Below are 45,365 nucleotides of genomic sequence, written 5' to 3' on the forward strand. Positions count from 1 at the left end.
ATCGGGAAAAGCTGACCGCTTAGAATCAATGCCACAGGGGCTTTTTAGATGTCTACTTGACAGGGGGCAGACCAATATCAACGGGTTTCATCATCGTATCAATCATTCCCAGAAATTTGCTGAACAATATAATCATATCAACGGGATAGAAAATTTCTGGAATCAGGCCAAAAGACACTTACGCCGCTTTAACGGTATTAAGCCTGAAAACTTTTACTGGTTCCTCAAGGAATGCGAATGGCGTTTCAATGGAGGCAATCATAAACAACTCCTAACTCAGCTAACTTATTGGGTAAAACAGACAAAACATTAGTCTTAGCTAGGACAGCCCCTAACGTTTAGCTCGGTAAGGGCGTGCCCTCAATTTTTTGGCCTTTGTCACGAGGGATTATTTGAGCCTGCAAATGCAGTCCACGGCTTTGAAGATGAAAAAATTGAAAGTCATCCAGAAAATAAGTAGAGCTATTCCTCTTGTTATTTTGTGGTAACAGGAGAAATAGCTTTTTGGATAAGTCTGGTTGGGAACGACTGGCTGGATTATGTCAAGCAAATAAAAGAAGTGTTGGCCTTCTCGCGAGAGGAGATTAGGAGGGAAGTAGGCGAAGTGCCTCTTCTCCTGCAAGGCAGGCTAGCTTCAAGCGGATGAACTCCTTGCAGTTCTCTCCTGCCTGTTCTGTCGTACAGGGCGGATACGAATGAGTGAAGTTGTACACTGCGGCATCGATCGGGTATTTTTGGACGATTTTATGAATGTCAGCTATCAGCGCATCCCATCGCTGTTCTCGCATGAGTCGGTCGGTTTCGTTGAATTCCGTGATAAGATTCGGGGCGGTTTTCTAGATTTACATCATCTCGTTGAATGTTACTAGGCGGGCCTGGCCAATACTCTTCGCAAATTTGCGGCATCCGTCCGTGAAGCCCGACTTCGAAAACACGATATAATGGCGGTTAGTGGCTGTGAGCAGGTGAGAACGTTCCACGAGTGTTTCCAGGACGGAGGCGTCCACGGAATCATTTGTCCACTTACATTCACAGAACAGCAGGCTACGTTCACCATCCGAGGCCACGATGTCGATTTCGGACTCGTTTTTTTTGCGGGGATCGCTTCCCCACCAGCGTCCCTGCGACAGGAAGGTAAAGGGCAGAAGAGCCAGCTTGTTCTGTCGCCACAACCACTGCTTGCAGATTTCCTCGAATACCGGTCCCATGTACTGCGAGAACTGTTCCATGATACGAGCGCAGACAAGGTCAATCATGCCATTCTGTAACAGAGAGATATGCTTGGGAATGAAGCGATACCAGAAGCGGAACAAAGGATCTTCCACAGCGTAAATTGTCTTGCGCGTGGTCTTCTCTCCAAAAGGCCCTTCTCTACGGATGAGTCCCAGTGCTATCAGTTTATTGAGGTGCAACGAACAAGCGCTGGTTTCAAGGTGTGTCTTAGAGGCAATCTCTGACAGACGTGAAGCTCCGGACGCAATAGCCGAAATAATGGCGTTGTAGGTTGAGGCTTCTCGTATCTCCTGTTTGAGCAGATTGGAGGGTTCTTCAAAGAGATAAGAGCTAGGTTCAAGCAGGCTTTCCTTGAGGTTGTCCTCCAGTGAAAGCGAGTTGTTCATCTGCAGGAGATATTGCGGAGTGCCACCGACGATTCCGTAAACAGCGGCCATATCAAGCGGGGAGAAGTCCTGAAAATATTCGCTCGCTTCAAAAAAGTCGAAGGGCAGGATTTTCATCTGAGCCGTTCGTCTGCCATAAAGTGGACTCTGGTAGCCCAACACTTGTTCTTCCATAAAGGACATGGATGAACCACACAGTATGAGGAAAAGCATCGAGTTGTTTTTGTATTCATCAATGAGCTTTTGCAGGATGGATGACACCGCAGGGTATGCCTTGGCAAGATAAGGATACTCATCGATGACAAATACGAGACGTTTTTTTATCGAGAGACGGAAGACGTACTCGAAGGCTTCTTGAAAGGTCTGAAAAACAGGCGTTACGTCTTGCTGGGCGGTAGCGAGGATGGCGCGGCTCAGGTTTTCAAGATTTTGTTGTTCGCTCGACTCGATACCTGTGAAGAAGATACTCTCTTTGCCTTTGATGAACTCACGGATGAGAGCTGTTTTGCCAACGCGCCGGCGTCCGTAGATGACGGGATGCTGGAATCTCTCCGAATGCCAGAGCTTTTCGAGCTTTCTGAGTTCTTCTTTTCTGCCGATAAACATGCGACGCCTCTGCCTTTCTAAGTATTAATTTACTAAATCGTAATTTAGTAAAAAATAAAAGGCAAGATATTTTTAATAGAGAAAGGGAGAGGTGACAATAGGTAGATTTCCCTCATCCAACACTATCCTCCAAAATATTTTTGAGAATAGATAGCTTTATGGGTATTTTTTTCTCTGAATCTCAAATCCTCAATAATTCCAATTAACTACTATTTATAAAACTATCCGCCTGGACGCCACAATGAAATCAAGCCCCTATGAGAAATCATAGGGTCGTTTTTCCCCATCTTCTGTGAAGGACGGTGTGGAAGTAACCACCGGATAATCAATTATTCCTCTGTTTTTTCCCCATCTTCACAGGATTGTTATTCCACACAGGAACGGCGTTGGGATTGCCTTTAAAGTCGATATAATCAAAAATTTCCTTGAGGTATTTAAGGCTGTTTTCCAAATTTTTTCTTGTCCGCCCAGCCATTTTAATTTTTTGATCTTTTTGATCGTTGAGGCTTTTCTCAATTTCTCCAATATACTTCTGAAGTTTTTGCCGGACCTCAAACTCCTTCGCTGTTGTATCATGATCGTTCAAAAAATCCCTATGGTTATCCTGGAGTCGATATTTGAGGAGAACAAAAATCAGGGAAGCTGCGTTCCTGAACATCACCTTCTTGCTTGTGTGCTGTGCTTCCATCATGTCTATCGCTATCTTTAAAAGCCCATAGGCGGTTTTGTCGTCCAGAGCCTGCCAGGCTTCGGGGCGGTAATGAAGAACATTAAAGGCGGCCTCCATCGCAAAGGCACGGTTCAAGTTTAATCTGACAATGTACTGAAACAGCAGCCGGCACTCTTCCTTTTTATGGAAGCAGCGTCCGGCAGCCTCGACAACGTCCCTGTGCCCTATGGCATAATTTTTTGCATAGGGGAGAGTGTTGCTTACGGGAGGTACGCTGTTGGCCAGCAAGGATCCCTGCTGGCTGGTATGCTGCAAGTCCGATAGGCCTCGGCTCAGTGTGTCAACAAGAAATTTTTTAAAGCTTTCCGGCGTCTTCCCCCACAGGAAGGAAGCTTTTTTGATGATGTTGGGCAGGTTCGCGTTATCGAGATTCCCAACACAGACAACAAGTTGCTTTCTTACCGTCTTCATCAGCTCTTCAAATTCCGGCTGTGTGTTTCCCTTTTCATCAATAAATTTGGGCTGACAAGAGGGTAAAAGCCGCTTTGTGCGCAGCGTTTCATAGTACGATAGAGAAGTAATATTTTTAGGAGCTGACACAAATCTTTGACAATCCCATATGAACTCATTCCGATCCACACTCTGGATGTCTTCAGAAAGAACAATATGTTCATCCTTTGGACAGAAAAGTTCTCCCTTCTCAGGTTCCGATGCTTCCAGCATTCGGGAAAAGTCGGGTTCCGTGACTTCCTGCATTCTGGAGAAGTCGAACAGCAGGTCTTCAATCGAATGATCAAGAGTTTCAAGCCGAACCAGCGCTAGTCCGCTTGCGGGTTTCATGCGGATGTGCATATTAATAGGAATATCCTTTAGCGGTACGAAGGGCAGGGGAACCGTTTCCTTCCGATAGGTATTCTCGTTTTCTCTTTGCAGCCAAGCGTCCAGATGGGAATGACGCTTCTGATAGCAGAACCCTTCCACCACGTTTTCATATTCCTGCCCGCCTTTGCAGACGGTGGACTCTACCATGTTCGTCCAACCCAGGTCGTTTTCTTTGAACGTCAGTATTTTCAGCTCGGGAAGTGTGTCAAGATAGGTGGGGAGATGGTCACGCAGTCGTTCGCCGTACAGCTTTGCCCCTTCGGCCACAATGTCGGCAGCAGTTCGTTCCGGAAGCCATATGGTATCCGGGGCAGGCTTGCGGGAAATCTGCATCCTACCCGCACAGCTTTGGGAATCGAACCAGCCGGGCCTTTTCTGAGGAATAAGCGGGCCGCACATCACCACGCCGCGCAGTCCCTGCTTGCTTCTTTCCTTTGCTGTTTCCTGGATCGCTTTGCGGAAAAAGTCGCTCCAGCTGTCTGCGGCCTTCATGTCCGTATTCTTACGCGCTATCTGAAGGGAAAGCCATGGATTCTCTGTTGGCTGGACATGGGTTACCTGGATATCCTGCGCCTGGGGTTGGCGGGAGCCGAAGCGGTACACCGCTCTCTTTTCTGTCGCGGGCACACCCTGCCAGGAGAGCAGATTCTGTTCCGGTGTCCAGAGTTCCCAGGAACCATCTTTACGGCTCCAGATCTGTTGATGGCCCTGCGGGCTGTTCTGCCGCGTGAGTGATTCCCACACTTCGGGAAAACGCATCACCTGCTGCCAGACCTCTCCCTCGGAATCTCCTGAACAGCAGCTCCATGCCCAGTCCATGCCCGTGAGTGTCAGGCCCTTTCCTTTGCTGGAACGCCGCACAGGGACGGGATAGCCCTCGTCCTGCTGCAAATCAAAAGCCGTTACCTCAAGAAAATCAGGCCCCAGATACATGACAAGCATCCAGTCGCCGGAAGAGAGGTGAAAATCAGGCCCCAGCCCATGAAGCCAGCGCATGGCTGCCGCCACGGGCCGCCAGAGCAGCTGCACATGTTCCCTGCACTCGCCGAAGGCCCGGAGCAATTCTTCCTGCCCCATTTCATCGAGCCTATCGGGAATGGCAATCACCACGTCTTCATTCTTCCAGTCTGCCTGATGAAGGAGAGCGGCCAAATGCGCGTGCAGCGCCTTGGCCGTGGAACATCCGGCAGTTCCTCCGCTCGGTTTCCATGATGACAGTTTGTCTCCGTCCTGCACCAGCTTGCTCCAGAGAAGGCTTACAGGAACGCGGCGCAGTATCGTGCTGTCTGTAATCCTGGCTTCTTGCGGCCACATAAACCCTGCTTCCAACCTGTTTTCTGCGGCCGTTCTTCCGGTCAGAATTTCATCACGCCAGGTGCCCGGAAGGATAACAGAGGCTGGGAGAAAGTCTGTATCCTGCAGCGGAGTTCCTCCCACGCACGAATCTCTCAGTCCGAAGGCCGCCAAACCAAGAACGTCAGGCATATCAGCTCTCCAGAAGTTGCATGAACAGCTCGTCGAGAAGCATGGTCAGCACGTCAATGTTCTTTGGCCAGAGAGAAGGATCGGCGGCAAGGCGGGCCAGATGTGTCTTCTCTCCGGCCTCGAAGTCGGGCTCTCCCAGCAGAGCGGCGTCAACGAGTACCAGGCCGGTAAAGTTCGCCACATGGTAGCGCATGTTGATAAGCTGCTCCTGAACCTTGAGTCCATGTTCGGCCGATTGCAGAATGTCCTGAAAGTTCTGCTTCACGGCGGAGGAAAGCGTGTGTACCGGCCATATGATGATGACACGGATCATATTTTTCCGCCCCAGCGGCTTGAGCACAAAAAACAGCGTACCGCCTGTGCCTCTCAGGGAGCGCACGGTATCATGATCATCCGCCTGTCCTTCGTGTACCACTTCGAGTACAGCCTTGTTCGCTCCGCACGACAGCAGAAAGGGTCCTGGTTCCGAACCAGGCACCACACGGCTTCCCTGTACCTGTTCTCTGCGAAAAACACACCCGGCCTGAGCCAGCGGCTCAACGCGAACGCGGCCGTCCGCTTTTTCTGCCATGGTCATAAGCGACACGCCGAGCAGAAGTGTGCCTACATCCGCCCAGGTGCGTCCCTGCCATGCCCACATCCAATCCTCTTCATCCTGTTTGCGCAGAAGTTTCTGATACAGGTTCCATATCCTGCGGTAGCGGGTATCGCTTTGAAGCACATAGTTGGGCCGCACACTGCTTTCAAGTTCACCCACGTCCTCCCAGACCGGGCGTTTCAAAAGTTCGGAACACATGCCGCCAAACCTGTTCACGTCCTTGGCGCAGCCGGTGTTTGCCTGACCGGCATAGATGACGGTCACATACTGGCGGCACTCGCGTAAGCAGCGCAGAAGAAAATCCCTGAGGACGCGGTTTTCCAGCGTATTGAAGGTTTCGCGCCGCGATATGGCTTGAAGCCGCTGTCTGTTGAGCGATGCCTTTTGCATGGCGGTCACGCCGGGTTGCCGGAAGTACCAATGCAGACAGCCGGAATCCATTTCAGAGGCCTTCGTCGCCGGCAGAAGCCGCCGTTCGTGAATAAGTACCCGCCGTGCCGAATTGACCAGCTCCTGCACATGCTGCGGCATGGTTTCAGCGATAGACACGATGAGGGAGCGCTTCTGCACGTTCGGATTTCTAGCGTATTCTCGTATGTATTTCAGCAGCTCCGTCCACGAGACGACCGACGAGCTCTTTATGTGCGCACTCGCATGCTGTACACAGTAATCAAAGAAGGACATCCAGTTCCGCACAGCCTGCTGCAGCTCTCCTTTGTCGTGCAGACTGCCTAGCACCGCTCCCTTCGAGCGAACAGATATCCTGTCGCGGTTCATCGCGTGGGATATGGTGAGCGTCATGGCTCCGCTGTCACGCGAGCCCCCGCTGTACGCTCCATACCTTGAGGCGGCTATGGCGTGCGGCACGCGGTAAAGGCAGTACTCTACCTTCTCATAGGTATAGGGACGCCCCAGCGGCAGGAAGTCTTCGTGCCGGGAGTCCGTACTCACTCTGAAGCCTTGCGGTACCGAGAATACGGGGCTTCCACGGTAGTCAAGCTCCACATCCTGCCCCTCATCAAAGTTTAGCGTCTCGCGCGGACACCCCATAGACGACCATGGCCAGAGGTGGAACTGTATGTGCTCCGCACTCATGGTATCCTATGACCTCGTTACACCCTGCCAGAGGAAGATGCCTGTCTCTTTGGCGTTCTCTTGCGCAGCACGGAAGGCGTTCAGAAGTTCATTATCCTCAAGCTCGTTAATAACGCCTTCAATCTTTTCCAGACTGCGGTTCGAGGCGTCCATGGCCATGTCGCAGCCCCGAAGTTTGGGCAGAATTTTCTGTTCAACCTGATCGGCAAAGGCCAGCTTCATGTCTTGAGTATTGGACTGGACATGGACACCAGGATAGTTGGCCACATAACGGTAAATGGCTTCCTCCACACGAAAACCGAAGGCACGGCCTATGCCGGCAAGCGCGTCATTGAGCGTTTTTATCCACTCGCTGCAGGCCTGAGCGCTGCCCTGAATGTCATGTTTCTTCCATGCCTCCCATACCTTGCACGAGACAGCTGCCCCCTGCTGCAGGGCGTTCATGTCAGGCCTGTTCTGTACTTTGCGCTGTTCCGGCTTGCCAAAGCGCAGCACATTGGCGCGGTCGAGAACCTTGTCCGAAAGCGTCTGGGTGCTTTCGTCCTCGTTCATGGTGCCCACGAAGAGAATATTCTCCGGCACCCAGATGGACAGCGAACCATGTCCCGTACCGGTGTCAAGTTCGATGGTCGCCCGGCTGCGGGAATCGGGTCTGGAGGGATCGACCGTGCGGCGCAGTTCAAGTTTGGAAAGGAATTCACTGAAGTAGTATTCCGGCCGTGCCAGGTTCATTTCATCGAGCAGCACCATGAGCAATCCGCTGCGGACCTCGTCGTAATTAGGGAAACGATCGCTGTGGTAGGGATCCATGCGCAGAAGGCAGCGGGAAAGCTCTGTGGCCTTGTAGCGGCGTTCCAGATAGTTGTAAAAGCCGAAGAGATCCTGCGCGGAATCCCAGCGCGGCTGCACGGAGAGGATGACCTGATTGATGCCCATGAACTCCGCATACTTCACCGGCAGCAGCGTCTTGCCCGTGCCGGAAACGCCGGCCAGTACCGTAAGGGGATTGATATCCTGACACTTGAGCGAAGTGTGGAACGCCTTGATAGTTCGTTCGGGGAACTGCAGTCGCGCCCCATACAAGGCTCGCTTGAAGGCCTCGAGCATGTCCTTCTCGTTCAGAGTCTCCTCAAAGTGGTGATGCACGAGTGACACGACTGGATCGCGCATGAGTTCTTCAAGGGCCGTGTCCTTTTGAGGATTGCCTCCGGCCATCTGCATTCCCAGACTTTGCACTTCTTTTCTCAAACCCGGAAGCTGAGCGTTCAGGGCCTCAAGCTCTGCCTTGGCCGCGGCAAGCTGTTTCTGCAGCGAAGCAAGATCACGCTCTGCGGTGTCCTGTTCTTTCTCCAGCTTCCGGCAGCTGTCTTCCAGCATTGCTTGCTGGCTTTTCAGCGCATCCAGCCGCGCAGAGGCGTTGCTGCAGGCCGTTTGCTCGTCCTGAGCCTGTTTGCGGAGTCCTGGAAGCTGAGCGTTCAGGGCCGAAGATTCTGTCTTGTCCGCGGCAAGCTGATTTTTCAGCGAGGCAAGCTCATGCTCCGTGGTTTGAAGGTCTTGCTGAAGCCCTGCGTGCCTCTTTTCCAGCGGATTTATTTCCGTGGACAATTTGTCCAGGCGGGATTGTTGTTCCGAAAGACGGGTAGCCTGTTCTTGTAAACGTGCATCACCGGCATGAATGGCGGCGGCTATTTTTTCCTTTCGTTCAAGAGCTTTCTGCAGACGATCATATTCCGCCCGAACTGCCGGCAGCTCCTCCTTTTTGTTCAGGGTATCCTGTATTTGTCCCTCAAGAGTTTCCAGTTCCTTGCGCCTGTCCTCCATTTTGGCTTCCAGCTCACGCGTTTCCACCTGCATGGCGACCAAACCCTCGATGGCACTTTCCAGATCTTTCCGGCGAGTCTCCAAGTTAAGGATTTCCTGCCGGATGGCGTCCTGCTCGGCACGTTCTCCCTGCACCTTGAGAAGCTCGCTCTTCTGATCCGTCAGCCACTGCTCCAGTTGTCTCTTATCGGCTTTCAGCAGCTCCAGTGCGCTGGAAAGATCCGCAATCTCGGGGTATTGCTGCGCGACACTGCTGATGCAGCGCCGCAGATAAAGCACCATGGCAAAGACAAAGAAGACGAGAACGACAAACGCCAGCATGGCGATTGCCCAGGATATCGGGTATGAGAGTTCGTGCATGGCGGTGTTCCTCAGTTCTGTTCCGGAGTCGTGTCTCTTGCCGGGACTGCAGGTTCATGGCTCTTCAAGGGAGACGATTTCATTTGTTCCAGGATCTCCCTCAAAGCATGAGCCTGTTCCTGCAGAAGCGTCACGGCGTCAGCAAGAGCGGCTCTGCTTTTCTGAAGTTCGGAATTCTCTTGATTAAGTTCCTGTGTGCTTTTTTCAACCAGCTGCTTCTTTGTTTTGATTTCTTGCCCTGTCCTCTCAAGAGTCTGCTGGAGATCGGCAAGTTTTTCAGGCAAAGCTGCAACCTCCTGCATGACCTTGCTTGTTTTTGCCATGTCGTTTTGCATAGTTTGCAGTCCAGTCTTCACCTCTGAAACAAGCTGCTGGGTTGCAGGTATCTGACTGGAAAATTTTTGGACCTCGTCCGTAAAGGCTTTGGACTGGTCGTTGAGCGCCTTGATTGCCTGATTCTGCTCGTTTTGCATATTCTCCCGTGCTTCTGCGAAAGCCTGAGCTTCCTGCTCCATGCTGCTTCCCTGTGCAGAAAGTGCCTTCTCTTTCTCTTCCAGCGCATCAATAGACGCCTTGAACTTGTCAAGGGACGCTTTCACCTGATCGCTGAACCCTTCAAGCGTTGCCTGTTCCCGCTGCAAAAGTTCATTTAGCTTCTTTAGCTTCTCAGCTTCTGCCTGTAACTCAGCAAGTTCTTTATGCGCCTTCTCAACGCTGGATGACAGATTTTCCTGTTCGGCTGAAAGGCTTGTTCGCTCCCGTTTGAGACGCGCAATGTCGCTCTCAAGCGTTAGTCTGTCTTTTTCCGCCTGTTCTTTTTCCTTCAAAAGTTTTCCCTGCTCAACTTTGAACGACTGGAGCGTCTTGCGAGCGTCATCGCGCTCTGCCACAGCGCTATCACGCTGTGCAAGCACGTTGCGTACAGCCTTTTCCTGTTCCCGCAGTTCTGCTATTGACGCCTCCAGTGCTGTCTTCTGGGATCGCATCTGAGTCAAATGCTTCTCCAGGTCGCTATATTGCTGCTCTATGCCAGGCAGTTCTGCCAAAATACGCTGATGAGCCGCAAGGTCCTCTTCAAAATCGCTGCGGCGGCGTTCAAGATCCAGCACGCCCGCACCTATGTACACGCAAAGCGCTGCGGCGCCCAGTGCCCCAAGTCCCAGCAGCCAGAGTGGAGGGAAAAATTTCCCCAGTCCCACCTTCATGATTTCCTCCTTTGAGTTATATTATGCGCGCATCTCGTTCCATACGTTCTGCACCCGCGCAACGCATTCGGGCAGTTCTTCCCGCAGCTGATAGGTCCAGAACCGAAGGATCCGCCATCCGGCCGCCTTCAGCTCCAGGTCTCGCCATAAGTCATCGCTTTTCCTATGTCCTCCGGCATCGCGGTGACAGGAGCCGTCCACCTCGATGTCCAGTCGACATTCGGGACGCGAGGGATCCCGCAGGGCAAGATCCAGCCTGCGATAGCCCACCGGAACCTGGGGCAGAGGCTGGAGGCCTGCCTTTTGCAGTGCTTCGGCCAGCAGCTTTTCATACGGGGATTCATAGGGAGCCCATTCGGTTTTCTGCGGAGGCGCCGGCCGTAGCCGCGAAGGTGCCGCCAGAAATTCGATGTGGTCAATGCCGCAGTGCGCAGCCCATTCCCGGTCGCCAACCATGTAGAGCATGGCCCGGGCGCGGCTCACGGCGACGTTAAAGAGATGGGGATTTTCCCTGAGAAAATGCAGCGAACCCGGCGTGAGGCCGTCACCCGCACAGAGGCTGAAGATCATCACATCGCGTTCGTCCCCCTGAAAGCCGTGCGCCGTGTCCACATGGACGTCTGCCCGTTGCAGCAGTGCCTGGTCGATGCCGGCAATTTCCAGACTGTCTTCTATACGCTGGGCCTGTTCCTTGAACGGCGTGACAATACCTATGGAGCCTTCGAAACGGGCCGTGAGCAGAAGTTCCTTCACCAGCGCTATCACCTGTTCCACTTCCTGAGGACACCAGCAGCTTCTTTGGCCTGCGCCGCGGCCTATCTCGCCCCGAACGGAGCGCCACTCCACGGCTTCCGAGGCGTTACTGGGACGGCGCAGCCTTGCCTCGTTGGTGCCCACCTGCAGTTTGCCGCCGTAGAAGAGTCGATTGGAGTATTCGGCAATAACCTCGGAACTGCGGAAGGTGCAGTCCAGAAGAAAGGCTTCGGCGGCATCCGAACCAGACGCTACATCGTAGAGGGAGTTGTCCGTAAACGTGAAGCGCAGATCCGCCATGGAAGTCATGTGAAGCTCGTTCTGCAGCAGGGCCTCACGGTCGGCAGTCATGCGCGAGACAAAGCGCAGCTGCCGGGGATCGCCTATGATTCCCGCCCGCTTTGCCCGGAACAGCAGCGGAATCGCCGAGGGAATGTTCGATTGACTGGCTTCGTCAATGAGGACAAGGTCGAACAAGCCCGGAACAAGAGGGATGAACCTTCCTGCGGACAGACTGGTCACGGCCCAGCAGGGAAAAGCCTGAAACACGACAGGCAGTTTTTCAGGCACTACCGTAAAAAGCAAATTCCGCACACTGGAAGAGGCCAGTGCGCTCTTTGCGGTGGAAAGTACCCGCTCCAGCCCCTTCACCTCCCCCTTGTCCACGTCCTGAGGCAATGTTCCGCGCAGCTCGGCCTCGCGGAGCTTTACACTGGGCAGCTGCTTTTCCACCAGCTCGCTCAGCCCGGCAACGTCCTCGCTCAGAGTTTCCAGTGAGGGAAGAGCTTTCAGACGTTTTTCCCGTTCTCTGATGTTCAGCTTCAGCTCAATCAGATGTGAAACGGACTTGAAGACTTCAACAAAGGGTTTCATGCCCGTGCGCCAGGAATATACGGGAAGCTGCGCACCGTGCCTGCGCAAGGCCCTGCCCGCACGCCACAGGTCAAAAAGAGCGCTGAGATTACTCCGCAGGAAAAACGTGCGGAACGGAGTGTTATCCGCGCACTTTTGCGCAAGATGGGCAGCCTTTCTGTACAGGGGCAGATCCCGTTCGTCTTGTTCGGAAAAAGAGGACAGATAGGGGCGCGCCGCAAGTTCTGCCTCAAGTGCTTCGCCAAGATCGCCGAGTTCCCTGCCGTACTGTTCCAGCTCTTCGGCCGTGAGGCTCTTTTCTCCGCGGTCGGCCAGCAGTTGGCAAAAGTTATCCAGGCGCCTTGTATCCCTCCCATCGTCCGTGGGCATGGACAGCATGGCTTTGAGAGCGTTGACCATGCCGAAGGAAAGATTCGGATCATTCTTGGCGTTGCAGCGTGTCACCAGGGGCCGGCCTGCGGTGGGCGTGCCCAGGCGTTCCATCACGGCATCGAGCGCCTTGTGGTTGTAGCTGGAAATCAGTACCGACTGCCCGCGCAATCTTGCGTTGAACACCGCGCTTGACACCACCTGGCTCTTTCCCGTTCCGGGCGGACCCTGGATGATGGTGAGCGGACGTTCCAGCAGGGAAGCGACGGCCCGTCGCTGCGTTCCGGTAAGCTTATGTTCAGCCACAGCCGCTCCCGAGGCGAGTCTGCCCTTTTGCAGTGGCGGCTGTCCTTCCGCAAAAATGTACGCCAGAGCCGTCTTGTCCAGGAGGACGTCTGGAGTTTTTGCTATGGTTTCAAGCTCGGCGACAAGGCCTTTGCTATACCTGCTGCAGCGGCTGGCCACAATCATGGCTCTGTTGTAAAGACCGCTTCGACAGGACGGCTCAAGGGGCCTGTCCGACAGACAGCGCGGGTCAAGAGTTTCCCGTACCCGGCGATGCTGTGCCGAGGACAGAATCTGTGCCAGATGGAAAAAGTCCGGAGCCTCACCGCCATTGTCCGCAATTCCGGCTTCATTATCCGTATCGTCATCTTCGTCAGCAGAGGCATACATTCCACAGGCTTCCAGAAACGTACGCTTTTCGCTGCTCTTTGAAAAGGCGTCTTCGAGCCATGCTGCGTTGATGGACGGCTTTGTCAGACGGGCTTTTACTTCCAGACCGGTTGACGTAAAACGATGATTCAGCACATAGCAGAACACGGGACGAAGAAGAATTTCTCCGTTTTTTCCTATAACGGCACTGATCGGATACCCCAGCATGAGCGTTGTGGTCGCAGAATCACGCCACAGGTCTTTAAGCGCCCCAGAGATTTCCTGAAAAGAAATATTTTTTTGCCACAGTATGTTATCCCGTGGATACCAGCGTCCCACTCCGGATAGAAAAATGAACTGTTCCCCAAGGGTGTTCTGCCATACCTTCGCCGCTCCACCTTCCTCAAGGCGAAGGCACTGGATATAATACGCGATAAGTTCGCGAAAGAAATCCCAGCGTCCGCGCTCCTGATGGGCAAAAAGTTTTTTCTGTATGGTGTTGATACCAAGGGGGCTTTGCAAGGGTGACATATTCCTGAACGAGGGATTTGCCGCTTTACCATGAAGTTTGTCATTGATGAGAGTCACTTCTCCGCGCTTTACAAGATCCATGCAGATACGAAAAATAATGTATGCAGGAATATGAAGTTTGGCTGAAAGATCCCATGCCAGGCTGCGTGGACAGGTATCGCCATAGAGATGTTCCAGAGCATAGAGAATCGCCGGGCGGACTTTTTGAACGGTGTCCGATTCTTTGTCTTCCCCACAGAACGCTGTCATAAGAGTTTCTTCATGGATGCATTAAAGTTGTCATATTAAACTTTCCAAGATGAGTATGAACCCTGATGAGTATGCTCCCTAAAACCTCTCCTTGTCCAGCCGCGTGCCATCGTAAACGTGTCGGAACATAAAAACATCAATGATTTTATCTTGATATCGGCAAATTTCTTTCCCGTTTGGAAAGGAGAACAGGCATTCGCAGAGCTCATGAACATCGAAAGGGCAGATGTCTTTCCACTTGAACAAAAGGAAGATGGGGCGGTATGGCAAAACGAACCGTTTTCTTTGGCAGCGGGGGGAGGAGGGCTGATGATTGCGCGTTGGCTTACTGTGGCGGGATTTGTTTCTGGAACGTGGAACGAGGGGGAAAAGTGAATCCCAGGTACTTCGCCGATGACGGAAAAGCGCTGCATGAAGGAACGCCTGGAAACGCTTTTCAAGTTTTGAGAGAGAAAGGGGCAAACCGTGTACATGCAGCAAAGGCGTTTTCCTGTGTAGGGAGGAAAAAGCTCTGCAGGACAAGGGAAAATACATTATGTGAAAGAATACTCAAGATAAGGAACGGCGAGAAAAAAAAGAAAGCCCCGGACGGGCCGGGGCTCTAGATGGCGCAGTGACCTGTCACCTTGCAGGTGACAGAAAGCGCAGACTTTCAGTGCTCAATAGCGGGGACGGGGAGCGCGGGGCTTGGCCTCGTTCACGCGCAACGTACGACCGCCAAAGTTTGTGTTGTCAAGCGCTTCGATAGCGGCCGTGGCTGCGGGATCTTCCATTTCGACAAAGCCGAAGCCGCGGGCGCGCCCGGTTTCACGATCGTTGACGAGTTTCACGGACAGAACGGTTCCGTACTCGGCGAAAAGATTCTGCACCTGTTCTTCGGTTGCTGACCAGGGAAGATTCCCGACATAGATAGACTTAGCCATAAAAACCTCACACAAAAGAAATCACAATCCTACACTCTGCAAGGGCAAACCGATTGCCCAGAGTGTCTTTCCTGTCTATAGGAATTGCCATAGAGGTAAAGTCTAGTCAACGGGTATTTGGTATTTTTTTCTCATTTTTTCGAAGAAACTCGCTCACGGGAGCGTAATATACTGTAAAACAGCCGTTCTTTCTCCAGTGTTGCTGAAAAAGGAACGGCTGTTGTGCTTTTTGTAACAGGGCTGTCTGTAAAGAGTGAAATGCTCAGGATTGCTTGCGCTTGAAGAGTTTTTCCAGATCAGAGCGTTCCAGCGTGACTGCGCATGGGCGTCCGTGCGGGCAGTAGTCCGGCTCCTCGGTGAGAAGCCATTGCCGGACGAGTTCGTGCACGTCATCCGGGGAAAGGCGCTGCCCGGCGCGTATGGCTGTGGCGCAGGCGTGGTGCATCCATACGCTTTCCATGTCGTCCACGCGTCCGGAGAGGGCTTCGCGCAGGAAAGCCGCGGCCGCAGCGCGATCCATGTCCGCGGGGATGGCCTGAACGGTGCAGTGCCCCTGACGGCACACGGCTTCAAAGCCCAGACGAACGAGCGTTCCGCTCAGTTCCAGAAAACGAGCGGATTCTGCAGGGTGCAGGTTCAGTTCCAGAGGCGTGAGGAGCGGTTGTGCTCTGCCCTGGGAACCGTTCCGGCGAAATTTTTCGTAGAAGATGCGCTCATGCATGGCGTGCTGATCCAGCAGGAGCAGGGTGTCATCGTTCTGGACAAAGAGCAGATAGGTGTTTGCGATCTGTCCTAAATAGCGGCAGCGCTCCAGAAAGTCGGGAAGCGCGTCCAGCCCTGAAGCTTTTTCTTCGGCGGCAGGAGAGGAGGGCAAGATGTCCGGGGTGCCGTATTTCGGTTCGCTTTGTGTAGTGGGGGCGGCTTTTTTCCTGAGCGCAGGCGTTGTGACTGCGGCGGGAGAGCGTTCGGGAAGACCATCGAATGCTAACGGCACGCGGGGTGAAGCCAGGGGCACACGGGAGGGCTGAACCGGGCGCTCGGCGTCCGGCCGCCTTGTGTACTGGAGCGGAGTTGCGGCTGGCTCCCGCAGGCCAGAAGCTGTGGACTCCAGCTTTTCTTCAGGATCGAAGCGTGGCCGCGGCAGAATGCGGGAGGCGTCGGCCTCGCCCCAGAAGCCCGGAGGGTGTACGGAGGAGCGTCCGTCTTCCGGTGTGCGTGCGGCGGCGCTTTCGGCAAGGCGCGCCGAAGCCGCGGGCACATGGGCGAGGGCATGGCTCACGGCGTGGAACACCGCACCGAACACTGCTTTTTCGTCGCGGAAGCGCACTTCGTTTTTCGCAGGATGGACGTTCACGTCCACTTCCTGGGGCGGCATGTCGAGAAAAAGGACGATCTGAGGATAGTCACGGCTGGTGAGCCTGCCCTGATAGGCCTGACGGACGGCTTGAAGAATCAGGCGATCGTTGACGGCACGGCCGTTGACGTAGAACAGCATACGGTCAGCCCGCGGCTGGGAGGAGCGGGGATCCGAGGTCAGTCCGTGCAGGTGCATTCCGGATTCCGAGAGGCTGAACGGAAGCAGTGCGTCCACGATGGCCGGGGGCCAGAGGGCAGCAAGACGCCGGGGCAGCGGCTGCCCCGCTTCAAAGTGCAGAAGTTCCCGCGAGCCGCTGCGCAGGCGAAAGCCAGCGTCTTCCCGGGCGAGAGCCAGCCGGGTGAACAGTTCCTGAACGCGTTTCAGTTCTGTGGCCGGAGTTTTCAGGAATTTCAGGCGGGCGGGGACGTTGGAGAACAGTTCCGCCACTTCCACCAGGGTCCCGCGGTGGAGCGCTGCGGGGCGGACGCCTTTCAGAAGCCCGTATTCGACTTCGATACAGGAGGCTTCGCCGATGCTGCCGTCCTCGCGCAGGGGCGCGGAGGTCATGCGGAAGCGGGACACCGACGCGATGCTGGGCAGTGCCTCGCCGCGGAAGCCGTAGGATTCGATGTGCTGAAGATCGTCGAATCCGGCAAGTTTGCTCGTGGCGTGGCGGGTGACGGCGAGTTCGAGCTGTCCGGCATCAATGCCCTGTCCATCGTCCGTGACGCGGATGAGGGTCTGTCCGCCGTTCTCCACTTCGACATCCACGAACGTGGCTCCGGCGTCGAGGCTGTTTTCCACCAGTTCCTTGACCACACTTGCCGGGCGCTCCACCACCTCGCCCGCGGCGATCTGATTGGAAAGCTCCGGCGGAAGCAGGTGTATCGTTTTTCTTTCCGTATGCTTCATGACGGCTCCGGGGAGTCTCTGCAACAACCCCGTGTTCAGCCTAGCGCGCTTTTCCTCTGCTGACAAGCGGAGGCTGCGTGAAGCCGGTCTCACCTGCAGACGTGGAGAGTTTTGACAGCTAACGGAAAGCTGCCAATTTTTCAGAGACTTCTTTCAAGGGAGGATCTTGGAGGATGCAGAGGGAAGGTTCCGAGGCAGCGAAGGCGACGGAAGGCTCGTCAGGCGGGGATGGCCGTTTTGAGGAGATGAAGGTAGATTTCGCGGCCCACCCAGGCATCGGTAGCGGCGTATTTGATTTGCTGGCGTGTGAGTTCGGGGTTTTCCCAGTTGGAGCACTGCGCAGCCTTGCTGATGCGGAAGCCGAGCAGGCTGGCGGCCAGGGTGCGCAGTCCCTGAGCCTGTACGCCGCGGGCGCGGGCCATAGCCGCAAGGTCGACCATGCCGCCGGGCCGGAAGCTGTGGACACGGCCGAGAGCCTTCATGTCGTCGCCTATGGCCACGCCGACTTTGAGGACGGAGGGGGAGGCCAGAAGTTCCGCCAGGCGTTCGTTAAAGGGAACGTGGGTAAGCTGGATGAGGTATACAGTCTCGGATGTGGCGAGCTGGATGAGCGCCGGGGGAGCGCTTTTCCCCTTGGTAAAGGTCGGGCGCGTCTCCGTGTCGAAGCCCAGTACCTTCTGCCGGTCAAGGCTGGAGAGCGCCGCGTTCAGCGTTTCCTCATCCTGCACGAGGAGTACAGGGCCTTCCCAGGCACGGACGGGGAGAGCGTTGATTTCGTCCTTGCTCATGGCCGGCAGGACGACAGGCGCCGGTGTGGGAGACGGATGTTTGGAGGAGGTCTTGCGGGCGCGGGAGGATGGGCTGGTGGGAGTCATAAGTCATACCTTGTGCGTTGGCCTATCACGAAAGCGCCCGGGGAGCAAGTCCTGCGCAAGGCTGAGGGAGTGCCGTTTCCGTTCATTTGCCGATGCAGAAGCTGGCGAAAATGCTGTTCAGCGTCTCTTCCGTCGTGTTCAGTCCGGTGATGTCGGCCAGCAGTGCCGAGGCGGTCTCCAGATGGATGGCGCAGAGATCCGGCGGAACGGACGCAGCTATGGCGCTCTCGAGTTCGCCCAGAGCGGCCAGCGCCTGACGCAGTCTGTCCGCCTGCCGCAGGTTCGGGGCGAGTTCGCCTTCGGAGAGCGTATCCGCGCCGAGGCATACCCGGCGTATGGCCTCGCAGAGCGCTTCCAGTCCCGCTCCCAGCATGGCAGAAACGGGCAACAGCGGCACACCGAAAAAGTCTGCGGCATCGTGGGGCCTTGGGGCCTTGTCCGTCTTGTTCCATACGGCGAGACAGCGTTTTGGCCCCACCTCCTCCAAAAGTTCCCGTTCCGCATGGAAGGCGTTGAAGCGGGCGTTTTCATCTCCTGCCAGAGAGCCGTCGAGTACAAGCAGAAGACAGTCCGCCGCCTGCGCCATTTCCCGGCCCCGCCGCATTCCTTCCCGCTCTATGAGGTCTTCGCTCGCTTCGCGGAGTCCGGCGGTGTCCACCAGCCGGACGGGCAGTCCGGCAAGGATGGTCTGCTCTTCAAGGTAGTCACGGGTCGTACCGGGCGTTTCCGTGACGATGGCTCGCGGGCGGCCGAGAAGTGCGTTCATGAGGCTGGACTTTCCGGCGTTGACCTGCCCGGCAAGCACAACGAGAGCCCCTTCCCGCCAGGCGCGGGCGCGTTCGTAGCCGGAGAGAAGCCGGTGAAGGCCTTCGGCCACTTCGCGGGTGACGGCGGTAAATTCCCGAGGCGGCAAACATTGCCCCTCTTCATCCGGGAAGTCTATGGCCAGACAGACCCGCTGTCGCAGGTATTCCAGCCGTGAGCGCAGTTCGGAGACTCTGCGTCCCAGAAGCCCGTCGAGCTTGGCCGAAGCCAGCCGCACACCCTCCGGCGAGGGGGCCGCGATGAGTTCGGCCACCGCTTCCGCCTGCGAAAGATCCATGCGTCCGTTGAGGAAGGCCCGGCGCGTAAATTCTCCGCGTTCGGCCATGCGTGCACCCCGCGAGAGTACGGAATCCAGCACGGACGCGAGTACGGCCGTGCCGCCGTGTCCCTGTATCTCGGCGCAGTCCTCGCCTGTGAACGAATGCGGGCCGGGGAAATACGCCGCAAGCACGTCGTCGGCATTTCTGCCTGCGGCATCGAGCGCGTGGCCGTAGTGAAGCATACGCGGTGTAAAATCGCGGAACGAGGGCGAAGCGGGCCGGAACAGGGAGAACAGAATTTCTTTTGCCCGCGGCCCGGAAATGCGGATCACGCCTACGCCTCCGGCGCCGGGCGGCGTGGCTATGGCGGCTATGGTGTCCTCGCTGCGTCCAGTCATTTTTTGCGTTCCGTTTCTATCATGGCGGCCAGCGCGGAATCGGTGCAGATGTCCGCAGCCCTTTCAAACTGCTCCCGCGCCTGTTCTTCCTGACGGAGGTGGTAGCGAAGAATGACGCCCAGGCTGTAGCGCGTGCGTGCGTCGTCCCGGAGGGCAAGGGAGCGTTCCAGAGCCTGCGCGGCGTCTTCCCACTGCCCGGCCTGAGCGAGCTGGATACCACTGAGGTACGGCGGGCGCGGATCGGATGGAGCTGTGAGCGCGGCGCGTTCCAGCATACGTTTTGCGCCGTCCATGTTGCCTTGGGCGGCGAGGAGCTGCGCAATCTCCAGCATGAGATCCACGTTGTGGGGATCCTGCTGCATTTTCTGCATGAGGCCCATGAGCGCCGTTTCCTGCGGAGCGGGCGGCATGGAGGCTTCGTTCCGGCTTTGCGGCGCGGGCGCGGCCGCCTGCCGGACCAGAGGATGATCTTCCATGCGGTAGGCAAGAGAACAGGCGAACAGGGCCGCAAGTCCGAGGGCAACGGCGGCGAGCGTCAGCCTGCGGGCGCGGTCAGTCATGGTCGTTCTCCCACTGGCGGAGGCGCGTTTCCAGGCGTTTCTGCGTACGGGCCAGAAACGCTGCATACAGGCCCAGACCTATCCAGAGCGTGGCGTTGGCCGCCATGAGCCAGCCGAGTGCGGACATAGCTTTCTCCTATCCTTTGTGATGGCCGTCCGTCTCGTCCATCATCTGTTCAAACATCCTGACATCCAATTTAATATTAAGGGCGCGGGTCAGGCAGAGCTGTTTCCAGCGCAGCAGAAGCAGAGCCAGCCAGACGAGACCGAAGCCTGCTGTACAGGCGAAGACGGCCGCGGCCATTTCTGGTTCCAACCCGCCGCCCCTGGCCGCGAACACCGCGGGGTGGATGGAGCGCCATAGTCTTGCGGAAAGGAAGACCAGAGGCACGTCCAGAAATCCGGCGATGGCGATCACCGAACACAGGGCGGCACGGCGGCCTTCCGGCAGAGGTACGGCGCGCAGGGCCATGCAGCCCGCATAGATGAACCAGAGGACGAGGAAGGTGGCGAGCCTGGGATCCCACGTCCACCAGACGCCCCAGGAATGGCGTGCCCAGAGCGAGCCGGTGACGAGGGTCAGCGTACAGCAGACCATGCCGGTTTCCACGGAGGCCGCGGCAAGCAGGTCGTATTTCATATCGCGGCGGCGCAGATACAGAATGCCGGACACGCAGGCCGCGCCGAAGCTGACAAGTCCCCACCAGGCCAGGGGCAGATGGATGTAGAAGATTTTCTGAACCAGGCCCATGACCTGTTCTTCGGGAGCGTACACAAAGACGAGCCACTGGCAGGCAGCCATGACGAGACCGCCGCACAGGGCAAGCAGGGCTATGCGGGAACGCAGCATCAGTCTTCTCCGCTGTAGACGAAGGGGAAAAGGACAAGTCCGGCGGCAAGGAACAGGGCGTCGAAGGCGGCGGCCAGACCGAGCCAGCGGAAGGCCTCGCCGGAGATCGCGTCAGGAGAAAGCCCGAAGGACACGAGGCGCACACCGGCGAGCAGCATGGGTACGAGCAGAGGAAACAGTACCAGAGAGAGCAGCGACTCGCGCCCGGACTGGCCCACGGACAGGGCGCCCAGAAGAGAGCCGGAAGCCGCCATGCCCACGTCCCCCAGGGCAATACCGAGAAGCGCCATGTCCCAGCCCGCGCCGAGGTTCTGTCCGAGGAAGACAAAGACGGCGGGCACAAAGACGCATTGTGCCGCAAAGAGCAGCAGCACTCCGGCCAGAGCCTTGCCCAGCCAGATTGACTGAACCGGCGCAGGCAGAAGCAGGAGTCCAAGGCGGGCCTGTCCGCGTTCTTCCACGGCGTAGAGCATGTTGAAGAGCAGCACCTGACAGAAGGCCGAGGCCAGCCAGAACATGGCTGCGGCTGCTTGGGGGCTGAGCCTGTCTCCGATGTCCAGAGAGAGGCTGAAGAGAAAGACGAGGAGCAGGCCGAGCAGAAGCGCCTGTATCAGACCGGCACCGTGCAGGAGTGTCAGGCGGAGATCCTTGGCGCAAATGGCGAAGGCGCACTTCAGCATGACGCACCTCCGCTTTCGCAGACGGTTCTGTCGCGAAGGACGAAGATGCGGTCGGCATGGCGGGAATCTTCCTCCACGTCGTGGCTGATCCAGACTATGGCGGCACCGTTTTCCCGTGCCTTCAGCATTTCGTTGAGGAGTATGCGGCGCGAAGCCGTGTCCAGCCCGGTAGCGGGTTCGTCCAGAAGGATAAGTTCGGGAGCGGGGAGGAGCAGACGGGCAAGGTTCAGGCGCTGGGCCATGCCGCGGGAAAAAATGCCCGCGAATTCATGGGCGTGGCGGGCAAGGCCCACGGTTTCAAGCGCGGCCTGCGCACGTTCCGCGGCTCGTTCCAAGCGCGCCGCTTTCGCCCAGAAAAGCAGGTTTTCCAGAGCGGTCAGGCCGGGATAGAGAAAGGGTGCGTGGGCCATGTAGCCCAGCTTCACGTCGGGGACACGGCGTTCCACGCTCCCGGCATCGGGCGGGGTCAGTCCGGCCATGACGCGCATCAGCGTGGATTTGCCCGCGCCGTTCGGCCCAGCGAGCAGTGACAGCGTACCCGGCAGAAGCGCAAGGTTTACGCGGCGAAAGAGCAGCCGTGAGCCGAAGGCCTTGGCGATGCCCGCAAGTTCCAGCAGCGGACGTGCGTCCATATCAGCAGCCGTCCTTCCCGCGTTCTTCTCCGCCGTCTTCGGAGCCTGCCGGACGGCGCCGGCGGCTCAGGCCGAGGATCGGAGCGAGGGACATGAGCGCGCCGCCTATCCACAGCCAGTTGACGAGAGGATTGGCACTCATGCGGAGCACAGCTTTCCCTTCGTGAAGTCCCAGGAGGGTAACATAAAATTCGGTGGCGAGGCCGGGATATGTCGTCGCTTCGGAGAAGGCGCGCTGGAACTTGTCGTAGAGGCGGCGCTGAGGCAGAACCGTGGCCGTGGTTTTTCCGTCCCGGGAGAGCTGAAGTTCCGCTTCGATGAAGTCGTAATTGGAGCCGCGCCCTTCGTTCAGACCGTTCAGTGTGACCGTCCACGGGCCTACCTGAGCCGAGTCGTGCAGGGCAAGTTCCACTTCCGTTTCCTGTTTGTACGGACCGGAAAAGGCTATGGCAAGCGCCATGAGTGCGACGCTGGCATGGACGAGGCAGGCCATGACCGAGGGCATCCAGGCTCGGGTGGAGCGTTCGGCGAGGAGCAGTGCCACGGTGGTGAGTACCGCCACGGCGAGCGAGGCTGCCATGAGCGGCAGCGCTCTGGTCACGCCGCTCATCCAGAACACCGCAAGCGCAGCGCAGAAGGCCAGAAGGCAGGGCAGGAGCTTCTTGCCGCTGCGGACACCGCCCTGCCAGCGCAGCCACGGGCAGACCAGGAGCAGTGCCAGAAGTACGGTAAACAGCGGCAGGCAGACCTGATTGTAGAAGCCGGCGTCCAGTCCCACGGGGCGTTCAGTCCAGAGGCGGCTGATCACCGGCCACAGCGTGGCGAGGAGCACGATGGCGGACAGGGCCAGGAGCAGCCAGACCGTCATGACGACAAAACCCTCGCGCGTTTCCAGTCCGCCGAGTTCCCGGGAACGGGCGTCACGTGCACAGAATGCAACGAAACCGACAACGGTGAGAGCGATGAGGACGAAGAGCAACAGGGGTGTCCCCACGCCGCCGTCGCCGAAAGCATGGACGGAATTAACCACGTTGCCGCGCACAAGGTAGGTTGCGAAGAAGGCGGAGACTGTGGTCAGACCCATAAGGAAGATGTTCACGCGGTGCAGCTTGCCACGGCGTGTTTCCACGACGCCGGTATGCAGCGCTGCGGTGCCGATGAGCCAGGGCAGCAGCGAGGCGTTTTCCACGGGATCCCAGGCCCAGTAGCCGCCCCAGCCGAGTTCCATGTAGGCCCACCAGCCGCCGAGGACGATGCCGGCACTGAGGAAGAGCCAGCCCGTAAGCGTGAAGGGCCGGGCCGCGTCCAGCCAGTGCATGCTGTCCTTCTGTGAAGACAGGGCCTGCGCCAGCGCAAGACAGCCGGGGATGACGAAGCCGCCGTAGCCCAGGAAGAGCAGCGGCGGATGGAAGATCATGCCCGGGTTCTGAAGCAGGGGGTTGAGCCCGCCGCCGTCGGCGGGAGCCGGAGAGACACAGAGGAAGGGATTGCTCCAGGTGGAGAGCAGAAAGCCGAAAAAGGCCATGACCGTCAGAAAGAACAGCAGAAACCAGCTCCGCGTCTCATCGGAGAGACGGCGGCAGGTGGGCGTGAAAAGGAAGGCCGTGCCGCACAGGGAAACCATGAGCGCCCAGAACAGCAGGGAGCCTGACTGTCCGGCCCAGAAGGCCGTGATACGGTAGAAGAGAGGCAGTGCCCGTTCAGTGTAGCTGGCCACATATTCGAGGGTGAAGTCGCTCGCAGCCAGCGCATGGAGCAGGATACCGGAAGCGGCGGCAAGGCACGCGCTGCCGAGGGCCTGAGCGCCCTCCATCCAGCGCAGGTCGGAACACCGGCCCTGCCAGAGCTGAGCCGCGCCGATGGCCGCGCCTGCCAGGGAAAGGAAGGTGACGGCGAGCAGGCAGAGATAGGCGGCAAGATACATGAAATCTCCAGAAATTCTCCGTGCGGGCGGGAGAGGCATGGCCGGGAAGACCCCGGCACAGGCGTCAGGCTTTTTCCCTGTTCGCCTTTTCGTATTTGGACGGGCATTTGGTCATGAGCGTTCTGGCGGTGAAGTCCGCGCCGTCCATGCGGCCTTCCACGATGACTTCGGAGCCTTGTTCAAAGGTGTCGGGCAGAACGCCGCGGTAGTGGACACGGATGCCCTTTTCAGGCTGTTCCAGATCCACCAGCGTAAAATCCGCCCCCAGACCGTTGGCGGGCTTGACGATGTCGCCGGAGGTAACTCCGAAGAGCCGGGCCGCCTTGAGCTTATCCGCGGGAAGTTCCAGAGCCTCGGAGACGTTGAGATGATAGACGGTGCCCTCGGACAGCGCGGACCAGGCCATGAAGCCTACACCTCCCACGAAAAGGAGAAAGGCCAGAGCGTAGATGCAGGGATTCTTTTTTGATGCCATGCTGTCTCCTTTGGGCGGGAAGGATACCTTTCAGAATACCCCGATGAGGCACAGGCGTCTGTGACTGTGCGCACACGCGGAGCGGAAAAGGGCGGACGCCCTCCCTCCTTGCCTTTTGGCATAAGGATTGTGACAGATTTGAGAGCGCAGCGCAAGTAGGAACGATTACTGATTTTCAGCCGCCTCCGGAGCGGAAGAACCGTTGGCCACGGCGCGTGCCCGGCGTTCTCGGGCGGCTTCCCGCATGTCGGTCACCATGTCGCTTTCATCGACGATTTCCCGTCCGAGCATCTCTTCCATCACGTCTTCCAGAGAGACGACGCCCGCGAGACCTCCGAATTCGTCGAGGACGGCGAAGAGGTGCTGGTGGCGTTCCAGAAATTCAGTGAGCAGCTTGTCGAGAGTGAGGGATTCGAGAACGAAGTGTATGGGGCGCATGATTTCAGCCAGCGTCTTATGGCCGTGTTCCGTATCGCGCTGCATGGCCACGTCCCGGCGCAGAACCAGTCCCACCACATCCTCGTTGTCTCCCGCGTAGACCGGGACACGGCTGAAATGCCAGAAGGTCGGGTTGTTGAACGCCTGCTCCACGGTATAGTCTTCGGGGAGAGAAAAGACCACGGTGCGCGGCGTCATGATGTCGTGGACATGTTTCTGATCGAGTGCCAGAACATTGCTGATGGTGGTTTCCTCATAGCCCTGTATGGTTCCCGCCTGCCGCGAGATGCGGGCCATGGCCTTGATGTCGTCTTCTGTGGCCTCCGGTCCGCTGGCCTTTGGGGTGATGAGCCGCGTGACCATGCCCGACAGCCAGGTCATGGGCCGGAGCAGGGCGGTGAGCACATAGAGCGGCCAGGCCAGGAGTCTGCCGAGCTGTTCGGGATAGGAGACGCCCAGAGTCTTGGGGACAATTTCACCGAAGAGCAGCACCAGCACAGTGAACAGCGCAGCGAAGGCCGGAGTGCTGGCGTCGCCCAAGGTGGAGGCCGCCAGTGCGCCGGCGATGGACGCGCCCGCGGTGTTGGCGATGGTGTTTGTGGTGAGTATGGCGGAGATGGGCTGATCGACGTTGGCGCGCAGGGTATAGAGCAGTCCGCCGGTTTTGGAGCCGTCTTCGCGCATCTTTTCAAGAGCCGTCCAGGAAAGGGAATAGAGCATGGCTTCCAGCATGGAACACAGGGCGGAGACGGAGAGGGCCAGTGCGACAGTGATGATAAGTGCGGTCATGGTTCGGCACGGGGTTGGAGGATACGGAAGTTCCAGCATAGACGAAGCGGCCGGGAACGGCAATGGCCGGAGAAGAAGGTCACGGTGTGCCGGAAGAGAGCGGCAGCCGGCGGCTTTCGGCCGCCGGGCGTGTCGCTTGCCTGAAAGAAAGTTTTATGTTATGTCTGCCCCTCATGTATTTCTGACTGGACTGCGAGAGTGGCGAAATTGGCATACGCACTGGATTTAGGATCCAGCGGAGCAATCCTTGAGAGTTCAAGCCTCTCCTCTCGCACCATTTTTTGGCAGCCTTATCCCCTGTCCGTGGCCGAAAGGGTCGGGCGGACACGTTATCTTCAAGGAGTCTTGTTGTCATGTCCCATACTGTTGAAGTTCTTTCTCCCGTGTCCCGCAAGATCAGCGTGACGGTTCCCGCCGAAGAGGTCAACGCCGCCCTTGATGCCGCGGCCCGACAGATCGGCGCTTCCGTCTCCCTGCCCGGCTTCCGTAAGGGTAAGGCTCCGATTGCTGCCATTGAAAAGCGCTTTGCCGGGGACGTCACCTCCCGCGCCATGGAAACGCTGGTGGAGCGCCGTGTGGCCGAGATCCTCAAGGAAGAGGATCTGAAGCCGCTTTCCCGTCTGGACTTTAACGGCGACCCCATTGTCCGTGGTCAGGAACTGAAGTTCTCTTTCTCCTTTGAGACGCTGCCCGACGTGAAACTCCCTGAAGACCTGTCCGCCGTCAAGGTGGAAATGGGTTCCACAGAAGCCACCGATCAGGATATCGAGGAACTGACAAAGCGTATGCTGAAGGCTATGGCCACCCTTGAGGACGTGACCGAACACCGCTTGCCCGAGGACGGCGACGTGGTGACCTTTGACGCCGACGGCGAAGTGGACGGCAAGCCCGTGCCCGGCATGAAGGCGAAGGACTACACCATTCAGCTGGCGGCGCCTCAGGATGGCATGGAGTTTTCCGAACTGGACAAGATTCTCCGCGGCCTGCATGCCGGCGAGGAAGGTTCGGGCACGATGGTCTGCCCCGAAGACCATGTGGATGAGAATCTGCGCGGCAAGACCGTGGATCTGCACGTAAAGCTGCACAAGATCAGCCGAGAGGTGCTCCCTGAACTGAATGACGAGTACGCGAAGAAGGTGGGCTTCGCTGACGAAGCCGCACTGCGCCGCAGTCTTGCCGAAGAGGCTGGGAGAAACAAGGCCTCTGCCGCACGGGAGGAAGCAGAGCGCAAGATTCTGGAAAAACTGCTCGCGGATCAGGACTTTCCCCTGCCCGAAAGCCTGGTCAAGGCCCGGCGCGAGGAATATGAAAGCGAAGTCCGCAGCTATTTGAGCCGCGGGGGACTGGATAAGGACGCCATTGAAAACAGCCTGAAGGGTATGGAAGAAGATTGCCAAAAGCAGGCTGAAGAGCGCGCCCGTGCCCAGATCTTCCTTACCGCTCTTGCGCGCCGTGAAAAGATTGAAGTCTCCGAGCAGGAAGTGGACATGCAGATCATGCGGATGGCCCGTGAATACAAGCAGGACTTCCGCAAGCTGCGTGACCTTCTCTATCAGAATGGAGCCGTCAACGACTTGCACGATCGCATTGCTACGGCCAAGGCCATGGAGCTTTTGTTCGACAAGGCCGAGAAAGTCAGGGCGGAAGCCGCCGCAGAGTGATGGCGTATTTCCCCGGCCCTGCCGGGGAATCTTTTCCATATGAATCGGCCCGCCGCGTCCGCAGGGGCCGTGCAGGTTCGGACAGACGTTCCGAACGAGGAGCTACCGTGACCATTCCTTTCGTGATTGAAACTTCCGGGCGTACCGAACGCGCCTATGACATCTATTCCCGTCTGCTCAAGGATCGCATTGTCCTTCTGTGCGGCGAAGTGAACGACGCTGTGGCGTCGCTCATCTGCGCCCAGCTGCTTTTTCTGGAGTCCCAGGATCCAGAAAAGGAAATTAGTCTGTACATCAACAGCCCCGGCGGTTCAGTGACGGCAGGTATGTCCATTTACGACACCATGCAGTTCATCGCATCGCCCGTTGCGACACTGTGCGTCGGCCAGGCGGCCAGCATGGGGGCGTTCCTGCTGGCCGGAGGCGCCAGGGGTATGCGCTACGCACTGCCCAACAGCCGGATCATGATCCATCAGCCGTCGTCCGGATACCAGGGGCAGATCACGGATATGGATATCCATGTACGCGAAGGTCAGCGCCTCAAGAAGACGCTGAACCGTATACTCGCGGAAAACACCGGCAACAGCATCGCCCGCGTGACTGCGGCCACCGAGCGCGATAATTTCATGTCGGCGGAAGAGGCTCTCAAGTTCGGCCTTATCGACCGCATACTCACTTCCCGCCGCGATGTGGCGGATTCTGCGGAGAAACAGGCATGAGCGAAGACTCTCAGGACACGCGCTGCTCCTTCTGCGGCAGGGACGCCACAGAGGTGCGTCATCTTGTGCAGCAGGGTTCTCTCTATATCTGCGATGAGTGCGTGACGGCCTGCGCGAAAATTATCGCCGGGGACGACGATGCGGAAACGCTGCCGGAACCGCCTTCAGGTCTGCTTACTCCCCAGCAGATCAAGGCCCACCTTGATGAGTACGTCATCGGTCAGGAACAGGCCAAGAAGACCCTTTCCGTGGCCGTACACAATCATTATAAGCGCGTGTTTCACGGGGGGGCGCTGGACGGCGTCGAGCTGGAAAAGAGCAATATTCTGCTGCTTGGGCCTACGGGCAGCGGCAAAACCCTGCTGGCACGCACACTGGCGCGCATTCTCAAGGTTCCCTTCGCCATTGCAGACGCTACCACGCTCACCGAAGCCGGCTATGTGGGCGAGGACGTGGAGAACATTCTTGTGCAGCTGCTTCAGAACGCCGATTACGATCTCGACGCGGCTTGCCGGGGCATCATCTACATTGACGAGATCGACAAGATCGCGCGCAAGGCCGACGGGCCTTCCATCACCCGTGACGTTTCGGGCGAGGGTGTGCAGCAGGCCCTTCTCAAAATCATCGAAGGCACGGTGGCCAATGTCCCGCCCAAGGGCGGCCGCAAGCACCCTCAGCAGGAATTCATCCGCATGGACACGTCGAATATCCTGTTCATCGTGGGCGGTGCCTTCATCGGGCTGGAAAAGCTCGTGGAATCCCGCAGCCGCGGCACGTCCATGGGCTTTGGCGCGCATATCGAGAAGAAGACGGAACACCGCCTCGGCGAACTGCTGGACGGTGTGATTCCCTCCGACCTTGTGCAGTTCGGCCTCATCCCGGAGTTCATCGGCCGTATCCCCGTCATTACGCATGTGGAGGAGCTGAGCAGAGACGATCTCATCCGCGTGATGAAGGAACCGAAGAACGCCCTTGTCAAGCAGTACCAGAAGCTGTTCGAACTGGACGGCGTGGCCCTGCGCTTTGAAGAGGACGCCCTGCGCGCCGTGGCGGAAAAGGCGCTGGAAAACAAGACCGGTGCACGCGGCCTGCGGAACGTTCTGGAGAGTGTCATGCTTGACATCATGTACGAGCTTCCTTCGCTTGCCGGCGTGAAGGAATGTGTCATCACCCGCGGCGTCATCGCAGGCACGGAAAAGCCCGTGCTTTCCTCAGCGGCCTAGCAAAGCGCTTTCCGCGGCACACCGGCCCAGAACAGAGGTTTGCCATGTCCGAACAGACGGCACTGGAACTCCCGATTATCACGCTCCGCGAAGTGGTCATGTTTCCCCGCGTGCTTATGACCTTCCAGGTGGGGCGCGCCGCCTCCGTGAGCGCCATTGACAGCGCGGTCATGGAATACGGGAGGCAGATTTTCATGGTGGCCCAGAAGAGTTCTTCCATCGAGCGGCCCGGACTGGACGACCTCTTCCCCATAGGCGTGGTCAGCCGGGTGCAGAAGGCGGAGAAAGGTCAGGACGGCACGGTCAGGCTGGTCTGTGAAGGCTTGTACCGTGCCGCCTGGCTGCCTCTGAACGACAGCTCGCCCTTCGGCGACCGAGCTTTTCCCCGCCTGAGAACCGTGCCTGTGGAAGAGACGCTTGCCGAGGATCCCGAACTGCCGGCCGTCATCGAAGCTTTGCAGGAGGTGCTGTCCGAAGTTTGCCGTCAGAGCCGCCACATCACGCCCGAACAGCTCTCCGCCTTCGCCCTTATCGAGGAACCCGGCGCTCTTGCCGACGCCGTAGCCCCATGGCTGAAGACGGACTATCTCCACAGACAGGCCATCCTTGAAATTCTGGATCAGGGCCGGAGACTGCGTCAGGTGTATGAGCTTTTGGGCGGCGAAATCGTGTCTTCCAAGGTAAGCAAGGCCGTCAAGAGCCGCGTCAAGGCGCAGATGGAACAGAGCCAGAAGGAATACTACCTGACGGAGCAGATCAAGGCCATCAACAAGGAACTGGGCCGCGATGACATTCAGGACGAACTTCTGGAACTGGAACAATGCCTTAAAGCCAAGGACATGCCTGACGAAGCGAGGGAGAAGGCACTGCGGGAAGTCCACAAGCTGCGCCAGATGCTTCCGGGTTCATCGGAATACGTCGTGTCGCGCAACTATGTGGACTGGATTGCCGACCTGCCCTGGAATTCGCTAAAAGATATTGACATCGACCTTGACAGGGCGCGTACCGTACTCGACGGTGCGCATTACGGACTGGAAAAAGCCAAGACGCGCATCCTGGAATATCTTGCGGTACAGAAGCTGACCGGCGGGCTGAAGGGGCCTATTCTGTGCCTCGTGGGGCCGCCCGGCGTGGGCAAGACCTCGCTGGCCCGGTCCATAGCCGAGGCCACTGGGCGCGAATTCGTGCGCATTTCCCTGGGCGGCGTGCGTGACGAAGCCGAGATACGCGGCCATCGCCGTACCTACATCGGGGCGCTGCCGGGCAAGATCATCATGGCCCTCAAACGGGCGAAGTTCAACAATCCGCTGTTCTGCCTTGACGAGATTGACAAGATGAGCGGAGACTTCCGCGGCGATCCGGCTTCCGCCCTGCTGGAGGTGCTGGATCCCGAGCAGAACTGCGCCTTCAACGACCATTATCTCGACATGGACTACGATCTGTCCAGAGTGTTCTTCATCACGACGGCCAACTCGATGCAGGACATTCCGGTTCCGCTTCTGGACAGAATGGAAGTGCTCGAGCTTTCCAGCTACCTGGAAGGGGAGAAAATGCACATTGCCCGGGATTTTCTCCTGCCGAGACAGCGGGAACGGCACGGACTGAAGCCGGAGAACATGGGCATTTCCGATGAAGCGCTGCTTGAAATCATCCGTTCCTATACAAGAGAATCCGGCGTGCGCGGGCTGGAGCGCGAGATAGCGGCACTCTGCCGCAAGGCGGCTGTCCGGATTGTGGAAAAGGATGGCTGCGGTGTCTCGGTGAATCTGCAAAATCTGGAATCTCTGCTCGGCGTGAAGCAGTTCCGTTTTGACGCGAGGGAGACCCAGCCTTTGTCCGGAGTGGTGGCCGGGCTTGCGTACACCGGCAGCGGCGGAGACATCCTCTATATAGAGACCGTTATCATGCCCGGTTCCGGCAAGCTCCAGGTCACGGGCAAGCTTGGCGAGGTGATGAAGGAATCGGCGCAGGCGGCCTTTTCCTACCTGCGCTCACGTTCGCATCAGCTGGGACTGCGCCCTGATTTTTATAAAGAGGTGGATATCCACGTCCACGTCCCTGAAGGTGCCGTGCCCAAGGACGGTCCCTCCGCGGGCATCACGCTGGCCACGTCCCTGGCTTCGGCGCTTCTGGATATTCCGGTGCGCGCGGACGTGTGCATGACGGGTGAAATCACTCTGCGCGGCCGCGTCCTGCCCATAGGCGGTCTGCGCGAAAAACTGCTTGCGGCCCATCGTTCCGGCATGAAAACCGTGCTTATTCCCGCCGAAAACGAAAAAGATCTTCGGGATGTGCCAGCGGACATCGTGAAAGCGCTGGATATCCGGCTGGTGAATGACGCCGATGAAGTGCTTCCGCTGGCTCTGCTTGCCGGCAGGGACGAAATTTTGTGCTTTTAGGCGTCTCATGCGTTGGCAGCCTCTCTGCGTATGCCCAGAGCCTTTGCCGGAGACCTTGGCGGCGCAGTGCTTTAGGCTTGCAGCGCGTTTAAGAGAGAAATGCCGTTACCGGTACTTGCGCACGGCGGAAAAGGACGTGCGCCCCGGGTCTGGCTGTCTGCGCATCTCCTTTCGTCTTTTCTTCTTCACGGGCTTCAGACCGGAGACAGCCCCCGTGAGAGACTTTGCCGCCTCAGGTAGTCGTTCTCAAAAAAAACAGGGAGTCGGCCCTCTCGGACACTGGAGTGAAGTTTCTTTCGTTGCGCACGGCGGGCAAAAGGGCTAGAGAGTAAAAAACGTCCGTCGAGGAGGGAACATGCCGGTCATCACCATGCCTTTCGGCCCGCTCGAAGCCAACTGCCACATTGTTTATCAGGGAAGCGATGCCGTGATTTTCGACCCGTCCAGCGAGACGGAACAGGTGCTGGATACGCTTGCGGCACATAAGCTTACGCTACATGCCATCGCGCTCACCCACCTGCACGCCGACCATTGCCTCGGCTGCGCGGCGCTCGCCCGCATCACGGGATTGACGCCGTTTGTGGGCAAAGAGGACTGGGACGAGCGCAGCCTGCTTCTGTGCAAGGGCATGAGCTTCGGTATGTATGTCGAGCCGTTTGAAGCCAGAATTCTGGAACCGGGCGAAGTCGTCTGGGGGGCGCTCCGCTGCCGCGTCATCGGTACGCCCGGGCATTCCGCGGGCAGCCTTTGCTACTATTTTCCTGATCTCAAGGCCGTTATCACGGGGGACCTGCTTTTTTACCGCTCCGTGGGGCGCACCGATTTTCCGGGAGGCGACAGCGAGGCGCTGGCCCGTTCCCTGCGCGGCTCCATCTACACGCTGCCGGGCGACGTGACGGTCTATCCCGGGCACGGCCCAGAAACCAGCGTCGGGGCAGAAGCTTCCGGCAATCTGTACTGCCGGGCGTAGGCACGGGTCATGGCCGCACCCGTCTGTATCCTGACGTGCAGTCCGCGGCGCGGCGGCAACAGCGACACGGCGGCCGCTTGGCTGCGCACGGCGTTCAGCCTGCCTGCGGAAGTTCTGCGCGTGGCAGATAAGGCGGTTCACCCCTGTGTCTCCTGCGGGTACTGCGCTGAGCGCCCAGGCTCCTGTGTCCTTGACGGGCCGGAAGACGGCGCATTTTCTCTGCTGAAAGCCTTGACCGCCGCGCCTGCGGCCTGTCTCGTTTCACCCATTTACTTCTATCACCTTCCAGCGCAGGCCAAGGCCCTTATCGACCGCTGCCAGCGTTTTTGGACCGGTGTCCCGCCAGGACGGGGCACCCCGTTTGGCGCCGTGCTGCTGGCGGGAAGGCCGCAGGGAGAGAGGCTCTTTCAGGGCGCGGAACTGACCCTGCGCTTCATGGCGCACACTTTGGGCCTGAAGCCGGTTCCTCCGCTCTGCCTGTACGGTGTGGATGCGCCGGATGCACTTGCCGGCCGGACGGAACTACGGGAACGGATACGAAACTACGCCGCGGAGCTGGAGGCGCTGGCCGGGCATGGGCGTTCTTTTTGATGTGAGGCTTCCGGCCATGCTCATGGAGCATCTGGCAGCACTGCGCCGCTTCTCCGGGCTGTGCGAGCGGCGCTGCGCGGCATGCCTGACCGTCTTTGAGCCGGAGGCGGGGAAGGGTGATGCGCTTTCTCAGTCGCTTTGCCCCGGCTGCCGCGCCCGGATCGTCCGCCGCGAGGCCGGCTTCTGCCCGTACTGCGGTGAACCGTTCGCCCTTTCTGATGCGCCCTGTGTTCCCTGTGGGAAATGCCTGCGCGTATTGCCGCCGTGGAGGGAATTTCTGTTTTTCGGCGTGTACGAGGGCCTGCTTCGCGAACTCATCCTCCGCGGCAAGTTCGGCGCAAGCCTGGCCTCTCTGCGTTTCCTTGGCGAGCTTCTCGCAGATGTATGCAGCGCCTATTACGCGGCCGCCACTCTGCCGGACGCCGTGATTCCCATGCCGCTCCACGTCCGGCGTCTCAGGGAACGCGGCTACAATCAGTGCCGGGAATTGGTCCGGCCGCTTTCAGCCCGACTGGGCGTGCCGGTAAGGGATGATATGCTGCTGCGTGCGGAAGAAACCGCGATGCAGGCCACGCTGGATCGGGAGCGGCGTCTGAGCATGGGCCGGCCGTTTGTGGCCGGAGCTGTGCGAGGCATGCGTGTCCTGCTTGTGGATGACGTATGCACCACGGGAACCACACTCACCCGCGCGGCGGAGTGTCTTCTGCAGGCAGGAGCGCTGTATGTGGATGTGGCGGTTGTGGCGCGCTCCAGCAGCCATACTCCCCCGGAAACCCTTTCCCGCGCTTGAACGCCGGACACCCCGGCCTTGCCAGAACAGGCGTTCACCTGCTATCTAAGCCGTGTTTCCCGCTGTTCCGCCTGCCTTGAGGAATCTATGACCGAACTCCCCATACGTCCCGACACGCCGTGGCTGGCGCCGCTGGCCGGCTGGTCTGACCTTTCCTTCCGTCTGCTCTGCCGGGAGCAGGGGGCAGCGGTCTGCTGTACGGAAATGGTGAGCGCCAAGGGCCTGGTCTACGGCGGACGCAGTACGGAAAGTCTGCTGGCCACCACGCCTGAAGCGGGAGAAACGCTTGAGGACGGAAGCTGTGTCTGCGATCGTCCCCTTGTGGTGCAGATTTTCGGAGCGGAAGCGGCGTTCATGGCTCAGGCCGTGGAACGGCTGCGCCGCCGTGGTTTTTGCTGGTTCGACGTGAACATGGGCTGTTCCGTGCCCAAGGTGACAAAGACCGGTGCGGGCGCCGCCATGCTTCGGGATATGGACAATGCCCTCCGCGTGGCCGAAGCCGTGCTTCAGGCGGCCGGGCCGGGGCGTGTGGGGTTCAAGCTGCGCCTGGGCTGGGACGGGGAACATGAGGTGCACCGCGAACTGTCGTCCCGCCTTGCCGGTTTGGGGGCAGGATGGGTGACGCTGCACCCGCGGCACGCCGTGCAGGGCTTTTCCGGCACGCCGCGCAGTTTGGCGCTGGCGGAACTGGCCGCGCTTCTGCCTGTACCCGTGATCGCGAGCGGCGACTTGTTTACCGCGGCCGACGGCGTGCGCGTACTGCGGGAAACGGGTGTGGCTGCCGTGATGTACGCCCGCGGAGCCTTGCGGGATCCCTCCATTTTTGCCCGTCACAGGGCGCTGCTTGCCGTTGGGGAATTGCCTGACCGCGCGGAGCTGCCGCCGCGGGAAACACCCCTCGCCGCACAGGACGCCTGCGATGTTCTGGATGAGCTTCCCGTGGATAGAGTACGGCTGGCGGGCATCATCCGCCGCCATGCCTTTCTGGCCCGGCGCTATGCGCCGCGGGAGGCGCTCTTTAAAATGCGTACCGTGGTTCCGCGCTATGTGAAGGGGGGAGACGGGGCCAGAGTCCTGCGTCAGGAACTTGTGGCCTGCCGCAGCTGGATGGACGTGGACGCCGTGCTGGAAAAACATTTTGGAGACCACTGCCATGAGTGACACGAAACTCGTTGAGCTTTGCGATCTGCCGTATCCTGAGCTGGAGCGCTTCATCGTGGAAAAGCTGGGAATGAAGCGCTTCCGTGTCGGGCAGATCTGGCAGTGGATATGGGTACGGAACGTTTCCGATTTTGCGGCCATGACCGACCTGCCCCAGGCGGATCGCGCCCTTCTGTCCGAGCGGGCGTCCATACGCTGGCCGTCCATCGCCGATGTGCGCGTGAGCGGAGACGGGACGACCAAGTTTCTCCTTGAGCTTGCGGACGGCGAACACGTCGAGACCGTGCTCATCCCCAGCGACGCTCCCCGCAGACCGCACGACGCCGCGGCGCGCATGACCCAGTGCCTGTCCACGCAGGTGGGCTGCGCCATGGCCTGTTCCTTCTGCAGTACCGGCAGGCTGGGATTCAGACGCAACATGACCATGGGCGAAATCCTTGGCCAGGTACAGGTCGCCCGTGCCTACCTTCACGACACACAGCCCGAGCGCCCCATCATCCGCAATCTGGTCTATATGGGCATGGGCGAGCCGCTGCTCAATCTGGCCAACGTCATGGATTCCCTGCGCACGCTCCAGCATCCGCGGGGGCTCGCCTTTTCCCCGCGCCGCATCACGGTTTCCACCTGCGGCATAGAAAAGGGGATGAAGGAATTTGGCGAAAGCGGGCTGGCGTTTCTGGCCGTCTCACTGCACGCGCCGAATCAGCGCCTGCGCGGGCAGCTCATGCCCAGAGCCGCGCACTGGCCTCTGGAAGAACTTCTTGCCGCGCTGGAGAGCTATCCCCTCAAGACCCGCGAACGCATCACCCTGGAATATCTTGTCATCGCGGGCGTCAACAATCAGCCGGAGCATGTGCGGGAACTTGCCCGCATCTGCGCTCACCTCAAGGCCAAGCTGAACCTCATCCCGTATAACCCCACGCCGGATACGCCGTACCGTGCGCCTACACCCGAAGAGCTGCTGTGTTTTGAAAAGGCGCTCTGGGCCAAGGGCATCACCGCCATCGTGCGCAAGAGCAAGGGGCAGGACATCGAGGCCGCCTGCGGCCAGCTCTGCGCAACTCACGAGGCGCAGGCAGAGCAGAAAGGCGCTTAACCACGAGAAGGCAGAGTGTTGCCTTCTTGCGTCCTGCGGCAGCGCACGAAATTTTGCCGAACGGTTTCAGTTCAGGATGTTTGCCACTACGCCCAGGAAGCGGGAAACCAGGGTGGTCAGGCCCTGAAGCGTCTTCAGGGCGAGATCCTTCAGTACCGGAAGCTGCCGCTTCACCTCCCCAGCCGCGTCCTCGGCAAGGGAATCCGCAGTGTCCGCAGCGCGTTCCAGCATGGTCTTGCTCGGGGACAGGCCCGGCGTCTTTTGCAAAATTTCCCGCACGGCGGAAGCTGCCTTGCCGCCCAGAGCGTCGGCCGATTTTTCGAGCTTTTTCGTCAGGGCATCGAGCTGTTCGGACGAAAGCCCTCCCTGCCTGTTCTTTTCGAGAAAAGGCTGGATTTCCCTTTCAAAAACGCCGGGCGGCAGGAGCTTTTTCAGACCTTTGAGCAGGGTGTCGTCCACGACCTGCGGGCTGGCGGGCGCGGTTGGCATGGATGCCTGATCCTTCTGATAGAAGTAGAACATACCGCATCCGATGACGAAAAGAACAACAAGCGTCTTCAGCACAGGAACTCCGAAAGCCCCGGCTTCCGAAGAAGCCGGAGCCGAATAGCGCTTTATTTGGGCCTGATTTCGATGTGTACGCCGAACTTTTCTTCCAGAGCGGCCAGCCTGTCGCGCTTGCGGTTGAGCAGATACAGCGCCAGTTCCATTTCGTTTTCATAGACGAAGGTGGCAGGCTCGCTGCCGGATCTGGCCGCGTCCTTTTTGCTTTTCGAGCGGTCGCCATTCTTATAGAGCTTGGCCTGAAGGTCGCGCAGGGCCTGAAGCGACTGCCATTCCATGTTGCGCCGCACCCCCGTGCCGTGGCAGTGGGGGCAGGACTCGCAGGAAATGGAGATGGCCGAGGTGCCTGTGCGCTGGCGTACCAGTTCCAGAAGTCCGAAGGAACTCATGTGGCCGATGTCGTGGCGCGCTCTGTCGCGGCGCATGGCCGTGCGGAGTGTGCGTTCCACGTCGCGGCAATGATTCTTGTCGCGCATTTCGATGAAGTCGATGACCACCTGACCGCCGATGTCGCGCAGCCGCAGGTGACGGGCTATGGCCTCAGCCGCTTCCATGTTGGTGCGGAAGACCATGGCCTCGAAGTTGGTCTTGCCCTGAGTCTTGCCCGAGTTGATGTCGATGGCCATAAGCGCTTCGGTCTGGTCAAAGACCAGGCGGCCGCCGGAGGGCAGTACCACTTCGCGGCTGGTCACGGATTCAAGCTGTTTCGTCAGATTGAAGCGATCCCAGAGTGTCTGGCGCTGATCCTTGTGGAGCTTGACAAGCTCGCGGGCGCGGTCAGGGAAGATGAGCGCCGCGGTATCTTCCACGCGGGACTTGATGGCTTCGTCATCGGTCCAGATCTCCTCGATGTCTTCGGAGAGGTAGTCGCGTACGGAGCGGGCCACGAGATCGGCTTCCTGATAGATGAGGCATGGGCTTTTTTCCGGAACCGCGCGCTTGCGAATGTCCTGCCAGAGCATCTTGAGGTACTGCATATCCTGCTGAATGCTGGCCTTGTCCGCGCCTTCGCTGGCCGTGCGGATGATGACGCCCATGTTTTCGCCGGGCTGGATGCCGCTCAGTAGCTCCTTGAGCCGGGCGCGTTCTTCAGGGTCTTCCACCTTGCGGGATACGCCGATCTGTTCCTGCCCGGGCGTGAGCACCAGAAAGCGTCCGGCGATGGAGATCCATGTTGTCAGGAAGGCCCCCTTGCTGCCGGAAGGCTCCTTGACCACCTGTACCAGCACATCCTGGCCGACCTTGAGCACCTTCTGTATGGGCGGATATTTGGGACCGTGGGTGGAGTCATGGGGCACGAGATAATATTCGGGATGAACTTCATCAATCTGCAGGAAGCCGTTCTTCCCGTTGCCGAAGTTCACGAAGGCCGCCTGGAGGTTGGTATCGATATTGTTGATGACTCCCTTGTAGATATTGCCCCGTATCTTTGCCTGATGCGCCATTTCCACGAAATATTCCATGACGTTGCCGTCTTCGGTAATGGCGACTTCCACCTGCTCGTCCGGCACGGAGCTGATGTACAGCACACGGCGCGGCGCGGGGGCAGGCTCTGCGCCTTTCGCTTTTTCGGCAACGCGGGGCTTTTCTCCTGCTTTGGCCTTCTCTGCGGGGCGGCCCTTTTTTTGCGGCTGGCGTTCGCGGGGCTTGGGAGCGTCGATGCGGTTGCCGTTGACCGCGGCGTCCAGCGCGTCCAGATCTTCCTCGTTTTCTTCGCCAAACGGAGGCATGGCCGCGGGCTGATCGGGAAGCACGGGCTGGGGACCATCGTCTTCGGGCAGAAGTTCCTCTTCGCGCCGGCCGAGGGCCACGCCGAGGACGCTGTCGTTCAGCATGGCGGCGTTGAAATCGAAATCTTCAGGTATGGCGGGTACGCCCTGGACGCTGCGGCGCGGTCGTCCGCGCCCATTGCGAGGCTTGCGGCCCCCGAAAGGAGCATTCCCGTCCATGCCCGTGAACGGCGGATAGAAGTTCTGCTGATAGGGATCGGGCAGGTAGGGCGAGGCGTTGGACAGCGGCTGGGCATCACGGTCACGCTTCCTGCGTGTGCGGGGATTGATCCGGCGCTGAGAGCGGATATCGCCGAAAGACCCTTCGGCGGGCAGTATGCTGGTGATAATGGCGTCATCGTCCGGCCACAGCGGGGGCTGAGGCCGGCTGTCCGCCCGGTTGCCCAGATCGTCCTCGGGCACGGGCGCGATGTCGGCAGCCTGATTGCCCGGTTCTGCTTCAACGTGTGCTTCCGCAGTGGTGTTTTCCTTTCGGGCGCGGGGCTTGCGGCCGCGGCGGGCTTTGGGGGCGGCGTCTATTTTTGCAGGAGTTTCGGGCACATTTGGGGCTGAGACATCAGGAGCGGAGGCAGCCTGAGCGGGAACTTCGGGAGTGGAAGCCGCGGCGGATTCAGACCGGGCGTCTGCGGGTGTGCTTTCACCTGCGGGAACGCCGCCCGCTGGGGTTTCGGCCGTGCGGGAACGCCTGACACGGGTACGGCGCACGGGCGTTTCTGCAGCTTCGGCAGGCACCGCGCCGGTGGGGGAAGGCACACTGACTTCGGATTTGCGGGGGCGTCCCCGGCGTCTTTTGGCAGGAGCAGGCACTTCTTCCGGCGAAGCCCCGGCAGGCACAGGCTCAGATGTCGCAGGCGCGGCGGGTACAGGGGGGACGGAAACGGGGGCGAGGGGCAGGGTGGCTTCCGGCAGTGGCGCAGTGTTGTTCTCTGCAACCTCTTCCTGTGTTTCTGTGCCGCTGTTTTTTCTGCTCGTGCGACGTTTCCTCACGGGAGCCGTCTCTTTGCTTTCGGGAGTGTCTGCAACGGCTTTTCTGCGGCGGCGTACCGTCTTCTTTTCCATTTCAGGAGCGGCTCCCGTGTCCGGGGTGGCCGCGCTGGTGCTGTTTTTGGGTTCTTCGGTGGTGTTTTCGTTGAGAGAAGGGTTTTGACTCATGGGTTCCTCAAAAATTTCGGGATCAGTCAGCGGTATCGAGTCTGCGGAGCGTCACCCGTATGCCTGCCTCGTCCAGAGTGAGGAGCGCATAGCAGCCGAGGGAAAAAGGCCCCGGATTGGCCACGATGGTGCGTCCCAGTTTTTGAACGCCGGCGGACTCGTGGATGTGCCCGCAGATGCAGAGGGAAGGCTGATGTTCCTCTATGAAGTCCCGCACTGCGGTGGAGCCAACGTGGATTCCCCCGTGCGTACGGTCGCATACGGTGTTGTACGGAGGGTTGTGGGAAATCAGGATCCAATCTCTGTGGCCTCCTGACTGCCGGGCAAGTTCCTCCAGCCATTCTGAAAAACGTGCCTCTGGAAATTCTGACGGCGTCCCCAGAGGAGTGAACGTGGAGCCGCCTACACCAAGGAGGGCGACTTCCGGGCCAAGTTCCCGCACCTTGCGGTGCAGGTTGATGCCCTCATTTTCAAGCCAGTCGTCTGCTTCCGCCCGATCCATGTTGCCAATCTGGGCAAGAACCATGGGGTGTACGGCGCGGAAGGCTTCGATGACCGTGCGTGCGGCGTTCGCGCCGCCCAGCGTGGTCAGATCGCCGGTCAGAAGGACGCCGTTTGCCTGCGTAAGTTCCGGAATTTCCCGTGCGCGGTGGATACGGCCGTGGATGTCCCCCAGCACTATCCACGTCTGCCTCACGCGGAAGCCGGGCGTTTCGCCTTTGCGGCGGCCGGTACGGATACGCCCCTTCGCGGTCTGAAGACCGTTGTCAGGGGTAGAGAGAGCAGATTCCGTAACGGTATCCGGCATATTGAGGGAGTCCTTTTTCTGGCAGACGAACACAGCGGGGAAAAGACGGTGCAAGAAATCCGCGCCGTGCGGGGCGCGCTTCGGAAAGAGACGCGGCTATACTCGTGGTCTGTTCTCCGTGTGAGAACTTCATAGACTATTTTTTTTCGTTTGACAAAGGAAAAGAGAGGCTCGGAAGCGATTCTTTGACAATGCAGTGATGTTTTATGGAATTTTTTCTGCCAATGGAGAAGAAAAAAACGTTTCCAGGATGGAAACAGCGCCTTTCCTGCGCGGAGACGCTTACCTGATTACAAACGAACGCCGTTCTGCCGCAAGCTCTTGTCCGGCAAAGCGCTCCCTGTTATTGTGTGTTTCCCAAAGGCTTGCCCTGGCCTTGCCTCAGTGGGCAGAAACTCAGGGCATACTGAAGCTCGCGGGGCGGGCGTTGACCAATGTTTTACTTTCTGCGGAGCCGTGAGCACCGCAGTGGAGCTTTTCTATGCAGCTTGACCTGATTCCCCTCCGTTTTCCGGGCATTTCCCATGTGCGCTGCGCGTTTGGTACGCGGGCACTTGGCAATCTTTCCCTCGACGTTGCCGGCGCTGGAAACGCGGAACGGGAACGCCGTGCCGCGCTCTGTGCGCGTCTGGACGTGGAAGCCTTTGCCGAGGCCCGGCAGGTGCACGGCGTACGTACGCTCTTCGAACCTGCCGCCCAAGATCCGGCGCTGGCGGCCGTGACCGAGGCGGACGGACTGGCGACGGCCCGCCCGGGACTAGCACTCATGATAAAAACCGCCGATTGTCAACCCATACTGCTGGCGCATAACGGTGGGCGCTTTGTCGCGGCGATACATTCCGGATGGCGGGGGAATCGTCAGGACTATCCGCGCATCGCGGTGGAGGAGTGCTGCGCGCACTACGGCGCGGATCCTGTGGACGTGTGGGCCGTGCGCGGTCCCAGCCTCGGCCCGGCTGCTTCCGAATTCATCCATTTTGACAGAGAGTGGGGCGGCGCTTTTCTGCCCTGGTACAACGCCGGCCGCCGCACGGTGGACCTCTGGCGGCTGACGCACGATCAGCTTTTGCGGGCGGGCATTCCGGAAGGGCAGATACTGTCTCTGGATCTGTGTACCTTTGAAAACAGCGGGCTTTTCTTCTCCTACCGCCATGCGCGGGCGTTCGGCAGCGCGGATGGCCGGCAGGGGAGCTTTATCTGGATGACCTCCTGAACAAGGCTTTATTTTTTTCAGGAAAAGGGCTAACGTGCAAAGCGGTGCCGCTGTCCGGCCCTGGAGAGGGGGCTTTGGACGTACCGTATCGGGCGGAGCGGCGTCTGTTCCGGCTTTACGCCCTATCTGTTTTTTTAGAGGAAAGAATGAACGTATCTCACATGATGCGGCGGCTTGTCGAAGCCGTTCGCGGCTGTGTCATGGCAGCCGGCTGTGTTCTGGCTCTGGGCGGTGTGTTTGCCCTGGCTGTTCCCCATGCCCATGCCGAAGGTTTCAACATCACAGAATGGAGCGCCCGCGGCATGGCCCTCGGCGGCGGACCGGCCGGCGGCATGGTCGCCCGCGCTGACGATGCCTCAGCCGTAGCCTATAACCCTGCTGGCATCACCCAGATTCCCGGGACCTCCATGCAGGCCGGCCTGGCCGTGTCCATGCTGAATTTTGATCTCTACCGCAGGGACACGGGGACAACGGTTTCCAGCTCCGACCAGGCCTGGCCCATCCCCCATTTTTATCTGACCCATCAGCTGAGCGACCGCGTCTGGTTCGGCATGGGCATGTTCACCCGCTATGGACTGGGCTCTCAGTTCCCGGATAACTGGGGCAGACCTTCTCCAGGCACCCCGGGGATTCCGGTCTTAGGTGGAGCGCAGTTGACCGGAGTGTTAAAGTCCGTGACGCTCATTTCCTCCACCCTCAATCCCAATATCGCCGTCAAGCTTAGCGACCGGTGGTCAGTGAGTGCCGGCGTCAGCTATACCTGGGGCTATTTGAGCCTGAATCAGCAGTACAACCTTGGTATGAACGGAACTTCTGTTGCCGGTGCCGACGCCCGTATGCATTCCGAAAACGGCTACGCCTTCGGCTTCAACTTTGGTCTGCACGCGAGGTTCAACGAGCAGTGGAGCGCCGGTCTGACCTACCGCTCACGGGAAGACATGAGCTTTTCCGGAATGAACCGTTTTCGTTTCAGCGGCAATTCTGCATACGTTGGAATGCTAAAATCCTACATGCAGTCCTGCAGTGCCGATGGCAAACTTTCCGTGCCGGACGTCATCACTCTGGGCGTTATGTATAAGCCTCTGGAGAATCTGAGTTTTGAAGCCGACCTCGGCTACACGGTCTGGAGCCGTTACCGCAATCTGAACATCAACATGCACGATGCGCCGCCGCCGCAGCAGTTCCACGAGCAGAAGAACTGGCATGACACCTGGGCCTTCACCCTCGGCGTGGAATACGCGCCCATCGACTGGATGACGCTGCGCGCTGGCTTCACCTACGAGACCTCGCCGCTCAAGAATTCCGGTTATCCCGATTATCTCGTGCCTTCCAACGGGCGCAATTATTATACGCTGGGTGCCGGGTTCAAGTATGAGAACTGGACTCTCGATCTCGCCTACATGTATATCGACGTGCGCAAACTGAATTATCCCGGAAATTCTTTTACCGGGCCGGCTCTTTCCGTGCATGAAGGCAACTGCCACAACAGCTACGCCCATAATTTCGGTGTGACCCTCGGCTACAGGTTCTAAAAGCGAAACACGCAGAAGCGTGACGGCGGCGCGTCTCCCTGATGCCTGTCCCTGCGGACAGGCGTCCGGAGAAGTGCCGCCGTTTTGTCATAATGAGGCCGTCAGGAGTGACGAGATATGCTGAAATCTGGGGATGAAACGGGGGAAAACGCTGAGAGACAAGGCCTGTGCGTGGAAAGGACACCGGGCTGGAGGGAGACTGAACGCCGTGACCGAGCTGCCGGACAGGGAAGCAAGGCTTTTCAGGGCGAGGGCTGTGTCGGTCTCAAGCCATAAAGATGAAGAGAGGACAGATTCCCTCTGGTCAGGAAAGAAAATTGGAGAGAAGCAGAAACAGGGGAAGCAGTGGCCGCGCAGGCAGGCGTTCAGCGCCGCACGATACGCCGTCCGCTCACATAGTAGCGTCGCCAGTAGGAGGTGTTCAGGGATTCCACCCGAACTTTGGCGCGGGGTTTGGGACTGTGCACGAAGTTGTTCTTTCCGGTATAGATGCCCGTGTGGTAGCCGGAACGCGGGATGCGGAAGACCACGATGTCCCCGGGGCGCAGGTTGGCGCGGCCTACCTTGCTGCCCGCACTGGCCTGATCCTTGCTGAGCCTGGGGACTTTGACGCCATGCCTGCCATAGGACCAGAAGACAAGCCCGGAACAGTCGAAGCCCCGGGGCGAGGCGCCGCCTGTGACGTAGGGGCGGCCGACCTGGGTCAGGGCGGTCTGAGCGATGGCTGCGCTCGTACTTGTATAGCCGCGCTGAGCCTGCGCCGAAGAGCGGACGTTTTGCTTGCCGCAGCCGGAGAGCAGAGCCAGGGCGAGGCAGAGAAGCAGGAACAGGAGCGGCCGGAACAGGGCGGGGCGGTCAGTCGGTACGGTCATGACAAGCGAGGTCTCGCAAGGAAATTTTTTTCATCCTAGAGTATCTGGAAATAATTTGCAAGAAGCAAAAGAGAAGGAAAGTTTATGGCACAGGTAAAATGGTATCTGAAAATAAAATTCCTTATATCTGAAAAATAAAGAAATTATATATGAATTTGTGCGTTATGGTATCAGTTATCTCATTTAAAAAGGGCAATACTACCGTTTTATAAAAATGATATTTTGAGAAGATGAAGAGTTTTGTTTGCAAGGTATTCGCTGTCTTCCGCCGGCAACAGGAACTTTCTGGAAGTTCCGCGTTACTTGCTCTGATTTTTATGCATGGTTTCTGGCATTCCGAAATCCGGCCAGATCATTGGCAAGCCCCCGGCAGGCTCCCTTGCTGCTTGAAGAAGGGAATCTGCACGAGAAGAGGACTGAGAAAACAGGAAGGGCGCAGGCATGAACCTGCGCCCTTCTGGGAACCGGACACCCGGCAGCAACCGTTACCGTTGCTTCCTTTCGGACCTGGCGGGGTTGGCGGCGCAACCGCCGCCCGGTTCCCAATGTGTGAAAATACCATAGTCTGCCCCGTCGGTCTTGTCAAGGCCGGGAACGGCGGAAGCGTATCGTTTCAGAGACCGCTTACGGAAAGAACGCCGTTCAGGGCGATAGGGCCGTATCCGGCCTGAAGATCGGAGTCCATGAAGGTGACAAGATTGAAGTGTTACCCTTAAGACGTGAACGTTTTGTCTGTCCAGGGAGCATCCTTTCAGGAGAGGCATTTTTTAAGAACGGCCCCTCTGCGGGTTCTTTTTACGGGGTTCATCCTCACTGCGCACGGGGAGATTGAAGGCGCGGGTGTGGAAAATCTGCAAAAAAAGAGCTTGCCAACGCGCCCTCTTTTTTATAGAAAGACACCTGTGCCCAGATGGTGGAATTGGTAGACACGCTATCTTGAGGTGGTAGTGCCAACTGGCGTGGGAGTTCGAGTCTCCCTCTGGGCACCACCCAACAGTCCAAAATGGTTCATAGAAGGCCGAAATCACTAAGGAAAATGTGGTTTCGGTCATTTTTGGTTAAACGTCCCCTAGCTAGGTTGATATGCACCCCATCAGGTGGACAAAGTAAGAAAGCCCCGCTAGGCTGAACTTTGTAAACAGATGGGGATTTGTAT

At 58.5% G+C, this 45,365-nt stretch carries 35 protein-coding genes, 2 tRNA genes, 1 other RNA gene and 1 pseudogene; 16 read left to right on the forward strand and 23 right to left on the reverse strand.

Features of this window, described 5'->3' with window-relative positions; all coding sequences use genetic code 11:
• The coding region (locus Q0Z94_RS02690) for a transposase (RefSeq protein WP_298067480.1) at positions 1–313 on the forward strand (313 nt) is incomplete at its 5' end.
• A gap of 529 nt (positions 314–842) precedes the next feature.
• Here the strand turns inward: Q0Z94_RS02690 and Q0Z94_RS02695 are convergent.
• Both Q0Z94_RS02695 and Q0Z94_RS02700 read right to left on the reverse strand, forming a co-directional pair.
• Complete coding sequence (locus Q0Z94_RS02695) at positions 843–2,225, reverse strand: ATP-binding protein (RefSeq protein WP_298067482.1); 1,383 nt, start codon at positions 2,223–2,225, stop codon at positions 843–845.
• A gap of 325 nt (positions 2,226–2,550) precedes the next feature.
• Positions 2,551–4,269, reverse strand: a complete 1,719-nt coding sequence (locus Q0Z94_RS02700) for a hypothetical protein (RefSeq protein ID WP_298067484.1) — start codon at positions 4,267–4,269, stop codon at positions 2,551–2,553.
• Between the two features lie 537 nt (positions 4,270–4,806).
• Here Q0Z94_RS02700 and Q0Z94_RS02705 point away from each other — a divergent pair.
• Positions 4,807–4,989 carry a hypothetical protein gene (locus tag Q0Z94_RS02705; protein WP_298067486.1) on the forward strand — a complete coding sequence of 61 codons (183 nt, stop codon included), beginning with the start codon at positions 4,807–4,809 and terminating at the stop codon, positions 4,987–4,989.
• A gap of 274 nt (positions 4,990–5,263) precedes the next feature.
• On the opposite strand, the gene Q0Z94_RS02710 is transcribed toward Q0Z94_RS02705, so the two are convergent.
• Genes Q0Z94_RS02710 through Q0Z94_RS02725 form a run of 4 tightly spaced genes read right to left on the reverse strand, consistent with a single transcriptional unit; the run spans position 5,264 to position 13,770 of the window.
• Entirely contained in the window at positions 5,264–6,955 is a 1,692-nt protein-coding gene (locus Q0Z94_RS02710) for a DUF2357 domain-containing protein (RefSeq protein ID WP_298067487.1), read from the reverse strand.
• Positions 6,956–6,961: 6 nt separating this feature from the next.
• Positions 6,962–9,136: a hypothetical protein gene (locus Q0Z94_RS02715; RefSeq protein WP_298067488.1), complete on the reverse strand. Its 2,175-nt coding sequence runs from the start codon at positions 9,134–9,136 to the stop codon at positions 6,962–6,964.
• 11 nt (positions 9,137–9,147) lie between these two features.
• Complete coding sequence (locus tag Q0Z94_RS02720) at positions 9,148–10,341, reverse strand: hypothetical protein (protein ID WP_298067489.1); 1,194 nt, start codon at positions 10,339–10,341, stop codon at positions 9,148–9,150.
• 21 nt (positions 10,342–10,362) lie between these two features.
• Positions 10,363–13,770 (reverse strand): AAA domain-containing protein, encoded by a 3,408-nt coding sequence (locus Q0Z94_RS02725; RefSeq protein ID WP_298067490.1) that lies wholly within the window; start codon positions 13,768–13,770, stop codon positions 10,363–10,365.
• Positions 13,771–14,033: 263 nt separating this feature from the next.
• On the opposite strand from Q0Z94_RS02725, the gene Q0Z94_RS02730 reads away from it, so the two are divergent.
• Positions 14,034–14,375, forward strand: coding sequence for a hypothetical protein (locus Q0Z94_RS02730; RefSeq protein ID WP_298067491.1), 342 nt, complete (start codon positions 14,034–14,036; stop codon positions 14,373–14,375).
• Between the two features lie 54 nt (positions 14,376–14,429).
• Here the strand turns inward: Q0Z94_RS02730 and Q0Z94_RS02735 are convergent, their stop codons facing one another.
• The 12 genes from Q0Z94_RS02735 to Q0Z94_RS02790 form a co-directional block, all read right to left on the reverse strand.
• The gene (locus tag Q0Z94_RS02735) at positions 14,430–14,693 is read right to left on the reverse strand and encodes an RNA-binding protein (RefSeq protein ID WP_298067492.1); all 264 of its coding nucleotides are present in this window, start codon (positions 14,691–14,693) and stop codon (positions 14,430–14,432) included.
• Between the two features lie 262 nt (positions 14,694–14,955).
• Positions 14,956–16,962 (reverse strand): DNA mismatch repair endonuclease MutL, encoded by a 2,007-nt coding sequence (gene mutL / locus Q0Z94_RS02740; protein ID WP_298067493.1) that lies wholly within the window; start codon positions 16,960–16,962, stop codon positions 14,956–14,958.
• A 218-nt stretch (positions 16,963–17,180) separates the two neighbouring features.
• Entirely contained in the window at positions 17,181–17,837 is a 657-nt protein-coding gene (locus tag Q0Z94_RS02745; RefSeq protein WP_366517564.1) for a 3'-5' exonuclease, read from the reverse strand.
• A gap of 82 nt (positions 17,838–17,919) precedes the next feature.
• Positions 17,920–19,320 carry a tRNA uridine-5-carboxymethylaminomethyl(34) synthesis GTPase MnmE gene (gene mnmE, locus Q0Z94_RS02750; protein ID WP_298067494.1) on the reverse strand — a complete coding sequence of 467 codons (1,401 nt, stop codon included), beginning with the start codon at positions 19,318–19,320 and terminating at the stop codon, positions 17,920–17,922.
• Positions 19,317–19,880 carry a tetratricopeptide repeat protein gene (locus Q0Z94_RS02755; RefSeq protein ID WP_298067495.1) on the reverse strand — a complete coding sequence of 188 codons (564 nt, stop codon included), beginning with the start codon at positions 19,878–19,880 and terminating at the stop codon, positions 19,317–19,319. Before Q0Z94_RS02755 ends, mnmE begins: the two co-directional genes overlap by 4 nt.
• Positions 19,873–20,007: a CcmD family protein gene (locus Q0Z94_RS02760; protein WP_298067496.1), complete on the reverse strand. Its 135-nt coding sequence runs from the start codon at positions 20,005–20,007 to the stop codon at positions 19,873–19,875. The genes Q0Z94_RS02755 and Q0Z94_RS02760 overlap by 8 nt, the downstream gene beginning before the upstream one ends.
• 9 nt (positions 20,008–20,016) lie before the next feature.
• Entirely contained in the window at positions 20,017–20,730 is a 714-nt protein-coding gene (ccsA, locus tag Q0Z94_RS02765) for a cytochrome c biogenesis protein CcsA (RefSeq protein ID WP_298067497.1), read from the reverse strand.
• Positions 20,730–21,410, reverse strand: coding sequence for a heme exporter protein CcmB (locus tag Q0Z94_RS02770; RefSeq protein ID WP_298067498.1), 681 nt, complete (start codon positions 21,408–21,410; stop codon positions 20,730–20,732). Before Q0Z94_RS02770 ends, ccsA begins: the two co-directional genes overlap by 1 nt.
• Positions 21,404–22,042, reverse strand: a complete 639-nt coding sequence (locus Q0Z94_RS02775; protein ID WP_298067499.1) for an ABC transporter ATP-binding protein — start codon at positions 22,040–22,042, stop codon at positions 21,404–21,406. Before Q0Z94_RS02775 ends, Q0Z94_RS02770 begins: the two co-directional genes overlap by 7 nt.
• A 1-nt stretch (position 22,043) precedes the next feature.
• Entirely contained in the window at positions 22,044–23,966 is a 1,923-nt protein-coding gene (locus tag Q0Z94_RS02780) for a cytochrome c-type biogenesis CcmF C-terminal domain-containing protein (protein WP_298067500.1), read from the reverse strand.
• 64 nt (positions 23,967–24,030) lie between these two features.
• A complete protein-coding gene (locus Q0Z94_RS02785) occupies positions 24,031–24,441 on the reverse strand; it encodes a cytochrome c maturation protein CcmE (RefSeq protein ID WP_298067501.1) in 411 nt (136 codons plus the stop codon).
• A 165-nt stretch (positions 24,442–24,606) separates the two neighbouring features.
• Positions 24,607–25,668, reverse strand: coding sequence for a hemolysin family protein (locus Q0Z94_RS02790; RefSeq protein ID WP_298067502.1), 1,062 nt, complete (start codon positions 25,666–25,668; stop codon positions 24,607–24,609).
• Positions 25,669–25,860: 192 nt separating this feature from the next.
• Here Q0Z94_RS02790 and Q0Z94_RS02795 point away from each other — a divergent pair.
• From Q0Z94_RS02795 to rlmN, 10 genes and pseudogenes are all read left to right on the forward strand, one after another.
• Positions 25,861–25,945: transfer RNA gene (locus tag Q0Z94_RS02795), tRNA-Leu, on the forward strand.
• Between the two features lie 76 nt (positions 25,946–26,021).
• Positions 26,022–27,329, forward strand: coding sequence for a trigger factor (gene tig, locus Q0Z94_RS02800; RefSeq protein ID WP_298067503.1), 1,308 nt, complete (start codon positions 26,022–26,024; stop codon positions 27,327–27,329).
• Between the two features lie 107 nt (positions 27,330–27,436).
• Positions 27,437–28,048: an ATP-dependent Clp protease proteolytic subunit gene (locus tag Q0Z94_RS02805; RefSeq protein ID WP_298067504.1), complete on the forward strand. Its 612-nt coding sequence runs from the start codon at positions 27,437–27,439 to the stop codon at positions 28,046–28,048.
• Positions 28,045–29,271, forward strand: a complete 1,227-nt coding sequence (clpX, locus tag Q0Z94_RS02810) for an ATP-dependent Clp protease ATP-binding subunit ClpX (RefSeq protein ID WP_298067505.1) — start codon at positions 28,045–28,047, stop codon at positions 29,269–29,271. The genes Q0Z94_RS02805 and clpX overlap by 4 nt, the downstream gene beginning before the upstream one ends.
• A 44-nt stretch (positions 29,272–29,315) precedes the next feature.
• A pseudogene (gene lon / locus Q0Z94_RS02815) lies at positions 29,316–31,643 on the forward strand (endopeptidase La); the annotation flags it as partial.
• A gap of 382 nt (positions 31,644–32,025) precedes the next feature.
• Positions 32,026–32,640 carry an MBL fold metallo-hydrolase gene (locus Q0Z94_RS02820; RefSeq protein WP_298067506.1) on the forward strand — a complete coding sequence of 205 codons (615 nt, stop codon included), beginning with the start codon at positions 32,026–32,028 and terminating at the stop codon, positions 32,638–32,640.
• A gap of 9 nt (positions 32,641–32,649) precedes the next feature.
• Positions 32,650–33,231 carry an NAD(P)H-dependent oxidoreductase gene (locus Q0Z94_RS02825; RefSeq protein ID WP_298067507.1) on the forward strand — a complete coding sequence of 194 codons (582 nt, stop codon included), beginning with the start codon at positions 32,650–32,652 and terminating at the stop codon, positions 33,229–33,231.
• Positions 33,215–34,021, forward strand: a complete 807-nt coding sequence (locus Q0Z94_RS02830; RefSeq protein ID WP_298067508.1) for a ComF family protein — start codon at positions 33,215–33,217, stop codon at positions 34,019–34,021. The genes Q0Z94_RS02825 and Q0Z94_RS02830 overlap by 17 nt, the downstream gene beginning before the upstream one ends.
• Positions 34,022–34,108: 87 nt before the next feature.
• Complete coding sequence (locus Q0Z94_RS02835; RefSeq protein ID WP_298067509.1) at positions 34,109–35,182, forward strand: tRNA-dihydrouridine synthase family protein; 1,074 nt, start codon at positions 34,109–34,111, stop codon at positions 35,180–35,182.
• The gene (rlmN, locus tag Q0Z94_RS02840) at positions 35,175–36,278 is read left to right on the forward strand and encodes a 23S rRNA (adenine(2503)-C(2))-methyltransferase RlmN (RefSeq protein WP_298067510.1); all 1,104 of its coding nucleotides are present in this window, start codon (positions 35,175–35,177) and stop codon (positions 36,276–36,278) included. The genes Q0Z94_RS02835 and rlmN overlap by 8 nt, the downstream gene beginning before the upstream one ends.
• A gap of 66 nt (positions 36,279–36,344) precedes the next feature.
• Here the strand turns inward: rlmN and Q0Z94_RS02845 are convergent, their stop codons facing one another.
• Genes Q0Z94_RS02845 through Q0Z94_RS02855 form a run of 3 tightly spaced genes read right to left on the reverse strand, consistent with a single transcriptional unit; the run spans position 36,345 to position 40,592 of the window.
• Positions 36,345–36,842, reverse strand: a complete 498-nt coding sequence (locus Q0Z94_RS02845) for a hypothetical protein (protein ID WP_298067511.1) — start codon at positions 36,840–36,842, stop codon at positions 36,345–36,347.
• A 50-nt stretch (positions 36,843–36,892) separates the two neighbouring features.
• Positions 36,893–39,784 (reverse strand): Rne/Rng family ribonuclease, encoded by a 2,892-nt coding sequence (locus tag Q0Z94_RS02850; protein WP_298067512.1) that lies wholly within the window; start codon positions 39,782–39,784, stop codon positions 36,893–36,895.
• Positions 39,785–39,806: 22 nt separating this feature from the next.
• On the reverse strand, positions 39,807–40,592 hold the full coding sequence (locus tag Q0Z94_RS02855; RefSeq protein WP_298067513.1) for a metallophosphoesterase: 786 nt from the start codon (positions 40,590–40,592) through the stop codon (positions 39,807–39,809).
• Positions 40,593–41,073: 481 nt separating this feature from the next.
• Here Q0Z94_RS02855 and Q0Z94_RS02860 point away from each other — a divergent pair, with 481 nt between their 5' ends.
• A complete protein-coding gene (locus Q0Z94_RS02860; RefSeq protein WP_298067514.1) occupies positions 41,074–41,805 on the forward strand; it encodes a polyphenol oxidase family protein in 732 nt (243 codons plus the stop codon).
• Positions 41,806–41,951: 146 nt separating this feature from the next.
• On the forward strand, positions 41,952–43,337 hold the full coding sequence (locus Q0Z94_RS02865) for an outer membrane protein transport protein (protein ID WP_298067515.1): 1,386 nt from the start codon (positions 41,952–41,954) through the stop codon (positions 43,335–43,337).
• A gap of 365 nt (positions 43,338–43,702) precedes the next feature.
• Here the strand turns inward: Q0Z94_RS02865 and Q0Z94_RS02870 are convergent, their stop codons facing one another.
• Complete coding sequence (locus Q0Z94_RS02870; RefSeq protein ID WP_298067516.1) at positions 43,703–44,209, reverse strand: C40 family peptidase; 507 nt, start codon at positions 44,207–44,209, stop codon at positions 43,703–43,705.
• A 452-nt stretch (positions 44,210–44,661) separates the two neighbouring features.
• Positions 44,662–44,757, reverse strand: an RNA gene (ffs, locus tag Q0Z94_RS02875) — signal recognition particle sRNA small type.
• A 356-nt stretch (positions 44,758–45,113) separates the two neighbouring features.
• Between ffs and Q0Z94_RS02880 the strand changes: the two genes are divergently transcribed.
• Positions 45,114–45,198, forward strand: a tRNA-Leu gene (locus Q0Z94_RS02880).
• Positions 45,199–45,365 lie beyond the last annotated feature (167 nt).

The sequence above is a fragment of the uncultured Mailhella sp. genome (assembly GCF_947631555.1).
Classification (GTDB): Bacteria; Desulfobacterota; Desulfovibrionia; order Desulfovibrionales; family Desulfovibrionaceae; genus Mailhella.

Bases quoted from the DNA above. Each gene is read 5' to 3' on its own strand.
- Q0Z94_RS02695 (WP_298067482.1), bottom strand. From the start codon at position 2,225: ATGTTTATCGGCAGAAAAGAAGAACTCAGAAAGCTCGAAAAGCTCTGG.
- Q0Z94_RS02700 (WP_298067484.1), bottom strand. From the start codon at position 4,269: ATGAAGGCCGCAGACAGCTGGAGCGACTTTTTCCGCAAAGCGATCCAG.
- Q0Z94_RS02705 (WP_298067486.1), top strand. From the start codon at position 4,807: ATGTTCCCTGCACTCGCCGAAGGCCCGGAGCAATTCTTCCTGCCCCAT.
- Q0Z94_RS02710 (WP_298067487.1), bottom strand. From the start codon at position 6,955: ATGAGTGCGGAGCACATACAGTTCCACCTCTGGCCATGGTCGTCTATG.
- Q0Z94_RS02715 (WP_298067488.1), bottom strand. From the start codon at position 9,136: ATGCACGAACTCTCATACCCGATATCCTGGGCAATCGCCATGCTGGCG.
- Q0Z94_RS02720 (WP_298067489.1), bottom strand. From the start codon at position 10,341: ATGAAGGTGGGACTGGGGAAATTTTTCCCTCCACTCTGGCTGCTGGGA.
- Q0Z94_RS02725 (WP_298067490.1), bottom strand. From the start codon at position 13,770: ATGACAGCGTTCTGTGGGGAAGACAAAGAATCGGACACCGTTCAAAAA.
- Q0Z94_RS02730 (WP_298067491.1), top strand. From the start codon at position 14,034: ATGGCAAAACGAACCGTTTTCTTTGGCAGCGGGGGGAGGAGGGCTGAT.
- Q0Z94_RS02735 (WP_298067492.1), bottom strand. From the start codon at position 14,693: ATGGCTAAGTCTATCTATGTCGGGAATCTTCCCTGGTCAGCAACCGAA.
- mutL (WP_298067493.1), bottom strand. From the start codon at position 16,962: ATGAAGCATACGGAAAGAAAAACGATACACCTGCTTCCGCCGGAGCTT.
- Q0Z94_RS02745 (WP_366517564.1), bottom strand. From the start codon at position 17,837: ATGACTCCCACCAGCCCATCCTCCCGCGCCCGCAAGACCTCCTCCAAA.
- mnmE (WP_298067494.1), bottom strand. From the start codon at position 19,320: ATGACTGGACGCAGCGAGGACACCATAGCCGCCATAGCCACGCCGCCC.
- Q0Z94_RS02755 (WP_298067495.1), bottom strand. From the start codon at position 19,880: ATGACTGACCGCGCCCGCAGGCTGACGCTCGCCGCCGTTGCCCTCGGA.
- Q0Z94_RS02760 (WP_298067496.1), bottom strand. From the start codon at position 20,007: ATGTCCGCACTCGGCTGGCTCATGGCGGCCAACGCCACGCTCTGGATA.
- ccsA (WP_298067497.1), bottom strand. From the start codon at position 20,730: ATGCTGCGTTCCCGCATAGCCCTGCTTGCCCTGTGCGGCGGTCTCGTC.
- Q0Z94_RS02770 (WP_298067498.1), bottom strand. From the start codon at position 21,410: ATGCTGAAGTGCGCCTTCGCCATTTGCGCCAAGGATCTCCGCCTGACA.
- Q0Z94_RS02775 (WP_298067499.1), bottom strand. From the start codon at position 22,042: ATGGACGCACGTCCGCTGCTGGAACTTGCGGGCATCGCCAAGGCCTTC.
- Q0Z94_RS02780 (WP_298067500.1), bottom strand. From the start codon at position 23,966: ATGTATCTTGCCGCCTATCTCTGCCTGCTCGCCGTCACCTTCCTTTCC.
- Q0Z94_RS02785 (WP_298067501.1), bottom strand. From the start codon at position 24,441: ATGGCATCAAAAAAGAATCCCTGCATCTACGCTCTGGCCTTTCTCCTT.
- Q0Z94_RS02790 (WP_298067502.1), bottom strand. From the start codon at position 25,668: ATGACCGCACTTATCATCACTGTCGCACTGGCCCTCTCCGTCTCCGCC.
- tig (WP_298067503.1), top strand. From the start codon at position 26,022: ATGTCCCATACTGTTGAAGTTCTTTCTCCCGTGTCCCGCAAGATCAGC.
- clpX (WP_298067505.1), top strand. From the start codon at position 28,045: ATGAGCGAAGACTCTCAGGACACGCGCTGCTCCTTCTGCGGCAGGGAC.
- Q0Z94_RS02820 (WP_298067506.1), top strand. From the start codon at position 32,026: ATGCCGGTCATCACCATGCCTTTCGGCCCGCTCGAAGCCAACTGCCAC.
- Q0Z94_RS02825 (WP_298067507.1), top strand. From the start codon at position 32,650: ATGGCCGCACCCGTCTGTATCCTGACGTGCAGTCCGCGGCGCGGCGGC.
- Q0Z94_RS02830 (WP_298067508.1), top strand. From the start codon at position 33,215: ATGGGCGTTCTTTTTGATGTGAGGCTTCCGGCCATGCTCATGGAGCAT.
- Q0Z94_RS02835 (WP_298067509.1), top strand. From the start codon at position 34,109: ATGACCGAACTCCCCATACGTCCCGACACGCCGTGGCTGGCGCCGCTG.
- rlmN (WP_298067510.1), top strand. From the start codon at position 35,175: ATGAGTGACACGAAACTCGTTGAGCTTTGCGATCTGCCGTATCCTGAG.
- Q0Z94_RS02850 (WP_298067512.1), bottom strand. From the start codon at position 39,784: ATGAGTCAAAACCCTTCTCTCAACGAAAACACCACCGAAGAACCCAAA.
- Q0Z94_RS02855 (WP_298067513.1), bottom strand. From the start codon at position 40,592: ATGCCGGATACCGTTACGGAATCTGCTCTCTCTACCCCTGACAACGGT.
- Q0Z94_RS02860 (WP_298067514.1), top strand. From the start codon at position 41,074: ATGCAGCTTGACCTGATTCCCCTCCGTTTTCCGGGCATTTCCCATGTG.
- Q0Z94_RS02865 (WP_298067515.1), top strand. From the start codon at position 41,952: ATGAACGTATCTCACATGATGCGGCGGCTTGTCGAAGCCGTTCGCGGC.
- Q0Z94_RS02870 (WP_298067516.1), bottom strand. From the start codon at position 44,209: ATGACCGTACCGACTGACCGCCCCGCCCTGTTCCGGCCGCTCCTGTTC.